General features: G+C 72.7%; 46 protein-coding genes (1 of these 46 cut by a window edge). 15 read left to right on the top strand and 31 right to left on the bottom strand.

The features are described 5' to 3' along the window. Window positions 1-218 precede the first annotated feature (218 nt). On the bottom strand, window positions 219-1,007 hold the full coding sequence (locus D7044_RS25020; protein ID WP_120690366.1) for a sporulation protein: 789 nt from the start codon (window positions 1,005-1,007) through the stop codon (window positions 219-221). A 246-nt stretch (window positions 1,008-1,253) separates the two neighbouring features. On the opposite strand from D7044_RS25020, the gene sigB reads away from it, so the two are divergent. Both sigB and D7044_RS25010 read left to right on the top strand, forming a co-directional pair. Then, window positions 1,254-2,270 (top strand): RNA polymerase sigma factor SigB, encoded by a 1,017-nt coding sequence (sigB, locus tag D7044_RS25015; protein ID WP_120676975.1) that lies wholly within the window; start codon window positions 1,254-1,256, stop codon window positions 2,268-2,270. Between the two features lie 137 nt (window positions 2,271-2,407). Then, window positions 2,408-2,815, top strand: coding sequence for a VOC family protein (locus D7044_RS25010; RefSeq protein ID WP_120676977.1), 408 nt, complete (start codon window positions 2,408-2,410; stop codon window positions 2,813-2,815). Window positions 2,816-2,861: 46 nt separating this feature from the next. Here D7044_RS25010 and D7044_RS25005 read toward each other — a convergent pair whose 3' ends face one another. The 3 genes from D7044_RS25005 to D7044_RS24995 form a co-directional block, all read right to left on the bottom strand. Continuing rightward, on the bottom strand, window positions 2,862-5,411 hold the full coding sequence (locus D7044_RS25005) for a bifunctional acetate--CoA ligase family protein/GNAT family N-acetyltransferase (RefSeq protein WP_120690365.1): 2,550 nt from the start codon (window positions 5,409-5,411) through the stop codon (window positions 2,862-2,864). Window positions 5,412-5,430: 19 nt separating this feature from the next. Then, window positions 5,431-6,612, bottom strand: a complete 1,182-nt coding sequence (locus D7044_RS25000) for an acetoin utilization protein AcuC (protein ID WP_120690364.1) — start codon at window positions 6,610-6,612, stop codon at window positions 5,431-5,433. Between the two features lie 97 nt (window positions 6,613-6,709). Next, the gene (locus tag D7044_RS24995; protein ID WP_120690363.1) at window positions 6,710-7,555 is read right to left on the bottom strand and encodes a sulfurtransferase; all 846 of its coding nucleotides are present in this window, start codon (window positions 7,553-7,555) and stop codon (window positions 6,710-6,712) included. Window positions 7,556-7,652: 97 nt separating this feature from the next. Here D7044_RS24995 and D7044_RS24990 point away from each other — a divergent pair, with 97 nt between their 5' ends. Then, window positions 7,653-8,339 carry a metal-dependent transcriptional regulator gene (locus D7044_RS24990; protein ID WP_120676983.1) on the top strand — a complete coding sequence of 229 codons (687 nt, stop codon included), beginning with the start codon at window positions 7,653-7,655 and terminating at the stop codon, window positions 8,337-8,339. Window positions 8,340-8,489: 150 nt separating this feature from the next. On the opposite strand, the gene D7044_RS24985 is transcribed toward D7044_RS24990, so the two are convergent. From D7044_RS24985 to D7044_RS24975, 3 genes are all read right to left on the bottom strand, one after another. Beyond that, window positions 8,490-9,038 (bottom strand): hypothetical protein, encoded by a 549-nt coding sequence (locus tag D7044_RS24985; protein ID WP_120676985.1) that lies wholly within the window; start codon window positions 9,036-9,038, stop codon window positions 8,490-8,492. A gap of 84 nt (window positions 9,039-9,122) precedes the next feature. Next, window positions 9,123-9,407, bottom strand: coding sequence for a DUF5522 domain-containing protein (locus tag D7044_RS24980; RefSeq protein WP_120690362.1), 285 nt, complete (start codon window positions 9,405-9,407; stop codon window positions 9,123-9,125). Between the two features lie 140 nt (window positions 9,408-9,547). After that, a complete protein-coding gene (locus D7044_RS24975; RefSeq protein WP_120690361.1) occupies window positions 9,548-10,537 on the bottom strand; it encodes an asparaginase in 990 nt (329 codons plus the stop codon). A gap of 153 nt (window positions 10,538-10,690) precedes the next feature. Between D7044_RS24975 and D7044_RS24970 the strand changes: the two genes are divergently transcribed. Continuing rightward, window positions 10,691-11,971: an MFS transporter gene (locus tag D7044_RS24970; RefSeq protein ID WP_120690360.1), complete on the top strand. Its 1,281-nt coding sequence runs from the start codon at window positions 10,691-10,693 to the stop codon at window positions 11,969-11,971. A 109-nt stretch (window positions 11,972-12,080) separates the two neighbouring features. Here D7044_RS24970 and D7044_RS24965 read toward each other — a convergent pair whose 3' ends face one another. Then, on the bottom strand, window positions 12,081-13,016 hold the full coding sequence (locus D7044_RS24965) for a DUF2332 domain-containing protein (RefSeq protein WP_120690359.1): 936 nt from the start codon (window positions 13,014-13,016) through the stop codon (window positions 12,081-12,083). 185 nt (window positions 13,017-13,201) lie between these two features. Here D7044_RS24965 and D7044_RS24960 point away from each other — a divergent pair, with 185 nt between their 5' ends. Beyond that, window positions 13,202-14,314: an FAD-dependent monooxygenase gene (locus tag D7044_RS24960; RefSeq protein WP_233565116.1), complete on the top strand. Its 1,113-nt coding sequence runs from the start codon at window positions 13,202-13,204 to the stop codon at window positions 14,312-14,314. Between the two features lie 150 nt (window positions 14,315-14,464). Here the strand turns inward: D7044_RS24960 and D7044_RS24955 are convergent, their stop codons facing one another. Both D7044_RS24955 and nrdR read right to left on the bottom strand, forming a co-directional pair. Continuing rightward, entirely contained in the window at window positions 14,465-17,377 is a 2,913-nt protein-coding gene (locus D7044_RS24955) for a vitamin B12-dependent ribonucleotide reductase (protein WP_120676995.1), read from the bottom strand. Between the two features lie 24 nt (window positions 17,378-17,401). After that, window positions 17,402-17,902: a transcriptional regulator NrdR gene (nrdR, locus tag D7044_RS24950; RefSeq protein WP_120676997.1), complete on the bottom strand. Its 501-nt coding sequence runs from the start codon at window positions 17,900-17,902 to the stop codon at window positions 17,402-17,404. A gap of 626 nt (window positions 17,903-18,528) precedes the next feature. Here nrdR and lexA point away from each other — a divergent pair. Next, the gene (gene lexA, locus D7044_RS24945) at window positions 18,529-19,314 is read left to right on the top strand and encodes a transcriptional repressor LexA (protein WP_120676999.1); all 786 of its coding nucleotides are present in this window, start codon (window positions 18,529-18,531) and stop codon (window positions 19,312-19,314) included. Between the two features lie 109 nt (window positions 19,315-19,423). Here the strand turns inward: lexA and D7044_RS32485 are convergent, their stop codons facing one another. Continuing rightward, window positions 19,424-21,193 carry a hypothetical protein gene (locus D7044_RS32485; RefSeq protein WP_199716761.1) on the bottom strand — a complete coding sequence of 590 codons (1,770 nt, stop codon included), beginning with the start codon at window positions 21,191-21,193 and terminating at the stop codon, window positions 19,424-19,426. A gap of 332 nt (window positions 21,194-21,525) precedes the next feature. Further along, on the bottom strand, window positions 21,526-22,974 hold the full coding sequence (hflX, locus tag D7044_RS24940) for a GTPase HflX (protein WP_120690375.1): 1,449 nt from the start codon (window positions 22,972-22,974) through the stop codon (window positions 21,526-21,528). Window positions 22,975-23,236: 262 nt separating this feature from the next. Between hflX and D7044_RS24935 the strand changes: the two genes are divergently transcribed. After that, window positions 23,237-24,703 (top strand): NAD-dependent malic enzyme, encoded by a 1,467-nt coding sequence (locus tag D7044_RS24935; RefSeq protein WP_120690358.1) that lies wholly within the window; start codon window positions 23,237-23,239, stop codon window positions 24,701-24,703. A gap of 118 nt (window positions 24,704-24,821) precedes the next feature. Here D7044_RS24935 and dapF read toward each other — a convergent pair whose 3' ends face one another. From dapF to D7044_RS24920, 3 genes are read right to left on the bottom strand one after another with little or no spacing between them, the layout of a single operon-like run. Beyond that, window positions 24,822-25,667, bottom strand: coding sequence for a diaminopimelate epimerase (gene dapF / locus D7044_RS24930; RefSeq protein ID WP_120690357.1), 846 nt, complete (start codon window positions 25,665-25,667; stop codon window positions 24,822-24,824). A 7-nt stretch (window positions 25,668-25,674) separates the two neighbouring features. Further along, window positions 25,675-26,634, bottom strand: a complete 960-nt coding sequence (gene miaA, locus D7044_RS24925; protein WP_233565120.1) for a tRNA (adenosine(37)-N6)-dimethylallyltransferase MiaA — start codon at window positions 26,632-26,634, stop codon at window positions 25,675-25,677. Continuing rightward, window positions 26,619-27,392 (bottom strand): class III extradiol dioxygenase subunit B-like domain-containing protein, encoded by a 774-nt coding sequence (locus D7044_RS24920; RefSeq protein ID WP_120690356.1) that lies wholly within the window; start codon window positions 27,390-27,392, stop codon window positions 26,619-26,621. Before D7044_RS24920 ends, miaA begins: the two co-directional genes overlap by 16 nt. Window positions 27,393-27,544: 152 nt before the next feature. Here D7044_RS24920 and D7044_RS24915 point away from each other — a divergent pair, with 152 nt between their 5' ends. Beyond that, complete coding sequence (locus D7044_RS24915) at window positions 27,545-28,753, top strand: DUF349 domain-containing protein (RefSeq protein WP_120677006.1); 1,209 nt, start codon at window positions 27,545-27,547, stop codon at window positions 28,751-28,753. A gap of 100 nt (window positions 28,754-28,853) precedes the next feature. Here the strand turns inward: D7044_RS24915 and miaB are convergent, their stop codons facing one another. Further along, complete coding sequence (miaB, locus tag D7044_RS24910; RefSeq protein ID WP_120677008.1) at window positions 28,854-30,332, bottom strand: tRNA (N6-isopentenyl adenosine(37)-C2)-methylthiotransferase MiaB; 1,479 nt, start codon at window positions 30,330-30,332, stop codon at window positions 28,854-28,856. A 212-nt stretch (window positions 30,333-30,544) separates the two neighbouring features. Between miaB and D7044_RS24905 the strand changes: the two genes are divergently transcribed. Continuing rightward, window positions 30,545-31,453 carry an alpha/beta fold hydrolase gene (locus tag D7044_RS24905; RefSeq protein WP_233563113.1) on the top strand — a complete coding sequence of 303 codons (909 nt, stop codon included), beginning with the start codon at window positions 30,545-30,547 and terminating at the stop codon, window positions 31,451-31,453. Window positions 31,454-31,612: 159 nt separating this feature from the next. Here D7044_RS24905 and fxsT read toward each other — a convergent pair whose 3' ends face one another. Genes fxsT through D7044_RS24875 form a run of 6 tightly spaced genes read right to left on the bottom strand, consistent with a single transcriptional unit; the run spans window position 31,613 to window position 40,898 of the window. Beyond that, on the bottom strand, window positions 31,613-35,473 hold the full coding sequence (fxsT, locus tag D7044_RS24900) for an FxSxx-COOH system tetratricopeptide repeat protein (protein ID WP_120690355.1): 3,861 nt from the start codon (window positions 35,471-35,473) through the stop codon (window positions 31,613-31,615). Further along, entirely contained in the window at window positions 35,470-36,741 is a 1,272-nt protein-coding gene (locus D7044_RS24895; protein WP_120690354.1) for a TIR-like protein FxsC, read from the bottom strand. The genes fxsT and D7044_RS24895 overlap by 4 nt, the downstream gene beginning before the upstream one ends. After that, on the bottom strand, window positions 36,738-37,394 hold the full coding sequence (locus D7044_RS24890; protein ID WP_147434714.1) for a TIR-like protein FxsC: 657 nt from the start codon (window positions 37,392-37,394) through the stop codon (window positions 36,738-36,740). The genes D7044_RS24895 and D7044_RS24890 overlap by 4 nt, the downstream gene beginning before the upstream one ends. Window positions 37,395-37,447: 53 nt before the next feature. Continuing rightward, a complete protein-coding gene (locus tag D7044_RS24885; RefSeq protein ID WP_233565115.1) occupies window positions 37,448-38,284 on the bottom strand; it encodes an AAC(3) family N-acetyltransferase in 837 nt (278 codons plus the stop codon). Further along, a complete protein-coding gene (locus D7044_RS24880) occupies window positions 38,268-40,706 on the bottom strand; it encodes an FxsB family cyclophane-forming radical SAM/SPASM peptide maturase (RefSeq protein ID WP_120690352.1) in 2,439 nt (812 codons plus the stop codon). Before D7044_RS24880 ends, D7044_RS24885 begins: the two co-directional genes overlap by 17 nt. 3 nt (window positions 40,707-40,709) lie before the next feature. Further along, the gene (locus D7044_RS24875) at window positions 40,710-40,898 is read right to left on the bottom strand and encodes a hypothetical protein (RefSeq protein WP_120677020.1); all 189 of its coding nucleotides are present in this window, start codon (window positions 40,896-40,898) and stop codon (window positions 40,710-40,712) included. Window positions 40,899-41,058: 160 nt separating this feature from the next. Between D7044_RS24875 and D7044_RS24870 the strand changes: the two genes are divergently transcribed. Further along, window positions 41,059-41,301 (top strand): DUF2277 domain-containing protein, encoded by a 243-nt coding sequence (locus D7044_RS24870; RefSeq protein WP_120677022.1) that lies wholly within the window; start codon window positions 41,059-41,061, stop codon window positions 41,299-41,301. 236 nt (window positions 41,302-41,537) lie between these two features. Here D7044_RS24870 and D7044_RS24865 read toward each other — a convergent pair whose 3' ends face one another. Further along, on the bottom strand, window positions 41,538-42,017 hold the full coding sequence (locus D7044_RS24865; RefSeq protein WP_120677025.1) for a hypothetical protein: 480 nt from the start codon (window positions 42,015-42,017) through the stop codon (window positions 41,538-41,540). A 247-nt stretch (window positions 42,018-42,264) separates the two neighbouring features. Next, window positions 42,265-43,254, bottom strand: a complete 990-nt coding sequence (gene selD / locus D7044_RS24860) for a selenide, water dikinase SelD (protein WP_120690351.1) — start codon at window positions 43,252-43,254, stop codon at window positions 42,265-42,267. A gap of 195 nt (window positions 43,255-43,449) precedes the next feature. On the opposite strand from selD, the gene D7044_RS24855 reads away from it, so the two are divergent. The 5 genes from D7044_RS24855 (at window position 43,450) to D7044_RS24835 (ending at window position 47,294) form a co-directional block, all read left to right on the top strand. After that, on the top strand, window positions 43,450-44,205 hold the full coding sequence (locus D7044_RS24855; protein WP_120677029.1) for an amino acid ABC transporter ATP-binding protein: 756 nt from the start codon (window positions 43,450-43,452) through the stop codon (window positions 44,203-44,205). Window positions 44,206-44,262: 57 nt separating this feature from the next. Beyond that, entirely contained in the window at window positions 44,263-45,147 is an 885-nt protein-coding gene (locus tag D7044_RS24850) for a glutamate ABC transporter substrate-binding protein (protein ID WP_120677031.1), read from the top strand. Between the two features lie 41 nt (window positions 45,148-45,188). Continuing rightward, on the top strand, window positions 45,189-45,896 hold the full coding sequence (locus tag D7044_RS24845; RefSeq protein WP_120677033.1) for an amino acid ABC transporter permease: 708 nt from the start codon (window positions 45,189-45,191) through the stop codon (window positions 45,894-45,896). Then, complete coding sequence (locus D7044_RS24840; protein WP_120690350.1) at window positions 45,893-46,861, top strand: amino acid ABC transporter permease; 969 nt, start codon at window positions 45,893-45,895, stop codon at window positions 46,859-46,861. Before D7044_RS24845 ends, D7044_RS24840 begins: the two co-directional genes overlap by 4 nt. Window positions 46,862-46,985: 124 nt before the next feature. Then, window positions 46,986-47,294: a hypothetical protein gene (locus tag D7044_RS24835; protein ID WP_120690349.1), complete on the top strand. Its 309-nt coding sequence runs from the start codon at window positions 46,986-46,988 to the stop codon at window positions 47,292-47,294. Between the two features lie 134 nt (window positions 47,295-47,428). Here the strand turns inward: D7044_RS24835 and rny are convergent, their stop codons facing one another. From rny to D7044_RS24795, 7 genes are all read right to left on the bottom strand, one after another. Then, window positions 47,429-49,192 carry a ribonuclease Y gene (gene rny, locus D7044_RS24830; RefSeq protein WP_120677040.1) on the bottom strand — a complete coding sequence of 588 codons (1,764 nt, stop codon included), beginning with the start codon at window positions 49,190-49,192 and terminating at the stop codon, window positions 47,429-47,431. A gap of 779 nt (window positions 49,193-49,971) precedes the next feature. Next, window positions 49,972-50,679 carry a regulatory protein RecX gene (locus D7044_RS24825; protein WP_120677042.1) on the bottom strand — a complete coding sequence of 236 codons (708 nt, stop codon included), beginning with the start codon at window positions 50,677-50,679 and terminating at the stop codon, window positions 49,972-49,974. Window positions 50,680-50,687: 8 nt separating this feature from the next. Then, window positions 50,688-51,734: a recombinase RecA gene (gene recA / locus D7044_RS24820; RefSeq protein WP_120677043.1), complete on the bottom strand. Its 1,047-nt coding sequence runs from the start codon at window positions 51,732-51,734 to the stop codon at window positions 50,688-50,690. A 184-nt stretch (window positions 51,735-51,918) separates the two neighbouring features. Continuing rightward, window positions 51,919-52,119 (bottom strand): DUF3046 domain-containing protein, encoded by a 201-nt coding sequence (locus D7044_RS24815; protein ID WP_120677045.1) that lies wholly within the window; start codon window positions 52,117-52,119, stop codon window positions 51,919-51,921. Window positions 52,120-52,123: 4 nt separating this feature from the next. Continuing rightward, window positions 52,124-53,491: an MFS transporter gene (locus D7044_RS24810; protein WP_120690348.1), complete on the bottom strand. Its 1,368-nt coding sequence runs from the start codon at window positions 53,489-53,491 to the stop codon at window positions 52,124-52,126. Between the two features lie 101 nt (window positions 53,492-53,592). Next, window positions 53,593-54,297: a UdgX family uracil-DNA binding protein gene (locus tag D7044_RS24805; protein ID WP_120677049.1), complete on the bottom strand. Its 705-nt coding sequence runs from the start codon at window positions 54,295-54,297 to the stop codon at window positions 53,593-53,595. Between the two features lie 358 nt (window positions 54,298-54,655). After that, a protein-coding gene (locus tag D7044_RS24795; protein ID WP_120677054.1) for an aminotransferase class I/II-fold pyridoxal phosphate-dependent enzyme crosses the window boundary here: on the bottom strand, window positions 54,656-55,418 show its 3' portion. It continues 578 nt past the right edge of the window; only the last 763 of its 1,341 coding nucleotides appear in the window; its start codon lies off the right edge, out of view; it ends in the stop codon at window positions 54,656-54,658.

The raw sequence follows: 55,418 nt of genomic DNA, 5'->3' as shown, positions 1-55,418 counted from the left end.
AGATCGTCCGGCCCGAGCCCCACAGATGCTCCAGCACCTGCCGATGCCCGAACGTCAACACCCCCGGCCTGGCCACCCACACCCCCAACACAACCAAGATCAGTTGCACTGAACCCTAGAAACCGCCGGCCCCAGCTGACGCAAACCTCTTGATCATCGGGAGTAGAGGGGGCGGGAGGAGGGGGAGGGAGGGAGGGGGTGGGGGTGGGGGTGGGGGGTTAGGAGAAGAGGCCGCGGCGTTGGAGGGACTGGCGTAGCCAGCCGTCGAGCTGGGCGGCCCAGTCGACACGGTCCATCGTGGCGTAGTCGACGCTGAACCGGCCGAAGGCGTCCCGCCCCTCGGTGAGGAGGCCGCCTCGCTTGTCCAGCTCCAGCACCACCTGCATCTGCCGCGAGTCGGCGATGAAGGTGACCTCCAGCTGGTTGATGGCCCGGCCGTACTGCGGCGCCGGATAGAACTCGATCTCCTGGTAGAACGGCAGCGACTGCCGTACGTCGTAGATGTGGCCCCGCTCCACGTCCGCCCGGGCGAACCGGAAGCCCAGCCGCAGCAACGCCTCCAGCAGACGCTCCTGCGCGGGCAGCGGATGCACGGCGACGGCGTCCAGATCACCCTTGTCGACCGCCCTCGCCACCTCCAGCTCCGTACGCAGACCCATGGTCATCCCGTGCAGGTGTCGCCCGTACAGCTCGGTGACCGGCGTCTCCCACGGCACGTCGAAGCGGAACGGAATGTCGTGGCGCTGCCCCGGCTCCAGCCGGAACGCGCCGGTGGCCCGCTGCCGGTGGAACTCCTGGTTCGTGTCGTACTCGTTGTCGCCGCTCTCCACCTCGACCCGGGTGACCAGCCCGAGCGCCACGTACTCGATGTCGACCTGATGGTCACCCCCCGTTACCTGGATCCGGCCCTCGAGCTGGCCGCCGGGGCGGCAGTTCGGGTTGGTCAGCACGGTTTCCACCGACGGGCCACCCACACCCATCGCCTGCATGAGCCGTTTGAAGACCACTGCGCGCCTCCGTAGCCTCGCGGGCCGGCCTCACCGGCCGATCGATCGCACGGTAACCGGGTCGGGCAAAGCAGTCCGGTCGACACTCCCGACCCCGCTCACGCCCCGCCGGGTCCACCGACCCGACCGGATTGCTGTCGGGTCCCCGATCGCCTCACTCCCGTTTTACGCCCCGCCCGCCAAGCTGTTTGTCACCGGCGGTACTGGGCCGGGAACGCACGACACGGACACGGGGAGAGACGAAAGATGGCCCTGCAGATGACGGAGCACCAGATGCGCCCGACCGCGGGCACGGACACCGACCTGAGCGCCGAGGTCCTCACCGACTTGGACGCCACCGACGAGCGGGGCGTCTCCACGGACCTCGTCCGGGCGTACCTCAACGGCATCGGTCGGACGAAGCTGCTCACCGCGGCGCAGGAGGTCGAGCTCAGCAAGCGGATCGAGGCCGGGCTCTTCGCCGAGGAGAAGCTCGCCACCTGCACCCCGGTCTCCGCGCAGCTGCGGGCCGACCTGGAGCTGATCGCCACGGAGGGTCGGGCCGCCAAGGACCATCTGCTCGAGGCGAACCTGCGCCTGGTGGTGAGCATCGCCAAGCGCTACACCGGTCGCGGCATGGCCTTCCTCGACCTCATCCAGGAAGGCAACCTCGGCCTCATCCGCGCCGTCGAGAAGTTCGACTACACCAAGGGCTACAAGTTCTCCACCTACGCCACCTGGTGGATCCGCCAGGCCATCACCCGCGCCATGGCCGACCAGGCCCGCACCATCCGCATCCCCGTACACATGGTGGAGCAGGTCAACCGGATGGTCCGGGCCCGCCGCGAGCTGTCGGTGGCGCTGGGTCGCGAACCCACCGTCGCCGAGGTGGCCCGGGCGCTCGACGTTCCCGAGTTCCAGGTCATCGAGCTGATCTCGTACGACCGGGAGCCGGTCAGCCTGGACCAGGCGGTCGGCGAGGACGGCGAGAGCGCGCTCGGCGACTTCGTCGCCGCGGTGGACCCGCGCCAGGAGCCCGGCGACGCGGCGGCCCAGGGCGAGCTGCGTAACGAGGTCCGGATCGTACTGGCCACCCTCTCGCAGCGGGAGCAGGCGGTGATCCGGCTGCGGTTCGGTCTCGACGACGGCCGGCAGCGCACGCTCGACGAGGTCGGCCGTGAGTTCGGCCTCTCCCGGGAACGGATCCGGCAGATCGAGAAGGTGACGCTGCTGAAGCTGCGCGCCCCGGAGCGAGCGCAGCGCCTGGAGGCGTACGCCTGCTGACGGCGCGTGGTGAGAGGCCCCGGCGGTTCGCCGGGGCCTCTCGCATGCCCCGCCGGGCGCGGCGGTGATTGACTCGACGGGTTCGGTGGGCTACTCAGGGCGTGACCAGCTTCACTCGCGGCTTGAGAGGACGCAGCATGAACTGGACGTTGGAAGTGGTGGTCGTACCCGTGTCCGACGTGGACCGGGCGAAGGCGTTCTACGCCGACCAGCTCGGATTCGTCGTCGACCATGACACCGCCATCGGCGGGCTCGGCCGGATCGTGCAGCTGACCCCACCCGGTTCCAGCTGCTCCATCGTCTTCGGCGCCGGCGTCGTCCCGGAGATGCCGCCGGGTTCGCTCAAGGGACTCCAGCTGGTGGTGCCCGACCTGCGCAAGGCCCACCTGGAGCTGGTGGAACGCGGCGTCGAGGTCAGCGACGTCCAGGTCCTCGGGGAGAACCCGGGGCCGGTGCCGGACCCGCTGGACAACGTGGGCTTCGTCTTCTTCTCCGACCCGGACGGCAACTCCTGGGCCGTCCAGCAGATCTCCAGCCGCGCCTGACCCCGCTCTACGCACCACCGCCCCGCGAGGGTGAAAGGGCCAGCAACTACAGGCGGCGAGGGCCGGTGTCCGGTCGGTCGGTGGCGGCGCCGAGGCGCACGGTGGCGTGCAGCACCGAGAGTCCGTCCGGGCGGGCGAGCACCGGATTCAACGTCAGGGCGCGCACGCGAGGCTGCTCGTCGGCCAGCCGGCCGACCCTCAGCAGCAGCTCGGCCAGGGCGGACCGGTCCACCGGGGCGGCTCCGCGATGCCCCCGCAGCAGCGGGGCGGCCCGCGGCTCGTCGACCAGCTCCTCGGCATCGCGATCGGTCAACGGCACCGCCCGCCACGCCCGGTCGCCGAGCAGTTCGGTGGCGACACCCCCGACCCCGAAGCCGACCACCGGCCCGAACGCCGGATCCTCCACCAGCTCGACCACGCAGGCCACCCCGGGCGGCACCATCCGCTGCACCAGGACGTCCGGGCCGAAGGCCGCGGCCAGCTCGGCGTACGCCCGGCGGAGCGCGGCCGGGTCGGGCAGGTCGAGGCGTACGGCACCCAGGTCGAGGCGGTGCCGCAGCCCGTACGCCGCCGCCTTGAGCGCCACCGGGAAGCCGAGCCGGGTGGCCACCTCGACCGCCTCGTCCGCCGAGCGCGCCGACGCCGACTCGACCAGGTCGATTCCGTACGCGGCGAGCAGACCGGCGGTGTCCACACCGTCGCGACGCAGCGCGGCCTGACCGGCGGCGGGGTCGATGCCGGTCAGCTCCGGCAGCGCACCGGGCGACCGGCGGAGCCAGTCCGCGTACCGGTGCACCCGGGCCAGCGCCCGGATCGCCTCCTCGACACCCGCGTACGCCGGCAACCCGGACACGGTCCGTCCCGCCAGTACGGTCACCACGACCGGCTTGCCGGGACGCAGCGCGGCGGGCAACGCGACGGCGAGGTCGGCCTCCGCCGGTTGACCGGGCAGCGGCGGGGCGAGCATCACCGCGAGCGCGTCGACCCGGTCGTCGCCGGCCGCCGCGGCGAGCGCGGCGGCGAACTCCGCGGCGGTCGCGTTGGGCCCGACGTCGCGGGAGCCGCCCTCGGCCGGCGTGAGTCCCTGGGCGACGCAGGCGCGGGCGGCGAGCCCGGTCAGCGCCGACGAGTTGCCCACCACCGCCACCCGCGGGCCGGCGGGCAGCGGCTGGTTGGCCAGCAGCAGCCCGACGTCGAGCAGCTCGCCGACGGTGTCGACCCGGATCACTCCGGACTGGGCGAAGAGGGCGGCCACCGCCACCTCGTCCGGGCCGGCGGAGCTGGCCGTCCCGACCGGCCGGGCCGGCGACGCGAGCGCCACCACCGGCTTCGTGCGCCCGATCCGCCGGGCCAGCCGGGCGAACTTCCGCGGGTTGCCGAAGGTCTCCAGGTGCAGCATGACCACGTCGGTGCCCGGGTCGTCCTGCCAGTACTGAAGGAGATCGTTGCCGGAGACGTCGGCCCGGTTCCCCGCCGAGACGAAACCGGACAGGCCCAGGCCACGGCGGTCCGCCTCGGCCAGCAACGCCACCCCGAACGCCCCGGACTGGCTGAAGATGCCGACCCGGCCGGGCGGTGGCAGCACCGGCGCGAGCGTGGCGTTGAGGCGTACCGCCGGATCGGTGTTCGCCACGCCGAGGCAGTTCGGCCCGATCACCCGCATGCCGGCGGCGTACGCGGCCCGGACCAGCGCCCGCTGCGCGGCGGCGCCCTCCGCGCCGGCCTCCGCGAATCCAGCGGAGATCACCACCAGCCCGTGCACCCCGGCGGCAGCCGCGTCGGCGACCACCGCCGGTGCCGCGTCCGGCGCGACCGCGACCACCGCGAGGTCCAGCGGCACCCCGGCGTCGACCGCGTGCGGATACGCGGGCAGCCCGGCGACGGTCGCCGCGGTCGGGTGCACCGGCACGACGGCGCCCACGAAGCCGCCGTCGCGCAGGTGCCCGAGTACGGCGGCACCGACGCCCTGCCCGGTGGCGCTGGCACCGTAGACGGCGACGCCTCTCGGCGCCAGGAGACGGGCTATCGAACGCGCCTCCGTGCGGTGCTCCCGGCCACGCTGGACCGCCAGCGTCGCCTCGGTCGGCGCGATCGGGAAGGTCAGGTGCACCACCCCGTCGGCGAACTGCCGCCGCACCTGGTAACCGAAGTCGGAGAAGACCCGCAGCATCGTGCCGTTGGCGGGCAGCACCTCGGCGACGAAGTGCACGATGCCCACCCGGCGGGCCGCGTCCGCGAGGTACTCCAGCAGCACCGAGCCGATGCCGCGCCCCTGGTGGGCGTCCTCGACCACGAAGGCGACCTCGGCCTCGGGGGCCGCCGGGCCGAGCCGCTCGTACCGGCCCACAGCGACGATCCGGCCGCTCGCCAGGACCACGAGCGCCTCCCGGTCGCGGTGGTCGACGGTGACGAAACGCCGCAGGTCGCGCTCCGGGATCCGGGGGTACGGCGAGAAGTAGCGAAGGTAGCGGGTGCGCTCGGAGAACCGGCCGTGCATCGCCACGATCTCCGGCGCGTCCTCGGGACGGATCGGTCGCAGTTGGACGGTGCTACCGTCGCTGAGCAGCACGTCCACCGGTCGGTCCACGGTCGTCACGGGCCCGGCTCCCGTGCGCTCAGTCGCGTGGGTCGTACGGGTCGAGCCCGAGCAGCGGAAAGACCGTCTTGCGGGTCGCCGCGATCGCCCGGTCCACCGCGGTCGGCTCGCCGCTGGGCTGCCACGGCTCGTACGACGGGTCGACGTCATCGGTCATCCGCAGCGGCACGTCGCGGCCCGGCCCGCGCGCGGCGGCCAGCTCACGCCAGGCGAGCGGGGTCAGCGTCGCCGGTTCGATCGGCTCGCCGGTCGCGACCGCCAGCAGGTGCGTCCAGGCCCGGGGCACCGCCTCGATGAGGGCGTACCCGCCCCCGCCGGTGGCCACCCAACGGCCTCCGCAGAGCTCGTCGGCGAGCGCCCGCAGGGCGAGGTAGGTGGCGCGCTGGCCGTCGACGGAGAGGTGCAGGTCCGCGAGGGGGTCGAGCCGGTGCCCGTCCGCGCCGCACTGGGTGACGAGCACCTGCGGCCGGAACGCCCGCAGCACCGACGGAACGACCGCGTGGAACGCGCGCTGCCAGCCCGCGTCGCCGGTACCCGGCGGCAGCGCCACGTTGACCGCGCTGCCCTCGGCCTCCGGGCCGCCGGTCTCGTCGGGGAAGCCGGTGCCGGGAAAGAGGGCGAGCGGGGTCTCGTGCAGGCTGATCGTCAGCACCCGCGGATCGTTCCAGAAGATCTGCTGCACGCCGTCGCCGTGGTGCACGTCCACGTCGACGTACGCGATCCGCTCGGCACCGAGGTCGAGCAGGCGGGCGATCGCCACGGCCGGGTCGTTGTAGACGCAGAACCCCGAGGCCCGGGCCGGCATGGCGTGGTGCAGCCCACCGGCCACGCTCACCGCCCGGCGCGCCTCGCCCCGCCAGACCGCCTCGGCGGCGGCCACCGTGGCCCCGGTGACCAGGGCGCTCGCCTCGTGCATCCCGCCGAAGATCGGGTTGTCCGAGGTGCCCAGCCCGAACCCCGCGAAGAGCGGGTCGGCGGGTGCGGCCCGGACCGCCGCCAGGTAACGCGGATCGTGCACCCGGGTCAGGAGCGCGTCGTCGGCCGGTTCCGGCTTGACCAGGCGCACCCGGGGCCGGTCCAGGACTCCGAGCTCCCGGGCGAGCGCGACGGTCAGCTCCACCCGGACCGGGTCGAGCGGATGGTCGCCCATGTCGTAGGCGAGCAGGGACTCGTCCCACACCACCACCGTGTCGTCGGACATGCGCCCATCGTCGCACGTGGACCGGCCCCCCGCGCCGGACGCGCGGGGCGTCGCCGTGGCACCGGTCACATCCCCGGTCGTGGCCCGCGTGGGGGTCTCACGCTCCGGTGGCCACCGGGCGCTCCGGGTCCGCGACCCAGTTGCTCCACGAGCCGACGTAGAGCGCGGCGTCCGGCCGGCCGGCGAGGTGCAGGGCGAGCACCGCCTGGGCCGCGGTCACCCCCGATCCGCAGTACGCCCCGACCGCCGTGCCCTCGGCGACCCCGACGGTGACGAACCGGTCCCGCAGCGCCTCGGCGGCGGGGAAGCGGCCGTTCGTGACGTACTCCGAGGCGGGCACGTTCACCGCGCCCGGCACGTGCCCGGCCACCGGGTCGATCGGCTCGGTCTCCCCCCGGTAGCGGGGCGCGGCCCGCACGTCGATCAGCACCGCGCCCTGCGCGGCGGCCAGCCGGGCTGCCTCCCCCGCGTCGAGCACGGGCAGCGCTCCGGGTCGGACCCGGACGTCACCCGGCACCGGCGCGGGCACGTCGGCGCCGACCGGCAGGCCGGCGGCCGTCCAGGCCGGATAGCCACCGTGCAGCACGCGAACCGGCTCGTGCCCTGCCCAACGCAGCGTCCACCAGGCGCGGGCGGCCGCCATGCCGTCCCCGCCGTCGTACACCACCACGGGGTGACCGGCCCGGACGCCCGCGGCCCGCAGCGCGGCCTGCAACGCCGCGGGATCGGGCAGCGGGTGCCGGCCGGCGGCGCCGGGCGCTCCGCAGAGCTCGGTGTCCAGGTCGACGAAGACCGCGCCGGGCAGGTGGCCGACGGCGTAGTCGTCCCGGCCGGGCGGCCCGGTGAGCCGCCAGCGGATGTCGAGCACGGTGGGCGGGTCGGCGGATTCGAGCTCGGCGGCGAGTCGTTCGGGCTCGACCAGCAGGTCGTCGGTACCGGACATGGCGACCAGTCAACACCATTCGGTGAGCGGACTCGCGTTTCGGCTTCGGTCGTTACACCTGCGACGCGGTAACATCGATCACCGGAGGGCCGCTGACGTGAAACACGACCTGGTCGACACGACGGAAATGTACTTGCGCACCATCCTCGAACTCGAGGAGGAGGGGGTGCCGCCGCTGCGCGCCCGGATCGCCGAGCGGTTGAAACAGAGCGGTCCCACAGTGAGTCAGACTGTCGCGCGGATGGAGCGCGACGGCTTGCTCACGGTCGAGGGTGACCGGCACCTCACGCTCACCGCGGACGGCCGCAACGCCGCCGTCTCCGTCATGCGTAAGCACCGGCTCGCCGAGCTGCTGCTGGTGAACGTGATCGGGATGCCCTACGAGGAGGCCCACGAGGAGGCCTGCCGGTGGGAGCACGTGATGAGCGACGCGGTCGAGAAGCGGGTCTACGACCTGCTCAACCGGCCGACCCGCTCGCCCTACGGCAATCCGATCCCCGGCCTGGAGGAGCTCGGCTCGCCGGAGCCGGAGGACGCCGCAATCCTCGACGGTGAGCGGAACCTGGCCTTCCCCGGCCTCTCCGGGAAGGTCGTCGTCCGGCGGATCTGCGAGAGCGTGCAGACGAACGCGGACGTGCTGCGTCAGCTGCACGCCGCCGGCGTCGATCCCGGTGCCATCGTGACCGTGGCCCAGGAGCGCGACGGGGTGTCGATCGATCGTTCCGGCGACCGGGTCCGGCTTCCGCGCGAGGTCGCTTCCCGGGTCTTCGTCGCCGCCGGCTGACCTGGTCGGCCGGGCTACCCGGCCGGCCATGCTCACCCCGCGCGCCTCGCTGCGACCGGTGCCTGGTTCACGGTGTTTGCCGCCGGGCGTCCGGTCCGCACGGGTCCGTCCGGTGCTCGGGGGCAGCGAGTTCATCACCCGCGACCGGCGTCACAGGGCGCGGGTGTTGACCTTCTTCGCCAGGGCGGCGAGCTGAACCGCCACCTTCTCCGCCGCGGACTTGGCGGTTCCCTTGGCGGTGGTCCAGCTCAGGACGGCGAGCCGACCCTCGGTGGAGAGCCAGCCCACCTCGGCGACCGGGCCGTGGCCGTCCGCCGCGCCAGTGGTACGCCGGTAGGCCTGCTGGCCCAACCCGGACACCTTGCCGGCCGAGTCGGGCACCACGTCGGCGGCGAAAGTGGCCTTGTCCATCGACGTCTCCGTGACCGTCAAGGTCAACTCCGGCAGAGTCGCCTCGCCGGCCCGGGTCACGCAGGTGTGGGTGTCACCGCGCTCGCTCGCCGCGGCCACGTCGAGACGGACCTTCACGTGCTGCTCGATGACGGCGAAGTCGAGCAGCCGGCAGGCGCCACCGGAGGAGGCGGCGGCCACGTCCAGGGCGATCGGCGCCGGGGGCGGCACCTCCACCGGTTCCCGCTCTGTCGAGCAGCCCGCGGTCAGCAGTACGGCCGCGACGACGGGCAAAATCCGGGAACGCACGTGGAACCTCCGCGGTAGTCGGCGGGGGCGGCCGCCGGATGTCCGTCGGACACCGTACGGAATGTCCGGGCCGGACGGAACCCCTCACCCGTCGCGTCGTTGCGGCGTCACGTCCGCGTCACCGGACGGATCATCGACGTACGGGCAGTGACGGCAGCCACGGCCGCAACAGGTTCCGCGGCGGGCGAGGAAACCGGCGGTGAGCACGAAGAGACCCGACTCCGGATCGAGGTAGCCGGCCTCCCCGGCGTCGAGCGCGGCGGCGTGGGCGGCGAGGACGCGTTCGCGGTCCGGGTGGTCGAGCGGCAGCCGGGACGGGTGCGGCTCCGTCAGCGGGCGCGCGGCCAACGGTCGTCGCTCCCCGGTCACCGCCGCAGTCTAGGCCTGTTCCGTGAGGCTCGCCCGAGCGAGCCGGGCCCCGGCGGACCGACAATGCCGTCGGCCGTCGCCCGGGGCCGGCGCGGCCGGGCACGGTCTCCTGACACAGGCAGTGGGTACGGCGGGCCCGGTCAGCGGAACCGGGCCAACGCGACGACCAGCGCGTCGGCGTCCAGGCCGGCGGCGAGCAGGAGCCGGAGCAGCACCCGCCCCTTGTACGGGTCGAGCAGCCCGCCGTTGAGCAGACCGCGCCGCTGCAGGTCGGTCTCCGAGCCGACCGCCCCGTACGTCTGGCGCAGCACCGACCCGGCGCCGGTGCGGGAGGTGAGCAGCACCGGCATCCGCCCGGCCAACTCCCCGAGCCGCGGCGCCAACGCGGCGGGCACGTGCCCCACGCCGAAACCGGCGACCACCAGCCCGTGGTGCGTGTCGGCGACACCGGTGAGGAGCAGACCGTCGTCGTCCAGGGTGACCGGGTAGAGGGCGACCCGGGTGGCGTCGAGCCGTCCCCGGTCGACCGGCGGCAGCGGGTCGCGCCGCCGCGGCCGCACGAGCACGCGAACCTCGCCCTCGATCACCTGCCCGAGCGGACCGGTGTTCGGCGAGGCGAAGGTCGCGGTGCTGGTGCTGTGCGTCTTGCGTACCCAGCGGGCCGCGTGCACCTCGTCGTCGAGGACCACCAGCACGCCCAGACCACGGGCCTCGGACGCGGCGGCGACCCGGATCGCCGCCAGCAGGTTCGCCGGACCGTCCGGACCGGCCAGCGTGGGATTGCGCATCGCACCGGTGAAGACCAGCGGGGCGGCGTGCGGCCAGACCAGATCCGCCAGGAACGCCGACTCCTCCAAGGTGTCGGTGCCCTGGCTGACCACCACACCGCTCGCCCCGGCGGCCACCGCGGTCGAGGCGACGTCGACCACGTCGAGCACCTGTCGGTAGGTGAGGCTCGCGCTCGGCACCGCCTGGACGTCCCGGACATCCAGCGGCACCCCGAGCTCGGCGAGGCCCGGCACGGCGGCCGTCAGGTCGGTGCCGCTGAGCCGGGTGACCACCCCGGGCCGCCCCCGGTCCACCCCGCCCATCGCGATCGTGCCGCCGAGGGTGATGAGGACGATCGACATCGGGTGGGCCTCCGTTCCGCCGCCCGTCCGGGCGGGCCCTCGGACCGTACCCGGGCCGATATCGGGTGGCGCGGGCGGCAGCAACGGCGGCAGGCTGGCGCGGATCTTGTGACCGCCCCCATCGACGCTTCGTTCGCACAGACAGGCAGACCCGTGAGCCAGCACGTCGCCGATCCTCCGGCGCCCGCGACCGTCCGACCGCCCTCGCTGCTGCGCAGCCGCAACTTCCTGCTGTTGTGGAGCGGGCAGACGGTCAGCGAACTCGGCACCCGGATCGCCGGCGTGGCGGTTCCGCTGCTCGCCGCGGAGACCCTGCACGCCAGCGTCTTCCAGGTCTCGCTGCTCACCTTCCTGGCCTGGCTGCCGTACCTGCTCGTCTCGCTGCCGGCCGGGATCCTCGCCGACCGGGTGGACCAGCGCCGCCTGATGATCCTCTGCGACCTCGGCCGGGGCGCGCTCATGCTGTCGCTCCCGACCGCCGCGCTGGTCGGGCAGCTCACCCTCGGCTACCTGTACGCGGTGGTGGGGCTCTCCGGCGTGCTCACCGTGCTCTTCACCGTGGCGTACAAAAGCCTGCTGCCGGGGCTGACCCCGGCGACGCAGCTGGTGGACGCCAACGCCAAGCTCATCATGAGCCAGGACGCGGCCGAGCTGATCGGTCCGACGGCCGGCGGCGTCCTCATCGGACTGGTCGGGGCCGCCCGGACGTTCCTGAGCAACGGGCTGGCCTTCCTGGTGAGCGCGCTGACCCTGCTGCTGATCCGCCCGGCGCCGCGCCCAGCGGAGAAACGGGAGCGGATGCCGCTGCGGGTGGAGATGACCGACGGGTTGACGTTCATCCGTAGCCAGCCGATCCTGCTGAGCATCCTGGCCTGCACGACCACCTCCAACTTCTTCGTCATGGCGGCCAGCTCGATCGAGGTGACGTTCCTGCTGCGCGAGCTGCACGCCTCGCCCGTGCAGGTCGGCCTGGTCTTCTCGATCAGCGCGATCGGCGGACTGGTCGTCGGCACGTTCGCCGGACGGCTGTCGGCGCGGATCGGCTCGGCCCGGGTCATCTGGGTCGCGATGGCCGCGCCCGGACCGTTCTACCTGTTGATGCCGTTGGCGCAGCCGGGCTGGGGTGTGCTGCTCTACGGCGTCGGGCTGGCCGCGTTCTCCGCCAACGCGGTGCTCTACAACGTGGCGTCGACGAGCTACCGGCAGCGGATCACCCCGTCGGCGATCCTCGGCCGGGTCAACGCGGCGTTCCTCTGGATCTGCTTCGGGGTGATCCCGCTCGGCGCGCTGCTCGGTGGGGCGCTCGGTACGGCGCTGGGCCTGCGGACGGCGCTCTGGATCTGCGTACTGGGCACGTGGAGCGCATGCCTCTTCGTGGTCTTCTCACCGCTGCGGGGAATGCGGGACACCCCGGAACCGGGGCTTGCGTCGTAGCGGACAGACATACTCGACCGGGACGTCCGCGCCGGAATCCCCCGGTCACGCGGAGATGGGCCGCCGCCTCACCGCCGACCCGGTGGACCACCAGCGTCGAGACGGTGGGTCAGCCGAACCAGAGCATCGACTGGCCGTGCCCACGGGACCAGGCGAGCGGCGTGCCGTCCAGCGCGAGCACGTTGTGCAGCCCCGCGTCGGGCGGATCGGGCAGCCCGCCGTACGGCAGCACGTCGGGAGCCTCGTTGGAGATCCAGTGACCGGGCAGTCCGCGTACCAGGTCGACGAAGGCGTCGCGCCGGCGTCGGGGCACCTGGTAGAGCACCGAGGTGTGGAACACCACGAGCGTCGCGCCCGCCGGCGCCTGCGCGGCCAGCGCCGGCAGGTCGTCGACCAGGTCGCCGCGGACCAGCAGGGGTGGTTCGGCGGCGGCCACGGCAGCGGCGGCCCGCAACCGCTCCCGGCGGTGGGCGTGCTCCGGCCAGATGAGGGCGTCCAGCCACGCCACGTCGGCGGGGTCGGTCACGTCGAGCGGGTTCGAATCCAGGCCGGCCCGCCACACCACCTCGGGCAGCCGGGTGGGCGGCACCGGACCGTCGGCCGCGCACTCCAGGACCGGCTCGCCCGCGCCGAGCCGCCGGTCGCCGTAGCGGTACGCGTACCGGTCCGGGTAGAGGCAGAGCCCGGCGGACGCGCCGACCTCCAGCAACGCGAGCGGCTGCGGCAGCGCTGCGAGCAGCGGCAGCAGCACGGCGCAGCGGCCGGCCTCGTTCGTCTGGGTGGCCCGGACCCGCAGCTCCGCGTCGACCGCCGACCAATGCGTCACCGTGAAGTCGTGGAACGCCGCCGGGTCCTCGACCGGGCCACCGAGCAGTCGTACGACCCCGAAGAGCAGGTTCGGCTGCCGCTTCGCCGGCGGAAGCGTGCCGAGCAGGTCGAGCAACTCGTCGTCCGCGGAGACCGCGAACGCCAGGCGTTCGTAGACGGGTGACACCCCGCGCAGCTCGCGGGCGGCGAAGTTCGCGTAGTCGCCAGCTATGGACATCTGTCGATCCTCGCAGTGGGCGGCGCTGGACGGGAACCCCCGCCGGACGTGACGGACGGCGCAGTGAGTCGAAGGGCACATCCCTTCCCGTGGGAACGACGTGGGGCAGCGCCGCCGGTGCCTCGTAGAGTCTGCGACGGCCGGGGCGGCTCAGCCCGGCCCAGGCGCAGCGGGGAGGACTGGTCGTGCGGGGTGAAGGTGTCCGGGTACTGATCGTCGGCGGCGGTGTCGCCGGACTGGCGACGGTCGCCGCACTGCGGGACTGGGGCGCGACGATCGACCTGGTCGAACGGACCGAGGCTCCCGCCGACTCCGGCACCGGCATCTACCTGACCGGCAACGCGACCCGGATGCTCGACGTGCTGGGGATGCGGGAGCCGATCGCCGACGTGGCCGTGGAGGTCAAGCGGCAGCGCAGCGCCAACCAGCGCGGCCGCCGCCTCTTCGACATCGACGTGGCCGCGCTGTGGCACGGCGTCGGGCCGTGCGTCTCGCTCCCCCGGGCCGAGCTGCACCGGGCGCTGCTCGCCGGCGTCGGGGACTTCCCGATCCGGTGGGGCCGCCGGCCGGTCGCGCTCACCCGGGAGGGAGAGCGGGTCGCGGTCGAGTTCGACGACGGCACCACGGAGTCGTACGACCTGGTGATCGGCGCGGACGGGGTGAACTCGGCCGTGCGGCGGCTCGCCTTCGACGGGCAGCCGGCCCGGCCCCTCGGCCAGCACGCGTACCGGTGGCTCGCCCCACGGATCGACGCCGAACCGGTCTGGTCCGTGCAGTTGGGGCGCGGCACCCAGTTTCTCACGATCCCCATCAACGACGAGCTGACGTACTGCTACTACAACGACGGCGCGGTCGCCGACCGGCCGGGCTGGCGCGACGAGCTGCGGGCGACGTTCGCCGGCCCGGCCGCCGCCATGCTCGACGCGCTCGACGCCGATGCCTCCACCCTGCACACCGGCCCGAACCAGGAGGTCGTGCTCGACTCGTGGTCGCGCGGCCCGGTGCTGCTGATCGGCGACGCGGCCCACGCCACCTCCCCGAACATGGCGCAGGGCGGCGCGATGGCGCTGGAGGACGCCGTGGTGCTCGCCGACTCGCTCGCGGCCGCCGACAGCCTCACCGAGGCGTTGCGCGGGTACGAGGCACGCCGCCGGCCGCGGGCCGACTGGGTGCTCGGTCAGACCCACCGGCGGGACAAGGCCGTCGGCCTGCCGCCCGTCCTGCGCGACACGGTCATGCGCCGCCTCGGCGAGAAGATGTTCCGCGCCAACTACGGGCCCCTCTTCGCCCAGCCCTGAGCACGACTTCCGCTCTCCGCCCGACGGGCTTGATGTCGGGGCGTCCCCCGCACCGGAGACCGCGACATCAAGGATGTCGGGTCGATCACCTGAATACGGCGCTGCCCCGACCCCCTACCGGGGATCGGGGCAGCGCCGTTCGTGCGTAGGTCAGCTGCAGCCGCTGGTCGAGCCGCAGCCCTCGCAGACGTAGCAGCTACCGGCGGGGCGCATCTTCGTACCGCAGGTGAAGCAGAGCGGGGCGTCGGCGACCTGGCCCAGCACGGCCTCCAGCAGCTCGGTGCTGGAACCCACCGACGGCGCCGGCTTCACGGCGGCCACGTCGGCGGTCTCCAGCGCCGGCTGGGCGACCGGACCGGTCTTCGGCTCCTCCACCACCTTGACCTCGACCGGGGCGGAGGCGGCCATCGCGGTGAGGTCCGCACCGCTCGCCTCCGCCTCCGCCTCGGCCTGGAGCTGGGCCGCCCGCTCCTTGGCGGTGAAGATGCCCAGCTCCGCGCGGCGCTCGTACGGCAGGAAGTCCAGCGCCAGCCGACGGAAGATGTAGTCCATCACCGAGGCGGCCATCCGCACGTCCGGGTCGTCGGTCATGCCGGCCGGCTCGAAGCGCATGTTGGTGAACTTGCTGACGTACGTCTCCAGCGGGACGCCGTACTGGAGACCGATGGAGATGGCCACCGAGAAGGCGTCCATCACGCCGGCCAGGGTCGAGCCCTGCTTCGACATCTTGAGGAAGACCTCGCCGAGGCCGTCGTCCGGGTAGGACGACGCGGTGAGGTAGCCCTCGGCGCCACCGACCGAGAAGGAGATGGTCTCCGACGGGCGCTTCTTCGGCAGCCGCTTACGCACCGGCCGGTACTCGACGACCTTCTCGACCACCTTCTGCACCTCGGCGGTCGGGGTCTCGGCGACGGCCTTGTTCGGCTTCGCCACGGAGAGCGGCTGGCCGACCTTGCAGTTGTCGCGGTAGATCGCCAGGGCCTTGAGGCCGAGCTTCCAGCCCTCGAAGTAGATCTTCTCGACGTCCTCGACGGTCGCCTGCTCCGGCATGTTGACCGTCTTGGAGATGGCGCCGGAGATGAACGGCTGGACGGCCGCCATCATCCGCACGTGCCCCATCGGGGCGATGGAGCGCTCGCCCATCGCGCAGTCGAAGACCGCGTAGTGCTCCGGCTTCAGACCGGGGGCGTCCACCACGTGACCGTGGTCGGCGATGTGCTCGACGATCGCCTCGACCTGCTCCTCCGGGTAGCCGAGGCTACGCAGGGCGCGCGGCACGGTCTGGTTGACGATCTGCATCGAGCCGCCGCCGACCAGCTTCTTGAACTTGACCAGCGCCAGGTCCGGCTCGACGCCGGTGGTGTCGCAGTCCATCATCAGGCCGATGGTGCCGGTGGGGGCGAGCACGCTGGCCTGCGAGTTCCGCCAGCCGAACTTGTCACCGATCTTGTTGCCCTGCGTCCACTGCCTGGTGGCCTCCCGCTGGATGGCGGTGGCCACCGTGCCGGCCGGCTTGATCTCGTCGTTCGCGGCGGCGTGCTTGCGCATGACCCGCTTGTGCGGCTCGGCGTTGCGGGCGTAGCCGTCGTACGCGCCGACGATGCCGGCCAGTTCGGCGGAGCGGCGGTACGCGGTGCCGGTCATCAGCGAGGTGATCGCGGCGGCGACCGAGCGGCCCTGCTCCGAGTCGTAGGGCAGGCCGGAGGCCATCAGCAGCGCGCCGAGGTTGGCGTAGCCGATGCCGAGCTGCCGGTAGGCGCGGGTGGTCTCACCGATCTTCTCGGTCGGGAAGTCGGCGAAGCAGATCGAGATGTCCATCGCGGTGATGACGAACTCGACCGACTTGACGAACTTCTCCACCTCGAAGCCACCGTCGGCGCGGAGGAACTTCATGAGGTTCAGCGAGGCCAGGTTGCAGGAGGAGTTGTCCAGGTGCAGGTACTCCGAGCACGGGTTCGACGCGGTGATCCGCCCGGTCTCCGGGCAGGTGTGCCAGTCGTTGATCGTGTCGTCGTACTGCAGACCGGGGTCGGCGCACTCCCAGGCGGCCTGGGAGATGGTGCGGAACAGCTTCTTCGCGTTGATCGTCTCGATCACCGCGCCGTCCAGCCGGCCGCGCAGGTCGAAGCCGCCGTCCTTCTCCACCGCGGTCATGAACTCGTCGGAGACCCGGACCGAGTTGTTGGCGTTCTGGTACTGGACGCTGACGATGTCGGCGCCGCCCAGGTCCATGTCGAATCCGGCGTCCCGCAGGGCGCGGATCTTGTCTTCCTCGCGCGCCTTGGTGACCACGAACTCCTCGATGTCCGGGTGGTCGACGTCGAGGATGACCATCTTGGCCGCGCGCCGGGTGGCGCCGCCGGACTTGATGGTGCCGGCGGACGCGTCCGCGCCGCGCATGAAGCTCACCGGGCCGGAGGCGGTGCCGCCGGAGGAGAGCAGCTCCTTGGAGGAGCGGATCCGGGACAGGTTGACCCCGGAGCCGGAGCCGCCCTTGAAGATCAGGCCCTCTTCCTTGTACCAGTCGAGGATCGAGTCCATCGAGTCGTCGACGGCGAGGATGAAGCACGCGCTGACCTGCTGCGGCGACGGCGTGCCCACGTTGAACCAGACCGGCGAGTTGAAGCTGAACACCTGGTGCAGCAGCATCCAGGTCAGCTCGTGGGCGAAGATCTCGGCGTCCGCCGGGCTGGCGAAGTAGCCGTACTCCTCACCGGCCGTCCGGTAGGTGGTCACCACCCGGTCGATCAGCTGCTTGAGCGACCACTCCCGCTCCGGGGTCCCCACCGCTCCCCGGAAGTACTTGGTGGTCACGATGTTCGCCGCGTTGACGCTCCACGACTCGGGGTACTCCACCCCGCGCTGCTCGAAGTTGATCGAGCCGTCCCGCCAGTTCGTCATCACGACGTCCCGGCGCTCCCAGGTGACCTCGTCGTACGGGTGGACCCCCTCCGTCGTCCAGACCCGCTCGACCTTCAGCCCTGCGCCTGCCTTGCTCCGCGACCTGCTCGTCGTCACGCCGTCGCCCCCCTTGTCTGCGCGGTCACCCACCACGCGTCCCATACCGATATAGAGAAAACCGAAAAGTCAGTTGGTGCGGCCCGCGGTCTCGACCGCGTCGGCCCCGCCGTTCTCGCGGGCGCGGGCGGCGGCCCGCAACGACTCGATCTCGCGCTCGAAGTCGGCGAGGGAGTCGAAGGAGCGGTAGACGCTGGCGAACCGCATGTACGCCACCTCGTCCAGGTCCCGCAGCGGGCCGAGGATCGCGAGCCCCACCTCGTGGCTGGGGATCTCGGCGGCGCCCTTGGCGCGGACCGTCTCCTCCACCCGTTGGGCGAGCAGCGCGATCGAGTCGTCGTCGACCGGCCGGCCCTGGCACGCCTTGCGCACCCCACCGATGATCTTCGTGCGGCTGAACGGCTCGGTCACCCCGCTGCGCTTGACCACCGCGAGGACGGCCTCCTCGACCGTCGTGAAGCGCTTGCCGCACTCCGGGCAGGACCGCCGCCGCCGGATGAGCTGGCCGTCGTCGGCCTCCCGCGAGTCGACCACGCGTGAGTCGGCGTGCCGGCAGTACGGACACCGCATCGCTGACCTCCTTGATCGACCACTGTCGCACCGGGGATTCCCGGGCACGGCTCACCACGGCGGAGCCATCACCCGATGGCCGCCCGCCGTGACACTGTACGGGAGTGCGGTCGGTAGTCGGACCCAACCTATAGGCAACTTACGCCCGTGTGACTACTACATCTAGGGGTCGACCGTATGTCGCCAGCCGACCCCGGTCAAGTTGGCGGCATGTCCCGCGTGTCACTCCCGCACCTGCCGCCGGCACCCGCCGGGACGGACGAGCGGACCCGGTCGAGCGGCCCGCCGGGGCGGGCCGATCGGCCCGCCCGCGCCACCGGTGAGCCCAACGGCCGGGGGCATCCGGAGTTACCGTCCGCCCGGTCGGGATTCGGCCGACGGACCGACAGAATTCGAACAGGAGTGCCAACTGACGTAACATTTAGCAGAACAGCAGTACGAAAGAAGCACCTTTGCCCGCGACACGCCGGTGACAGGTCGTACAGATGTTTGAAAATGGCTGATCTCACCTATACGGTCATGACCAACCGGTCGGGGCGGGATTCCGCCGCACCGGTACGCACACCGGCATCACCGCACGCAGCACGGGACGCCGGGCGCACCCAGCGCCGACAGGGAGGACGGACGTGACCGACGACGGGGCCAGCCGGCCGAAGAACCCGCAGCAGGTCGCCGAGGCGGGTCCGCCGGCCACTCGGCGCCGGAGCGCCGCACGCAGCCGGACGGGGCAACCCACCGTACGGCCCGTCACCCCTGTGGTCAGCAGCTTCCCCGACCCGGCCACGGTCGATCTGACGGCTCGGCAGCGGCGGATCCTCGAGTTCATCCGCACCTGGGTGGAGCGGCACGGCTACCCGCCCAGCGTCCGCGAGATCGGCGAGGCGGTCGGGCTGGTGTCGCCCTCCAGCGTCGCCTACCAGCTGAAGGAGCTGGAGAAGAAGGGCTTCCTGCGCCGGGACCCGAACCGTCCACGCGCCGTGGACGTCCGCTCCCCCAGCGACGCGCTCGACGACGAGCTGACCCGCTCGCAACGGCCCACTCCGGCGTACGTGCCGATGCTGGGTCGGATCGCCGCCGGTGGCCCGATCCTCGCCGAGCAGGCCGTGGAGGACGTCTTCCCCCTCCCCCGCGAGCTGGTCGGCGAGGGCGAGGTCTTCATGCTCCAGGTCAAGGGCGACTCGATGCTCGACGCGGCGATCTGCGACGGCGACTGGGTGGTGGTTCGGCAGCAGCCGATCGCCGAGTCCGGTGACATCGTCGCGGCCATGCTCGACGGTGAGGCCACCGTCAAGACCTACCGGCGCCGTGACGGCCACGTCTGGCTGATGCCGCAGAACCCGGCCTTCGACCCGATCCCCGGTGACGACGCCACGATCATGGGCCGGGTCGTGGCGGTGCTGCGCCGGATCTGACAGGCGGCGCCCACCCGGTCGGCCGTGCCGCCGGGTGGGCGCGCCGCCCTGCTCCGTCCCTTCGCCGCAAACTCAGCCGGCGCCGCGAGCTCAGCCGGCGCCGAGGGGATCAGTAACGGTCCCCGCCGCGGTAGCCGTCGCCGCCACCCGGGTACTGGCCGTACGGGTCGTCCTCCTGGCGTCGGCGACCGCCGCGTTGACCCCGGTAGTCCTGGTCCGGTCCGCCGCGTCGAGGCGGTTCGGCACGACCGCCACCGCGGCCGTAGCCACCACCGCCGGGCTGCCCGCCGCCGTAGACGCCGCCGCCCTGCCCGCCGCCGGGTTGTCCGCCACCACCACCGGGTCGGCCACCAGCCGGAGGTCGGCCACCGCCGGAGGGCCGGCCACCACCGGAGGGCCGGCCACCGCCGGAAGGCTGACCGCCACCGGGAGGCTGGCCGCCACCGCCGTAGACGCCGCCACCACCACCGCCGGCCGGGCGGCCGCCACCAGCGCCGTTACCCCGGCCACCGCCGTAGACCCCGCCGCCGGCCGGCGCGGCACCACCCCGGCTCGGACCACCGCCGTAGACTCCGCCGCCCGCAGGCGCGGCACCACCCCGACTCGGACCACCGCCGTAGACCCCGCCGTCCGCGGGCGCGCCCCGATCACGACTCGGGGCGCCGCCGTAGACACCACCCCGACCGGGGTCGGCCCCCGGAAGCTCGTCGGCCCTACGGCCGCCGGGCGAGCCGTCGCCACGGTCTCCGCCGGAGGCGTCGTCGCCGGCCCCCTTACGTTTGCGGGACCGGAGGATCCCGACGATGCCGGCGCCGACCAGCAGCAAGCCCACCGCGCCGATCGCCGCGACCAGGTAGGTGATGTCCTCGATGCTGAGGTCGGAGAACCACGAGCGGCTCGCCGTCGCCTCGACCTCCGCGTCCTCGGCGATCGGCTCGGCGCCCTTCGCGGAGGGGGTGTAGCCCAGGATCTCGACCTTGGCCTCGTCGTCGTCGAGCTTCCCGACGTCCGAGGCCGTGAGGAAGCTCTTCCCGTCCGGGGTGTAGGTGATCGCCTCACCGAACGGGTCGGTGAGCGGCGTCACCCGGGGCTCGTTGGAGAGCGCCTTGACGATGTCGCCGCCCGTGACGTCGTACTCGAAGGCGTCCGCGTACGTCCGCAGCACCACCCTGCTGCCGTCCGGCGAGCGCGCCGCACCGGTGATCGCCACCCGGCCCATGACGCCGAGCGGGTTCTCCGTCTGCGTCTTCGGCAGCTTGACCGTGCCGACCTTCTCCATCGGCACCGGGTCGCCGTCGCCGGCGGTGAGGGCCGCCGTCGGACGGTAGATCTCGGCCGCGCCCGAGGTGACCTTCGTGATGATCAGCGGCAACTTGTCGTCCGCGATCAGGAGCGCCTCGGCGTCGTGCGGCTTCCCCTGCGGGTAGGTGAGACGGTACTGGGTCGGCTTCTTGCCGCCGCTGACCGGCATCGTCCAGACCGAGACCGACTTTCGGCGCTCGCCGATCGGCTCGTCACCCGTGTCGGCGATCCAGAGCGTCTTCTTGTCCGGGGAGAGCGCCAGATCCTCCGTGTCGGTCGGCCCGTCGCCCGAGTACGACACCGGGTCCTTGGCGATCTCGCACTTGCTGTTCAGCAGGAAGACGCGCTCGCGCGACTCGATCTCGCTACCGTCGTTGATGACGACGTATCCACTGCTGGTCGCCACCAGACCGGAGAGCTGACGGGCCCGCTCGTCGGTGATCGTGCACCGCTTCTTACCCGGAACCGGGTCGACGGCGGTCGAAGCAGCGGGAGCCGCCAGCGCGACTCCGTGAAGCGCCACGGTCGCCCCGAATAGTCCGAGGGCGACCGTGACCAAGGAAACAGCGCGGCGCATTGCGCAAGTGTCGCATGCCCCGGTTTCGACCGGGTGACGCCCGCAAGGCGACTCGGGTGACGCCGGCAAGGCGGCTCGGGTGGTGCCGGCAAGGCGGCTCGGGTGGTGCCGGCAAGGCGGCTCGGGTGGTGCCGGCAAGGCGGCTCGGGTGGTGCCGGCAAGGCGGCTCGGGTCCGCTTCACAGGGCTCGCCCGAGCGAGCCGATGCCCGGACGGCGATCCGGCAAGGCGGAGGTTCGTCCGGACACAACACCGAGTATCCGGACGAACCGCCAACGCAGCCGGCCGTCACCGGGGGCCGGCGCAACCGAGCACGATCTTGTGAAACGGACCCTACGGGCGCGCGGGCGCCAAGCTCTGCTCCGCGTACGGGGCCAACTCCGCGGCGAGCGCCTGGTTGACCCGGACGTGCACCCGGGTGCCCTCCGGCAGGTGCGCGGTGCCGAGCATCTCGCCGAGGCGGTGCACTCGGGCGACCAGGTCGCCCCGGTCGTACGGCAGGACCGCCCGGACCTCCACCGCCGGCCTCGGCAGCCGGTCCTCGATGGCGGCGCGCAGCTCGTCCATCCCACGCCCGGAGTGGGCGGAGACGAAGATCGCATCCGGCCAGAGGCGCTTGAGCCGCAGCAGGGTCTCCTCGTCCGCCGCGTCGGTCTTGTTGACCACCAGCAGCTCGGGCAGCCGGTCGGCGCTCACCTCGGCGAGCACCTCACGCACAGCCCGGACCTGCTCCTCCGGATCCGGATGGGCGCCGTCAACGACGTGCACCACCAGGTCGGCGTCGGCGACCTCCTCCAGCGTCGAGCGGAACGCCTCGACGATCTGGTGCGGCAGGTGCCGGACGAAGCCCACCGTGTCGGAGAGCGTGTAGACCCGCCCGTCGGTGGTGGTGGCCTTGCGGATGGTCGGATCCAGGGTCGCGAAGAGCGCGTTCTCCACCAGCACGCCGGCGCCGGTCAGGCGGTTGAGCAGGCTCGACTTGCCGGCGTTCGTGTAGCCGGCGATTGCGACCGCGGGCACCGCGTTGCGGGTACGGCGGGCGCGCTTGGTCTGCCGTACCGTCCGCATGCCCTTGATCTCGCGGCGCAGCCGCGCGATCCGGGTGCGGATCCGGCGCCGGTCGGTCTCCAGCTTGGTCTCACCGGGACCGCGCAGACCCACGCCACCGCCGGCGCCGCCGCCGCGCGCGCTACCGCCGGTCTGCCGGGAGAGCGTCTCACCCCAACCGCGCAGGCGGGGCAGCAGATACTCCAGCTGGGCCAGCTCGACCTGAGCCTTACCCTCTTTGCTCTTCGCGTGCTGGGCGAAGATGTCGAGGATCAACGCCGTCCGGTCGACGACCTTGACCTTGGTGCGCTGCTCGAGGTTGCGCAGCTGGGACGGGGAGAGCTCACCGTCGCAGATGACGGTGTCAGCGCCGGAGGCGAGCACCACGGAGCCCAGGTCGGCAACCTTGCCCCGACCGATGTACGTCGCCGGGTCGGGCCGGTTACGCCGCTGGATCAGCCCCTCCAGCACCTGCGAGCCGGCGGTCTCGGCCAGCGCGGCCAGCTCGGTGAGGGAGTTCTCGGCATCGATCTGCGTACCCTCGGTCCAGACCCCGACCAGCACCACCCGCTCCAGGCGGAGCTGCCGGTATTCGACCTCGGTGATGTCCGTGAGTTCGGTGGAGAGGCCGGGGACCCGCCGCAGCGCCTGCCGCTCTGACAGCTCGAACTCGCCCGTGGTGGCGTCGAGTTCCTCGTCCTCGAAGGGGACGACGACGGTGTCCTGGTCGCGCAAGCCGATCTCCTGTCCGTTCTGTTCGGGTACCAAGCAATCCTGACATGTGTCAACGCCCGACGCACCTGCTATATGCCCGCGTGGCCGCTTCTCAGCCCGGCCACCCGTCCCCGAGTTCATGATCGTCGGCCGTCGACCACGGGCCGCACCAGGTGCGCGAGGTGTGGCCGTACCAGCCGGTAGCGGGGCCGGATGCCGGTCGACCTCGGCGAGCGGGTAGAAATGCGAGTCGAGCCGCTCAGCGTTGACGGAGGAAAGACCTGTGGCCATCACCCGACTCCCGAGTGCCGGATTCTCCATCACGATCCGGATCGCCGTACCGGCGGACGCCTCGTCGATCGGGCGGCTGACCACCTCCGTCGGAGAGGCCGGGGCGATCGTCACCGCGCTGGACGTGGTCGACTCCGACCCCACCCACGTCCTCGTCGACCTCACCTGCGACACCGCCGACGCCGGCCACGCCGACCAGGTGGTCCAGGCGATCTCCGCGCTCGACGGGGTCGACGTGCGGAAGGTCTCCGACCGGACGTTCCTGCTGCACCTGGGCGGCAAGATCGAGGTCAGCTCGAAGGTCGCCCTGCGCACCCGTGACGAACTGTCCCGCGCATACACCCCCGGCGTGGCCCGGGTCTGCATGGCCATCGCGGAGAACCCGGCGGACGCCCGGCGGCTGACGATCAAGCGCAACACCGTCGCCGTGGTCAGCGACGGCTCGGCCGTGCTCGGCCTGGGCAACCTCGGGCCCGCCGCTTCGCTGCCGGTGATGGAGGGCAAGGCGGCGCTCTTCAAGCGGTTCGGCGGCGTGGACGCCTGGCCCGTGGTGCTCGACACGCAGGACACGGACGAGATCGTCTCGATCGTCAAGGCGATCGCGCCCGCGTACGGCGGCATCAACCTGGAGGACATCGCCGCGCCGCGCTGCTTCGAGATCGAGGCCCGGCTGCGCGAGGCGCTGGACATCCCGGTCTTCCACGACGACCAGCACGGCACCGCCATCTGCGTGCTGGCCGCCCTCACCAACGCGCTGCGCGTCGTGGGCAAGCAGCTCGCGGACGTCCGGGTGGTCGTCTCCGGCGCCGGCGCCGCCGGCACCGCGATCATGAAGCTGCTGCTGCGCCAGGGCGTGGGCGACATCATCGCGTACGACCGGCAGGGCGCCCTGCACCGTGGCCAGACCGACCTGAACTCGGCCTGGCAGTGGCTGGCGGAGAACACCAACAAGGAGAACTACTCCGGCGACCTGCGCGGCGCGATCCGGGACGCCGACGTCTTCATCGGCGTCAGCGCGCCGAACCTGCTCACCGGCGAGGACATCGCCACCATGGCCAAGGACTCGATCGTGTTCGCGCTGGCCAACCCGGACCCGGAGGTGGACCCGCGGGAGGCGCGCAAGCATGCCGCGATCGTCGCCACCGGCCGCTCCGACCAGCCCAACCAGATCAACAACGTGCTGGCCTTCCCCGGTGTCTTCCGCGGCATGCTGGACGCCCACGCCGAGGAGTTCACCGAGGAGATGGCGATCGCGGCCGCCAACGCCATCGCGGACGTGGTCGGCGAGGACAAGATCAACCCAACGGTGATCGTGCCGAGTGTCTTCGACTCCCGGGTCGCCCCGGCCGTGGCCGCCGCCGTACGCGCCGCCGCGCACAACCCGGCCCCCGCGCCCGCGGCCGACCCCGGCCCGGCCGACCTGCCGGAGATCGCCGCGGAGGCCTCCGCCAACCCCTGAGCTACCCGACCCTCGCGGGTCTTGCCTGAGATGTCGGAAGGGCGGTGCCTCTCACGGGGCACCGCCCTTCCGACATCAGCTGAGCGTCGGCGCACGGAGGCGTGCATGTTGGCCTGGGTCAGCCGTGCAGGTTGGCCGGGTCCAGCCGGCCGGTGGCCACGAGCACGGCGGGACCGGCGAGCCAGCAGCTGTCCGCGGTGACGGTGACGGTGACGCGTCCGCCGGGCACGTCGACCGCGACCACCCCGGTGTCCCGGTGCGCGTCCCGCAGAGCCACCGCCGCCACCGCGCAGGTGCCCGTGCCGCAGGAGAGGGTCTCGGCCGAGCCGCGCTCGTAGACCCGCATGAGCACGTGCCCGTCCGTTCCGTCCACCGGGCCTCCGGGAGCGGTGAACTCGACGTTCACCCCGGCCGGGAAGACCACCGGATCGAACTCGGGCGCCCGGGTCAGGTCCAGCGCCGGCAGGTCGAGACCGGCGGGCAGCGCGCAGACCAGGTGCGGGTTGCCCACGTCCACGGCGGTACCGGCCAGCGTGAGCCCGCCCAGGGTGGCGGTGGAGGTGTCGTAGAGCCGGGGGCGGCGCATCTCGACGGAGATGGTGTCACCGTCGACGAGGGCGCGTACGACACCGGCCCGGGTCGCCACCGGCAGCCCCTCGTCGGTGACCGTGGCCAGGTCGGTGTCGATCAGGTAGCGCACGAAGACCCGGGCGCCGTTGCCGCACATCTCGGCGGCGGAACCGTCGGAGTTCCAGTAGTCCATGAACCATTCGGCCTCGCCGGCGAGCGCCGCGCCCTCCGGGTGCTTGGCGGCCCGGACGACCCGCAGCACCCCGTCCGCGCCGATCCCGCGCCGCCGGTCGCAGAGCGCGGCGACCAGCCCGGGGGTGAGGTCGAGCGCCCCGTCCGGGTCGGGCAGGATCACGAAGTCGTTGCCGGTGCCATGTCCCTTGGTGAACTCCACGCCCCCATCATCGCGCAGCGGCGGGGACCAGCCGCAGGGCCTCGACGACCAGGCCCGGATCGGCCGAGTCCAGCCAGTGGACCCGGGGGTCACGCCGGAACCAGGAGCGCTGCCGGCGGACGAAGCGCCGGGTCGCGCGGATCGTCTCCTCGTACGCCTCGGTCTCGGTCAGCTCGCCGGCGAGGAAGCGCAGCACCTGCTGGTAGCCGAGCGCCCGGCTGGCCGTACGCCCCTCCGGCAGACCGTGCCCGACCAGCTCACGGGTCTCGGCGATCAGCCCGTCGGCCCACATCCGGTCCACCCGCAGGGCGATCCGCTCGTCCAGGAACGCGGTGTCCAGATCCACACCGACCTGCACGGACGGGTAGTACGGGATCGGTTCGGGCAGCGCCGCCGTGAACGGCGCCCCGGTCAGCTCGATCACCTCGAGGGCCCGGACGATGCGGCGACCGTTGCCCGGCAGGATCCCCTCGGCGGCGGCCGGATCGGCGGCGCGCAGCCGCGCGTGGAGCGGCGCCGGCCCGACCTCGGCCAGCTCCCGCTCCAGCCGCTCCCGGATCGCCGGGTCGGTGCCCGGGAACTCGAACTGCTCCAGCACCGCCCGGACGTAGAGGCCGGAGCCGCCGACCAGCAGCGGCACCCGTCCCCTGGCCAGGATGTCGTCGATCGCCGTACGGGCCAGCCGCTGGTACTCGGCGACGCTCGCCGGCTCGGTGACGTCCCAGATGTCCAGCAGGTGGTGCGGAACACCTTCCCGCTCGGCCGGGGTGAGCTTCGCCGTGCCGATGTCCATACCCCGGTAGAGCTGCATCGAGTCGGCGTTGACCACCTCGCCGTCGAGGGCGTGCGCCAGCGCGATGCTCAGCGCCGACTTGCCGGCCGCCGTCGGCCCGACCACGGCCACCACCGTCCCGACCGGCGGGCGGCCGCCACCGGCCTCGACCGGCCCGCTCACGCCGCCTCCCAGCCGGCCACGAAGTAGGCCACGCCGTAGGGGGCCGCCGCGTAGTGCAGCTCGCCGCGCCAGTCGCCGCCCGCCGCGCGCACCGCACCCGCGAGCACCTGCCAGGGCGCGCGGCCGGCGACCTTCAGCTCCGCCGACAGCACCGGGTCCAGGCCGAGCAGGGCCTCGGCGTCCGCGCTGGCCAGGGCCGTGGCCACCGATTCGTCGTACGCCTGCGCACGCGGGTCGTCGTAGCCGGGCGCCTTCTGCCCCCGGCAGGCCGACCCGTCCCCCATCGTCAGCAACCCGACCCGCGGTCGGTACTCGTCGACCTCCTCCGCGAGCCGGGTCACCTCGTCGGCTGACGCGGCCGGCGCCACCTGCACGCCGACGACCCGCGCGCGGACCGGGTGTCGGGCGAGCAGCCACGCTCCGATGGTCAGGCTGATCGGGAGCACCGCGCCCCCGCCCGCCTCCCCCAGCGTCGGAGCCAGCGGAACGGTCAGGTCGACGCCGAACGGGCCGAGCGTGCCGATCGCCGGTGGGATGATCCACTCCGTCGACGGGCCGGAGCCCAGCACCACGACACAGTCCGGCTCGGCGGCGAGCAGCCGGCTCAGCGCGGCGTCGCAGGCGGCGCGGAGCGCGTCGAGCTCGGCGGCGGCGGCACCGGCCACCTCGGGTACGAGCAGGGGCGGGTGGGGGCAGACGGCGGCGGCGACCAGTGGCACCCGTTCACGGTAGCGGGACGCGCCGGTGCGTCTGTGCGCCGATCCGGTCATCCGGGCGCTAGGACACCGTATGGTCACGGTCGGCGATAGGCGCTCGACGGGGACGGGGTCGTACCTGTGACAATGCCGGGGAGAAACTTGGCTGCGCTGTGGCGGCGATCGGGACACTGCTCTCCCGACGCCGGGAGAACGAGGATGGGCACATGAGCGACTGGACTGCCTTCGGACGGGTGGACGCGGACGGCACCGTGTACGTCAAGACCACCGAGGGCGAGCGGGTGGTCGGATCCTGGCAGGCCGGGGCACCGGAGGAGGGGCTGGCGCACTTCGCCCGCCGCTTCGCCGACCTGGTGACCGAGGTGGATCTGACCGAGGCCCGGCTCAACTCGGGTGCGGCGGACGCCGGCCACTCGCTGAGCACGATCCGCCGGATCCGGGCTTCGCTCGCCGAGGCGCACGTGGTCGGCGACATCGACGCGCTGGCCGCACGGCTGGACCGGCTCGCGACCGTGGCCGAGGAGAAGGCGGGCGAGGCCCGTGCGGCGCGGGACGCGGCGCGCGGCGAGGCGCTGGCCCGCAAGACCGCGCTGGTCGAGGAGGCGGAGAAGCTCGCCGCCGAGTCGACCGGGTGGAAGACCGCCGGGGACCGACTCAAGGAGATCCTCGACGAGTGGAAGACCATCCGCGGCGTCGACAAGAAGGCCGACGGGGAGCTGTGGAAGCGGTTCGCCGCGGCCCGTGACGGCTTCACCCGCCGCCGGGGCGCGCACTTCGCGTCCCTGGACGCGCAGCGCAAGCAGGCGCAGGCGGAGAAGGAGGAGCTGGTCACCGAGGCCGAGAAGCTCAAGGACTCCAGCGACTGGGCGGCCACCGCCAACCAGCTCAAGGACCTGATGACGCGGTGGAAGGCGGCGCCGCGCGCGTCCAAGGAGGCCGAGCAGCGGCTCTGGGAACGGTTCCGCGCGGCGCAGGACGACTTCTTCACGCGGCGCAGCGAGGTCTTCTCGGCTCGGGACAACGAGCTGCGGGGCAACCTGGAGCGCAAGCAGGCGCTGCTCGCCGAGGCGGAGGCGCTGGACATCGACAGCGACCCGAAGGGTGCCCAGGCGAAGCTGCGGGACATCCAGGCGCAGTGGCACGAGGCCGGCCGGGTGCCCCGCGAGGCGGCTGCCGGGCTGGAGCGTCGGCTCCGGGTCATCGACGAGAAGGTCCGCGAGGTGATGGACTCGGCCTGGCGGCGGACCTCCAAGGAGGACAGCCCCCTGCTCGCCCAGATGCGGGCGCAGGTCGCCGAGGCGGAGGAGCGGCTGGCCCGGGCTCAGGCCGCCGGTGACGCCCGCCGGGTCCGCGAGGCCGAGCAGGCGCTCGCGTCCAAGCGGCAGTTCCTTCAGCTCGCCGAGCAGTCCAGCTGACCTGATCCAACCCGAAAGCCCCGGTCCCCTCGCGGGACCGGGGCTTTCGCGTCGCGGTCACCCGGCACGCCGGTTGACGTCGACGGGGGCCCGCTCCAGCTCAGTGCGCGGCGCAGCCGGAGGTGGGGGCGGGCGGGGCCGCCGGCGCCCCGATGGTGGGCAGTCCGAGCAGTACGCCGGGGGTGCGCGGTGAGCGCCCCGCCTCGAACGCGTCACCGGCCCGGGTACGTCGGTGGGAGAGCGGCTCACCGTCGGCGTTCAGGTGGTGCGGGGCGGCGTACGTGACGGTGGTGTGCACGATGTCACCCGGGCGGAGCTGCCCGGCGAGGGAGCCCGCGTCGAAGTGCACGAGGCGGCCGTCTCGGGCGCGGCCGGACATCCGCCCGGTGCGCTCGTCCTTGCGGCCCTCGCCGACGGCGACCAGCACCTCGACGTTCTCACCGACCAGCTTCTTGTTCTCCGCCCAGGTGATCTCCTCGACGCAGGCGATCAGCCGGTCGTAGCGCTCCTGCACCACCTGCTTGGGCAGCTGCCCCTCCATCGTTGCGGCGGGGGTGCCGGGGCGCTTGGAGTACTGGAAGGTGAAGGCCGAGGAGAACCGGGCCTCCCGCACCACGTCGAGGGTGCGCTCGAAGTCGGCGTCGGTCTCACCGGGGAAGCCGACGATGATGTCCGTGGTGATCGCCGCGTCCGGCATCGCCGTCCGGACCTTCTCGATGATCCCGAGGTAACGGTCGGCCCGGTAGGAGCGGCGCATGGCGCGCAGCACCGTGTCGGAGCCGGACTGCAGGGGCATGTGCAGCGAGTGGCAGACGTTCGGCGTCTCGGCCATCGCCGCGATCACGTCGTCGGTGAAGTCCTTCGGATGCGGGCTGGTGAAGCGGACCCGCTCCAGCCCCTCGACCTCGCCGGTGGCGCGCAGGAGCTTGCCGAAAGCGAGCCGGTCCCCGAACTCGACGCCGTACGAGTTGACGTTCTGCCCGAGCAGGGTCACCTCCAGCACGCCCTCGTCGACCAGCGCCCGGACCTCGGAGAGGATGTCGCCGGGACGGCGGTCCTTCTCCTTGCCGCGCAGCGACGGCACGATGCAGAAGGTGCAGGTGTTGTTGCACCCCACCGAGATCGACACCCAGCCGGCGTACGTCGACTCGCGGCGGGTCGGCAGCGTCGACGGGAAGACGTCGAGGGATTCCAGGATCTCCACCTCGGCGGCGGCGTTGTGCCGGGCCCGCTCGAGGAGCACCGGCAGCGAGCCGATGTTGTGCGTGCCGAAGACCACGTCCACCCAGGGGGCCTTGCGGACGATGTCGCCGCGATCCTTCTGGGCCAGGCAGCCGCCGACGGCGATCTGCATCTCGGGGTGCTTGTCCTTGACCGGACGCAGCCGGCCGAGATTGCCGTAGAGCCGGTTGTCGGCGTTCTCCCGGACCGCGCAGGTGTTGAAGACGACGATGTCCGGGGTGTCGTCGCCCCCGGCGGCGCGCACGTAACCCGCCTGCTCCAGCAGGCCGGAGATGCGTTCCGAGTCGTGCACGTTCATCTGGCAGCCGTACGTCACGACGTTGTAGGTCCTAGCCACCTGCTCGGCGCCCCTTTCTTCGGGGTACCAGGGTAGCGGCCCGCTCGGCCGAGCCGATCGCCCGGCATTGGCCCGGCGGCCCATGGCGGGGTCACCCGGCGGGCAGTACGCTGCACACCAGGACTGTGTTCTGGGTGGTTTCGGGGGCTTTGCACTCAAGACCCACCGGTGTGCGTTCGGGGAAGCACATGACGAAGCCGCGGGAGGCCACCGTGACGCTAGAAAACGCGGCACAACACACCGTCGTCACCCGCGACGGGCGGCGGCTCGCGGTGGAGACCTCCGGTGCTCCCGACGGCCCCGCGGTCTTCCTGCTGCACGGCACCCCCGGCAGCCGCAGCGGACCCCGCCCCCGCCCGGTCGTCCTCTACCGCCTCGGCGTGCACCTGATCTGCTACGACCGGCCCGGCTACGGCGACTCCGACCGGCACGAGGGCCGTCGGGTGGCCGACACGGCCGCCGACGTCGCGGCGATCGCCGACGCCTTCGGCATCGACCGGTTCGCCCTGGTGGGCCGCTCCGGCGGCGGTCCGCACGCGCTGGCCTGCGCCGCGCTGCTGCCGGACCGGGTGACCCGGGCGGCGGTCCTGGTCGGGCTCGCCCCGGCCGGCGCCCCCGACCTCGACTGGTACGCCGGCATGACCAGCGAGAACGTCGACGAGCACAGCCTCGCCGACGCGGACGCCACCGAGCTGCGCGACCTGCTCACCGTGCGGGCCAAGGACGTCCAGCGGGATCCGATGACCCTGCTGGAGTTCCTCCGCCCGCAGCTCACCGAGCCGGACATCCGGGTGGTCGACGACGTGGCGATCCGCCGGCTGCTCACCGACATGTACGCCGAGGCGCTCCGGCACGGTCCGGAGGGCTGGATCGACGACGTGCTCGCCGTCCACCGATCATGGGGCTTCGACCTCGGCGCGATCCGGCTACCCGTCCGGCTGTGGCACGGCGAGCAGGACCGCTTCTCACCGGTGGCGCACTCGCGGTGGCTCGCCGCGCGGATCCCGAACGCCGAGGTCCAGGTGCAACCGGGGGCGGCGCACTTCGGCGCGGTGGAGATCCTGCCGCAGACCCTCGCCTGGCTCAGCACCCCCGAGCTGGCCGCCGCTCCGCGGCTCTGAGCCCACCTGCGCCGGTCCCCTCCGGACCGGGCGCCCGCCCGAGCGGGCACCCGGCAGGGCGGTCCGTCCCGCGGTGATCGCGGCCACGGCGCTTCCCGGTCGGCCGCCGGACACCCCGCACGACCGACCGGTGAAGAGCCGCCCCGACCTGGCGGCCGGTCAGAACGCGTTCGGGTCGATCACCCGGGCCACCAGCCGACCACCCCGCAGCGTCTGCACGCTGGGGTGCTCCTGACCGATCACGTCGGCCAGCCGATCCGCAGCCGCACCGGCGTCGGCCTCCGCTCCGGCGGCGCCGATGCGTCGGGTCACCACAGCCAGGTCGCCGAGGCAGCGCAGCGTGTCGGGGTGGTCCGCGCCGATGGCCAGCGCCAGCCGGTCGGCGGTGTCTCGCAGCCGCTGCCGGGCCGACTCCCACTCGCCGTCCTCCGCGAGACAGACCGCGTGGTTGACCTCCGCCGCCAGGGTGTGCGGATGCTCCGGGCCGAGCACCTTGCGCAGCTCGTCGGCGGCGTGGGCGGCGGTGGCCCGGGCCGCGGGCAGCTGACCGAGGGCCCGTTCGGCCGCCGACCTGTTGCTCAACGTGGCCAGCGTGTGCGGATGCGACGGGCCGAGGCCCAGCGCGTCCTCGTACGTCCGGCCGACCGCGACCATCTCGCTCAACGCCCGGTTCCCCTCGCCGATCGCCAGCAGGTTCGCGGCCCGGCTCGACCGGCAGGCCACCGTGTCCGGGTTGTTCGGACCGAACCGCTCCTCCAGCTTCCGGTAGGCGTCCTCGAAGATGGGCATGGCGTCGGCGGGCCGGCCCACGCTGCGCAGCGACACCGCGACGTTCACCTGGGCGGTGACGGTCAGCGGATCGTCCGCGCCCAACACCTCGACGAAGCTGTCGAACACGCCGCGCAGCAACGCCACCGCGTTCTCGTACTCGCCGGCCTCCCGCAGGTCGCTGCCGAGCCGTACGGCCGACTGCAGCGTGTACGGGTCGGTGGGGCCGAGAACGGCCCGCCGCCGCTGGTGCACGTCCTCGTCCCACTGCCGGGCCGAGCGGTAGTCGCCGACCAACCGGTACGACACGGCGAGGTTGTTGGCCGCGCTCAACGTGCGGGGATGCTCCTCGCCGAGCAGGTCGACCCAGGAGGCGTAGGTGGCGCGGTCCCGCTCCAGCGCCTCGCCGTACCGGCCGAGGGCCCGCAGGTCGGCGGCGAGGCTGCCGGCCGTCATCAGGGCGTGCGGGTGGTGCAGCCCGAGCCGGCGCTGCTGGTCGTCGAGGACCTGCTTGTCCAGCTCCCACGCCTCGGCGAACCGGCCCATGGTGCGCAGGATGTTCGCCCGGTTGAACCGCAGGTGCAGGAGGTGCTGGTCCGGCTCGACCTCGCCCCCCGCCCCGGTGAGCTGGGCCGACCAGATCTCGTCGACCTGCCGGGTGAACTCCTCGGCCTGCGTCAGGCCGCCCCGCTGCCACAGGTACCGGGCCCGGTCGATGAGCAGCTGGCGCGCCGACTCTTCGCGGCAGCTCAACGCGTCGGAGACCTCGAGGTGCGGCCAGAGCATCCGCAGGCGCGGCCAGGTCGCGGGGTCGTCCACGTTCTCGCGCGGCCGGGACGCCGCCAGCACCAGGTGGACCTGGTGCCGAGCCTCGGTGATCTCCTCCGCGTCCATCCGCTCCCGGACCACCGCCTGCAACAGCCGGTGCACCTGGATCCGGCCACCCTGCACGTCCAGCTTCAGCAACGCCAGCCGGTTGATCTGCTGGACCAGGGCGCCCCGCACCAGCCGCTCCGACACCGCCGGGTCGTACGGCACCAGCGCCGCCGCCATCTCGTCGCTGTAGATGAGGTCCAACGCGATCTCCGGCGCCAGCACCGAACAGAGCTGCAGGAGCCGGTACGCGGCCGGCGCCTGGGCCCGCAGCCGGTTGAGGGAGAGGTCCCAGGTGGCCTCGACCGACAGGGCGCTGGGGCCGTGCCGTTCGATCAGCCGCAGGTACTCGGGGACCGGCGTGCCGGTGTCGGCCAGCCAGGCGCCCGCCGCGGCGACGGCGATCGGCAGGTCGCCCAGCGCCTCGGCGACCCGGTCGGCCTCCTCGCGGCTGATCGCCGGCACCCGCTGGGCGAGGTGCGCGACGCTCTCGGACCGGTCGAAGACGTCCACCTGGACCGGGGTCGCCCGCTCCCCCCACGCCCGGTTGCGTGAGGTCAGCAGCACGTGCCCGGGCCCCTGCGGAAGGAACTGCTCGACGTGTTCGATCTCCTCGGCGTTGTCGAAGACGATCAGCCACCGCTCGTACGGCTCACCCCGGCCGAGGGCCTGCAGCACCGCCTGCACGGTCTCGGGCAGGGCCGGACTCGCGGGCAGGCCGAGGCGGGTGCCCAGGTCGGCCAGGGCGGTGTCGACGAACTGGGGCGGGTCCGCCACGACCCACCAGACCACGTCGTACGCCGACCGGAAGCGGTGCACGTACTCCAGGGCGACCTGCGTCTTACCGACACCGCCCATGCCCTGTAGGGCGACCGGGAGCACCACCGCGCTGCCCCCGCTCTGCAGCTGCCGGCGCAGCTCGGCGAGGTCGTCCTCGCGGCCGGTGAACCGGGCGTTCCGGTTCGGAGCGTTGAAGATCAGCGGCTCGGCGCCGGGGAAGCGGGTGGCACCGGCCGGGGCGCCCTGCGCGGCCGGCGGCACCGGCCGGCCCACCAGCCGCAGCACCCGCTCGACCGCCGTCTCCGCGGAGACGTTGACCAGATGGGCGGAGACCTGCGCCGGGAACTCCGCCAGCGGCCGTAGGTCCGCGACGTAGACGGCGAGCGCCGTCGAGCCGGTGCTCGACTCCCGGGGCGGCAGCCCGCCGGTCGGGGTCGCCAGGTAGGCCGGCGAGATCACGGTGAGTGTCCGCGGGGCGGGGGTGGCCGCCGAGCCGACCGCGGCAGCGGGGGCCACCACCTGCATTCCGGCCGCGCTGAGCACCCGCTCCAGCCACTCCGCCCAGACGGTGTCCTCGGGCGCGTGCCGGAGCACGATCTGGTCGTCGACGGCCTCGGCGCGGCGGCGGAACCGGGCCTTGCCCCGCTCCCGGACCGACTCGTCCATCACCGGCAGCGCGGCCACGTCGCTGTCGGTGAGGATCCCGGTCAGCGTCTCGAACGCGGAGAGCAGGGAGGTCGGCGAGCCGGGCGGGTCACCGAAGGTGGCGAGGGTCTCCTCGTACGCGTAGAACGGCCGGTACGGCACCTCCACCGCGGCCCAGTAACGTCGGCGCTCCGCCTCGGTCATGCCGGTGGGCAGGCCGGCGAAGCGGCGCATCGCCAGCGAACGGCCGGCCTCCGCCTTCTCCTTCTCCGCCTGGTCGACCCGCATCGGCACCGGCAGGATGCGGATGTCGCGGCGGCGGAACCGGTCCCGCACCGAGTGGGCCACCCGGGCCGCCCCCTCGATGCCCTGGTCACTGAGGGTGAAGCAGTCGACCAGGGTGTCCGGCAGGTGCAGGGTGCAGATGTCGGCGACGTCGCTGAGGCCCGTCCGGCTGTCGATGAGCGTGTAGTCGTACTCCCGCTTCATGTCCGCGCGCAGCGCCTCGAAGAACTGCGCGCCGCCGAGCCGGTTGTAGAAGTTGTCCCAGTCCAGGCCGCTCACCGACACCGCGTAGTCGCTGTTCTGCCGGCCGGCGGAGAGGAAGTCCAGGCTGCCGCCGTCGGGGAAGTTCCAGCGCAGCGAGAAGGCGTGCCGGCGGACCCGGGCGAACTGCTCGACCCAGCGGTCCGGCCGGTCCACCGTGCGGGTGGTCTCCCACTCGTAGTCGCGGATCATGTCGATGACCCCGCTGGTGCTCTGGATCGCCTCGGCGTCCAGGAACGGGTGGAAGAAGCGGTGCAGGCCGGGGGATTCCAGGTCCCAGTCGGCGACCAGCACCCGCCGGCCGTTGGCGGCCAGGATCCAGGCGACGTTCGCCAGCGCCATCGTCCGGCCCGTACCACCCTTGAACGAGTAGAACGTGACGACCTGACCTTCACGATCGTTGCTCATCGGTTCTCTCCGTGGGGACGCGGCGACGCCGGATCGTCGTGGGCGGGCGGCGGGTCAAACGACGCGCCGGGGCGCGGGCGCGGCTCCCGCCCGTGCCGGAGGCTGGGCGGCGGTTCGGCTTCGGGGAACTCCGTCACCGGACCGTGTTTCAGGTACTGCCGGCGGGCCTCGGTCACCAGGGCCGGCATGAGGTCCACGAACTCCTGGACGCTGCTGGCCCGCTTGACCTGCCGTACGCCCGCATTGTGCAGCACGTCGGCGACCTCCGCGGCGTGCCGCGTGGCGTCCTGCGGGTCGTCGCCGTCGGTCACCACGATCGGCACCACCCACGGGCGCAGGCCACGCACCGCCTCGAGGGTCCGGGCGGCGTCGGGCGCCGCGGCCGCCCACGGGTCGATGAGCAGCACGGTGGGCCGGCGCTCGATCAGGTCACCGGCGTCGTCGAAGTCCGCGGTACGCGCCGAGAGCCCGAGCCGTTCGGCGGTGCTGGCCACGTACTCGGCCGCCGGGAGCTTCTGCCGGCCACCGAAGGGCCGCCACTGGCGGGCGGTGCCCGCATATCCGCTCTTGGTCCGGCCGGAGGGCAGTCGCCCTCGGGTGGGTGCCAGCACCGCCACCACGAGGTCCGGGTCGGCCGGCGCGGGTCGGCTCACCTCGTCCAGGCCCGGTGCCCGGGACGGGCCGAGCGGGTGCCGCTCCGCGGTCGCCACGATCCGGCGGGCCAACCGGTCGAGCAGTTCTTCGTACTCCTGCCGGTAGGCGGCGAGCATGCAGAGCGCGCGCAACCCGTTCTCGGCGTACTCGGGGAGGTCCCGGCCCAGCGCCAACGCGTCGTCGAGCTCGGCACGGCTCTCCCAGCTCGGAAACGGGATCCAGAGGACCGGCAGGACGTGCGCGGCGGTGTCCGGCGCGTTGGCGCTGGCCAGCCGAGCGCGGAAGGACTCCTGCTCGCCGAGCGCCCAGGGGCGCCGGAAGTAGCCCGGGGAGTAGAGCGGCACGAAGACCTCGACGCCGCCGAGCGCCTCGGCCAGCGCGGCCTTCCAGTCCGCGTTCGCTGGGATCTGCTGGTCGAAGAAGCCGATCCGCATCCCGGCCACCGGCCTGGCGTGTCGAGCCACCTCCGCCGACAGCTCGGCGAAGAACTGTCCCACCCAGATGTCGGGGTCGGTGCCCGCCCCCTGCGGCGGGGCGGAGTGGGCGTAGCTGAGGAAGAAGTAGGTGCCGCGTGCCGCCGGCCGCGCGCGCGGCGTCGTGCCGGGGCGGCTCACCCCGGCTCCTTGGCGAACAGGTTGCGCAGCTCGCCGACGCCCGACGGCACCAGGGGTTCGACCCGGTACGCCCGATGGATCGCGACGATGCGCTGGGCGAGCCGCCACACCACCGCCCGGTACGCGTTCTCCATCTGCAAGGTCAGCAATCCGTAGACCCCCTCCCGCTGGTACTGGGCCACGATCTCCGCCGGCATCGGGTTGGGCGAGAACCGTTGGATCTCGCGGACCGCTTTGGGTAGGCGCGCACCCTCCGTCGGTGACCAGGTGACGGGGACGATCGCCGTCTCGTGCGCCGAGACGTCGTCGCGTCGCCGCTCGATACGCCGGCGCGAGAAGGCGTGCCACTCCATCCCGCACCAGTCGCTGCCGAGCAGCGCGCTGGAGAGCAGGGGCACGAAGACCTGGCAGGTCCCGGCGGCGCGCAGCAGCTCCGGCGTCCACCGCTCCCCGCCGGTCATCACGGTGTCCATGAAGCCCGGATCGACCCCGGTCTCCGGACCGACCAGCTCGCTCACGTGCACCGAAAGGTCGTCGTAGAAGCGGAGCAGGTCCTCTGAGGGGCCCACGGCGGCCCGGCGGGCGGGCGAGCGGGAATGGCTCAGGAAGAACAGCGGGGCCCGCATGCCGACGGGCATGTCCACTGTGCTCACCCGTGTGCCTCCGCCCCTCCCCGCGCGGCCGAACCATCAGCCTAGTCCCCACGTCAACGCCCCCGATGCGATCGATGGACGCTGAACCAGTCGACCGCGAAGTCCACTGTGTCGCGTACCGGCAGCAGCCTGGCGTCGGCCCTGCCGACCCGGCCTCGGCGGACGAATTGCTCCTGGTCGAGGGCCTGCCCGGCGACGGGGAAGTCGCTGTCGTCCAGGTCGAGCGCCTCGAAGTCCAGGCGTACCCGCTGCCCGGAGATCTGGCGGTAGCAGCGGTACGGCCGGCGGGGCGGTGACACCGGTAGTCGGTACTCCGCCAGGTGCAGCGCCGTGCACGCCTGGTAGCCCACGCCGAGCAGCAGGATCCAGCCGCCGGCGGCGTAGAGCCGGCCCAACGGTGACCGCTCCCCCAGGTGGCAGTCCAGCTCGTGGTCATCGGTGAGCTCGACGGCACGGGGGCCCAGCGCGGCGAACGAGGTCTGCGGATGGTCGCTGCGGACGGCGTCCGGGGCCAGCCGGACGTGTTCGGCGAACGCCCCGGTGCCCTCCGAGGGTGTGCCGGCGCGGTCCCAGCCGGGCATCGTCGTGTGGAAGGCGGCGAGCTGCCGCGCGTCCATCCCCCGGGTCGCGGCCAGGTAGGTCCGTGAGCTCGTCGAGTTGCCGGCGTTCTCGGTGGGCACGAGCACCGTGCCGGTCGGGCCGAGAACCTCCCGCAGCGCCGCCGCCAGGGTGGCCGGGCCGCCTGCCGGCCGTCCCAGCTGTCTCAGCGAGGAGTGCACCAGCACGTCGCGGCCGGCGGCGAGGCCGAGCGCGCGCAGGTCGGCCACGAGGCGCGCCCCGTCGACGTCGCCACGCACCGCCTCGACCGTGTGGTCAGTCCGGGTCGGCACGGAGCCCCTCCAGGGCGTGCCGCATCCGCCGGACGAACCGCTCGCCGAGATCGGTGAGCGCCCCGGAGCCGAGCAGGGCGTCGACGGCGTCCCGGGTCCAGTCCCGGTAGCGCAGCGCGTGTTCGCGGGCGGGCCGCGCGTCGGGCCGGTCGGTCGCGGCTCGGGAGTGCCACACCTCGGCCACCGCCAGGTGCGCGTAGACACCCTGGAGCACCCCCTCGACGGGGCGCGGATCGGGGCGCCAGGCCACCGGGATGAGCACCGTCGACGCCGGGTCGACGAGGTCGTAGAGGTCCAGCAGGGCACCGAGCTTGCCGTGCTGCCACTCGTGCACGAGCAGCACGGCCAACGCCTCCGCGTCGGGCGTCCTGGTCACGGCGACCGCGCCGAAGGCCTCCCGGGCGGTGGCGCTGCGCAGCGGTGCCCCCGGATCCGGCGCCAGCGGCACCACGGCCCGCAGCCCGGTGTCGAGCGCGGCGCCGTGCGCCGGCACGTCACGGTGCACGACCTGCCAGGCCCGGGCGAGCGTACGCCCGAGAGCGACGGCCGCCGGCTCGTCCAGCGTCGGCGCGACCGGTTGGCCGTAGCAGTTCCGTTCGGGGTCGACGTCCTCGATGGCGAGCGCCGCGCCGACGACGGGCGCGCGGCGGACCGGCTGCCAGCCGACCCGCGCCGCGGCGTCGCCGTCGAGTGGGACCATCCGCTCGACCGACCCGGCGCGGACCCGCAGCCCACCGGCGACGGTGCGGACCGTGGCGGTCCGCCCGCCGGCGAGCGTCAACCGGCCCAGCGTCGGCAGCACGAGCGCGTCGCCGCGCGTCGGCACCTCCACCACCGTGTCGACCCCGGCCCGTACGGCGGCCACGACGGCGAGCGCCGGCAGGAGGTCGTCGTCGGGCGTGCCGGGCCGGGCGAGCCGGCGCACCAGCCAGGGGCGGAGGAACGGGTGCGTGAGCACGGCGTCGACCGCGTCGCCGGCGGTCGCGTCGAGTTCGGTGAGCAGCTCCCACGCGACGCTGTCGCCGGTGGTGTCCCGCCAGGTGGCGAGCAGCGCCCGGGTGATGGAGAGCTGGGTCTGCGCGAGCACCCCCAGCGCCCAGGAGTCACCGTGGCCGCCGGCGATCTCGGTGAGCAGCCGGTCGGTGGCCGACTCCACGGGCCGGTCCTCGGCACTCCCGGCACTCTCGCCAGCCCGCGGTGCGGGGATGCCCGGCCGGCGCGGTGGTTGACCGTCGGCCGCGGCCGGAGCCGCACCGGAGCCCGACTCTGGGGCGACGGCCCGATCCGGCCGCGGACGGCTGTCCACGGTGGCGATGAGCGCCAACAGATCCGCGCAGTAGACGGAGGGATTGTCGAAGCCGGTGCCGGTACGCCAGCGGTGCGGGTACAGGCCGCCGCCGCAGCGGCTCACCACGGGGCAGGCGCGGCAATCGGCGCAGAGCCCGGGGAGCCCGACCTGGCGGATGGCCACCCCGGGGTGGCGCGCGGCGACGTCGACCGGATGGGAGAAGACGTCCAGGCCGGTGTCGGGCGCCCCGTGGAAGGCGACCTTCAACGAGTCGACCTGCTCCCAGCTGCCGTCGGTCTCCACCACCAGCAGGTCGGCCGGGGCGAGCCCGACGGCCTCGGTGCCGCCGCCGGGCTGCCCGGGGGTCAGGGCGTCGAAGAGCCGGATCGGCACCGGCCGCCCGTCGTCCACCCAGCGCTGGTGGATCCGGCCCAGCCAGTCGGCGTAGGGGGTGGCGACGCCCGGAGGGCGCCAGGGTGGCCGGTCCCAGGTGGCGTGCGGCAGCAGGAGGTCGATCCGGGGTGGCGCCTCGGCCAGCAGCGCCGAGTAGACCTCGTCCGGGTCGTTGCGCACGTCGACCGTGCAGAGGATGCCCGCGTAGCTGCTGCGGAACTCGGGGCGGCGGAGCAGGGCCAGCGCGCGTCGCGCCTGGGAGTGGCTGCTTCCGCCGTGGGCGAAGACCCGGTGCCGGTCGTTGGCCGCGCGGTCGCCGTCGAGCGACACCCCGACCTTCACGTCGTACGCCACCAGCAGGCGGCACAGCTCCTCGTCGAGCAGCACGCCGTTGGTCTGCATGCGCAGGTCGAGCACGACGCCCGGGGTCAGCGCGGCGCGCAGCTCGGCGAGCACCTCACGCAGCCCGGCCGGACCGAGCAGCAGCGGCTCGCCGCCGTGCAGCACCACGTGCACGACGGGGAGGGCGTGCGCCCGGGCGTGCTCGGCGATCCGGTCGGCGGCGGCCCGGACGGTCGACGCGGCCATCCGGATCGGCCTGGTCTGCCAGGTCTGGTCCGCCCCCTGGTAGACGTAGCAGTGGTCGCAGCTGAGGTCACACCGGCTGTGCACCTTGAGGACGTACTGGCTGATCGGCCGGCAGGGCGCGGCCGAACCGGCGGCGCCGCACCGACACGTCATACCTCAGATGGACGAGTTGAACGCGGCGACGGGCACGGTGCCCGGCTGGGCGGCCTGGCCCGCCAGGACGCGCCGGCGGACGAGCGCGAGCGTGTCGGGGTGCTCGGTGGCGACCCGACCGAGCGGAGTCCGCAGGCTACGCGTCAGGAGGTCGACGGACGGTGGGCTGTGACGAGGGGCTGTCTGGTCCACAATTGTCTCCGGGGGCCCGAGGCGCGACGGCGCAGGCGGCAGCATGGCTCGAAGGGCTCTGATCCGTGACCAGAATAGACAAGTCTCGACCGCTTGTCACCGTCGGTGCGACACCGAGCACCGCTTGTGCAGACCGTGGTCGGGCGAGGAGGAGCTAAGCATGTGCCGGAGCATCAAGACCCTGCGGGAGCCGTACGTCCCGGACGTGACGCCGGCGGACATCGACGCCGCCGCGCTGCAGTACGTCCGGAAGATCTCGGGCTTCCGCGCACCGGCCCCGCACAACGCGGAGGCCTTCGACGCCGCGGTGGCTGCGGTCGCCGCCGCCACCGCCACCCTGCTCGACCAGCTCGTGGTGCGCGGCGCACGGTCGGGCGGGGCCACCGCCGCGGCCGGATCCTAGGGCGTGTGTCGAAGTCCTCGGTCGAGCCGAGGCGGAGTCCAGGCGGCGGTCCGGCAAGGCGGGGATTCGTTCGGATACCGGTGTTGTATCCGGACGAAGCGCCGACGCCGCCGGTCGTCGTCTGGGCCCGCCGCAGGCCGGCCAGGGACTTTGACACACGCCCTAAGCACCCCGGCCGGTTCCACGCCCTTCCGACCGTCATCCCCGCCCGGATTCGCCGGGCGGGGATGCGCCGGTCAGGCCGCGGCGAGCGCCGGGGCGACCGTGTCGGGGGCCCACCGCGAGCGGTGGCACTGCGACCAGCCGCGGCAGCCCGGATCGGCCTCGGTGCAGAGGCGCTGATTGGTGAGCATCTCGCCGTCGTCGGTCTCCCGGACGTCGAAGTGCACCGGTCGGATCGTGCCGTCGGGGGCGACGAGCAGATGCCGTCCGGCGTCGAGCGTGTCGTCGCGCAGCAGGCAGCTGTGGTCCAGCAGCCGAGCCAGCGCGGCGATGCTGGCGTGCTCGGAGAGCCCGTCGGGCACCCCGTAGCAGTCAACGATCGTGGCGAACTCGCCCGGTGCCTGCCAGACGTCGCAGATGACCGCGTACGCGGGCAGTCGAGCCGGGTCGGCGATCGCCAGGGGCATCACCACCCGGCCGAGCGCCTCGGCCAGCGCCGGGTAGACCTCCACGGGTCGTACCTGGTCGATTCTCCAGTTCCACAGCTCGGTCATGCCGCCTCCTCGCTGCGTTCGTCCCACCGGCCTCCGGATCGGGCCTTACTGACGATGGTGCGGTGCATTTGACCCCAGCCGTGGGCAAGTTACCTGTCTGTGACCATTCCGGGCAAAATTTCCCGCCACCGCATCGCTCGGAGTAGCGGGAAGATGACAGTTTATCGGGTATGGTGCGGCTTCCCGCGCCGCCGCACCGGGCCGTCAGACGCCCGGAATCACGTCGGACGAGCCCCCCGGACACCCCTCAGCGGAGGACGACCAGCTGCTCGCCGCGCGGCAGCAGTTCACCGACCACCGCGGCACCGGGCAGCTCCCCCGCCACCAGCAGTCCGCCGGAGGTCTGGGCGTCGGCCAGCAGCAGCCGCTCCTCCTCTCCCGCCGCGCCGAAGTCGGTCCACGGGGTGACCCACTCCAGGTTGCGGCGGCTTCCGCCACTGACGTATCCGTCCCGCACCGCCTCTCGGGCGCCCGCCAGGTACGGCACCCGGGCCGCGTCGATCGCCACGGTGAGGCCGCTGGCCCGGGCCAGCTTCGAGGCGTGCCCGAGCAGACCGAAGCCCGTCACGTCCGTGCCGCACCGGATCCCCGCGGCGACCGCCGCGCGGGCGGCGTCCCGGTTCAGCGCGCTCATCGAGGCGACCGCCTCGGCGAACACCTCACCCGTGGCCTTGTGCCGGGTGTTCAGTACCCCGACGCCGAGCGGCTTGGTCAGCGACAACGGCTGCCCCGGCCGGCCGGCCTCCAGCGTGATCAGCTCCTCCGGCCGGACCACCCCGGTGACCGCCAGCCCGTACTTCGGGCCGTCGTCGTCGACGCTGTGCCCGCCGGCGAGATGGCAACCCGCCTCGCGGGCCACGTCCTGCCCGCCGCGCAGCACCTCACGGGCCAACTCCATCGGCAGTACGTCCCGGGGCCAGCAGAGCAGGTTCAGCGCCACCAGCGGGGTACCGCCCATCGCGTACACATCGGAGAGCGCGTTGGCCGCGGCGATACGCCCCCAGTCGTAGGCGTCGTCGACGACCGGGGTGAAGAAGTCGGCGGTGGCGACGAGGCCGGTCCGCTCGTCCAGGCGGACCACGGCGGCGTCGTCGCCGTGGTCCAGGCCGACCAGCAGCTCGGCGGTGCCGGTCGCGGGTGCGAGCCCGGCGACCATCGCTTCGAGCTCACCGGGTGGGATCTTGCACGCGCAGCCGCCGCCTCGGGCGTATCGGGTCAGCCGTACCGGTTCGGTCATTCACACATGATCGCCGCGTCGGAAGGTCACCGCTACAGGTGCCGGACAAGTCGCCTGGTCGAAACCGGACACTCGACGCCGGCCGCGGTGGGTGTTACCGCTCCGTGACCAACTGAGTTGCATTCCGCCACAACTCGCCGCCTACAGTTGCCCAACCAGGGGTCAACCGGCCCCGAGCGGGAGACGACAGGGACGGTGGACTACGTGACGACGGGCGAACCGCTCATCGTGCTGGACTCGGTCAACAAGTGGTTCGGGCCGCTGCACGTGCTCGACGAGGTCTCGCTCTCGGTCGGCCGCGGCGAGGTGGTCGTGGTGATCGGACCGTCCGGCTCGGGCAAGTCGACGCTGTGTCGGACCATCAACCGGCTGGAACCGATCAACTCCGGCGCCATCACCTTCGACGGGCAGCCCCTGCCGGCTGAGGGCAAGGCCCTCGCCAAGCTGCGCAGCGAGGTCGGCATGGTCTTCCAGTCGTTCAACCTCTTCGCGCACAAGACCATCCTGGAGAACGTGACCCTCGGTCCGATCAAGGTCCGCAAGGAGAAGCCCGCGGTGGCCCGGGAGCGCGCCATGGCGCTGCTCGACCGGGTCGGCATCGCCAACCAGGCCGACAAGTTCCCGGCCCAGCTCTCCGGCGGCCAGCAGCAGCGGGCGGCGATCGCCCGCGCGCTGGCCATGCAGCCCAAGGCGATGCTCTTCGACGAGCCCACCAGCGCGCTGGACCCGGAGATGGTCGGCGAGGTGCTGGACGTGATGACGTCGCTGGCGAGCGACGGCATGACGATGGTCGTGGTCACCCACGAGATGGGCTTCGCACGGCACGCGGCCAACCGGGTCATCTTCATGGCCGACGGCCAGCTGGTGGAGGATGCTCCGCCGGCCGAGTTCTTCGCCAACCCGCGCAGCGAGCGGGCCAAGGACTTCCTCTCCAAGATCCTCACGCACTAGGCGTCCACCCAGGAGCGCGCCATCCGTCGGCGGGCTTCGTCGAAGAAGGAGAAGAGTATGCGTATGAAGCGCGTGGCGGCGGTCGCGGCGGCCGCGACCCTCGCCCTCGGGCTGGCTGCCTGTGGCGACAACGGGTCCGGTGAAGGTACCGGCAGCGGCGGGGAGACCAAGTCGTTCGCGGCCGGCAGCACGATGGAGCGGCTCAACAAGGCCCAGGCCATCAAGATCGGCACCAAGTTCGACCAGCCGGGCTTCGGCCTCAAGGGCCTGTCGGGCAAGCCGGAGGGCTTCGACGTCGAGGTCGCGAAGATCATCGCCAAGGAGCTCGGCATCCCCGAGGACAAGATCGAGTGGGTCGAGGCCCCCTCGAAGGTCCGTGAGGACGTCATCGTCAACGGCACGGTCGACCTCGTCGCCGCGACCTACACGATCAACGACAAGCGCAAGGAGCGCGTCGCCTTCGCGGGCCCGTACTACGAGGCCGGCCAGAACATCATGGTGAAGAAGGACGACACCACGATCACCGGCCCGGACTCCTTCAAGGACGGCGCCAAGAAGGTCTGCTCGGTCACCGGCTCCACCCCGGCCGAGGAGATCAAGAAGCACGTCAAGGACGTCGCCACCCAGCTGGTGCTCTTCGACACCTACGACAAGTGCCGGGACGCCCTCAAGGGCGGCCAGGTCGACGCGGTGACCACCGACAACGTGATCCTGCTCGGCTACATCGCCAAGGACGAGGCCTCGTTCAAGCTGGCCGGCGAGAACTTCACCAAGGAGCCGTACGGCATCGGCGTGAAGAAGGAAGACACCGACTTCCGCACCTTCGTCAACGACACGCTGGAGAAGGCGTACGGCGACGGCAGCTGGCAGAAGGCCTGGGACGACACCGCCGGCAAGTTCGGCGCCGAGCTGGGCAGCGCGCCGACCATCAACCGCTACTGATCTGACCCGTTGATCCGGAGGGTGGGGAGGAAGTCCGACCCGTGAGTGTGCTCATCGACAAGTTCGACGTCTTCGCGGGGGGCTTCTGGCTCACCCTCCAGATCTGCGTACTCGCCGCGATCGGCGCCCTGATCCTGGGCGCCGTCGTGGCGGTGCTCCGCATCTCACCCGTACCGCCGCTGCGAGCCGTCGGCACCGCGTACGTGAACACCTTCCGGAACCTGCCACTCACCGTGGTCATGTTCTTCGCCGCGTTCGGCCTGCCGGCGCTCGGCTCGAACGCGGACTTCCTGCGAATCCCGGTCCTCGACTCGCTCTTCAACCGGCTCGGCACGGACCTGCCCTACTTCCGCTTCGCGCTGATCGCGCTGGTGCTCTACACCGCGGCGTTCGTCTGCGAGGCGCTGCGCTCGGGGGTCAACGCGGTGCCGGCCGGTCAGGCCGAGGCCGCCCGGTCGCTGGGCCTGACCTTCGGACAGAACCTGCGCTACGTGGTGCTGCCCCAGTCCTGGAAGGCCTCGATCGTGCCGCTCGGTTCGGTGATCATCGCGATGATCAAGAACTCGGCGCTGATCGGCTTCTTCGGCGTGGTCGGTGATCTGTCGGCCACCGCCGACCAGCTCACCGGGGCCGAGGGCTACGCCTTCATCCCCGTCGCCATCGGCATCTCGATCGGATACCTGATCATGACCGTCCCCCTCGGCGCGCTCCTCGACCGGATCGAGAAGCGGCAGGCGGTGGCCCGATGAGCCAGCAGACCGTCCTCTACGACGTACCCGGGCCCCGGCAGCGCCGGATCACCCTCGTCAGCAGCCTCGTCGCCATCGTGCTGGTGGCCGTCGGCGTGTACTTTCTGATCTACCGGCCGTTGGACGACAAGGGCCAGTTCTCGATGGAGCTGTGGGGGCCGCTCGTCGACCCCTCCAACGAGAACTTCTCGCTGGTCTGGAAGCGGATCGGGCTCGGCCTCAAGAACACCCTGATCGCGGCGGTGCTCGCGATCGCCTCCTCGCTGGTGGTCGGCACGCTCCTGGCGGTGCTGCGGATCCAGCTCAAGAGCCTGACCCAGCGCCGGTTCACCGGGCTCGCCACGCCGCTGTCGTACCTGCTGCGCGGGCTGAGCCTCGTGCTGTCGGCGGTCACCCGGGTCTGCGTCGAGGTGTTCCGCGGGCTCCCCGTCGTCATCACCATCTTCTTCGTGGCGCGCGGCTTCCCCGAGTTCGGCGTCACCTTCGAGACGCTCTGGTACCTGGTCATCGGCCTCACCATCTACAACTCGGTGGTGATCGGCGAGATCCTCCGCTCCGGCATGGAGGGTCTGCCCGGCGGCCAGGCCGAGTCGGCCGCCGCGATCGGTCTCTCGCCGCTGCAGACGACCCGGATGATCCTGCTGCCGCAGGCGTTCCGGATCATGCTCCCCGCGCTGATCAGCCAGCTGGTCGTGGTGCTCAAGGACACCTCGCTCGGCTTCATCATCAGCTACGAGGAGACCCTGAACATCGGCAAGCAGATCATCGGCGCCCTGGAAAACCCGATCCAGGTGTACGTGGTGATCGCCGTGCTCTTCATCGCGGTCAACTACTCGCTGTCGAAGCTCGCCCAGTACGTGCAGCGCCGCCTCGCCCGGGGCCGCAAGACGGCCGGCACCCCGGCGCAGAACCCGCCGCCCGCGGCGCTGGCCTCCCAGTCGGAGAGCTCCGGCCAGGGAATCTGACGCCCACCTGACGGCGTGAAGGGCCGGCCCGCAGTTCGGGGCCGGCCCTTCACGTATCTGTTCTCCCAACCCGGGCACCCGCCCTACGACTGAGCGCCCCACGCGGGAGGCAGAATCCAAGTCGATGAACACTGTCGCCCGGGTCGCCCTCGGAATGGTGGCGGCGCCGTCCGCTGCCGTAGCCGTCTACCTGCACGGAGTGTGGGCGGGGCACTTCCTCGACCTCCGTGCCACCAGTGAGTACTGCCCCGCCAAGCCATTGGACTCCACCTCGACCAGCGCCGACTGGCTGCCACTGCGGCACCTCTGCCGCTACGCGGACGGCACCACAACGGATCTGGTTCCCGCGTACGTCAACCCGATCGTGTTCCTCTGTCTGGCCGTCGCGGTGGCCTGCACGGCGCTCACCCTCCGGTCCGCCCGCCGTCCATGATCATCGGCACCGCCGCTCCCGCACCAGGGCAGCGGCGGTGCCGACGAGCGGCTCAACCGGCTGCACACCGCTGCGGAGCGCTGCCGGGCTCCGGCATGTCCGGGGAGCCGCCGTGGTTCTTCAAGGGCGCCCCGTCAGCGGGCGATCTCGGTGACCCGGGACTCGCGGACCACCGTCACCCGGATCTGACCGGGGTAGGTCAGCTCCTCCTCGATCTGCTTGGCCACGTCCCGGGCGAGCACAGCCGCGCCGATGTCGTCCACGTGCTCCGGCTTGACCATCACCCGAATCTCGCGGCCGGCCTGCATGGCGAAGACCTTCTCCACCCCGCCCTTGCCGCCGGCGATCTCCTCGATCCGCTCCAGGCGCTTGACGTACGCCTCCAGGCTCTCCCGCCGCGCGCCCGGCCGACCGCCGGAGCAGGCGTCGGAGGCCTGGGTGAGCACCGCCTCGATGGTCTGCGGCTGCACCTCGTTGTGGTGCGCCTCGATTGCGTGCACCACCTCTTCGCTCTCGCCGTACTTGCGGGCCAGGTCGGCGCCGATGATGGCGTGACTCCCCTCCACCTCGTGGGTGAGCGCCTTGCCGATGTCGTGCAGGAACGCGGACCGCTTGATGAGCGGCACGTCCAGGCGCAGCTCGGCGGCCATGACGCCGGCGATGTGAGCGGTCTCGACGAGGTGCTTGAGCACGTTCTGCCCGTACGACGTCCGGTAGCGCAGCCGGCCCAGCAGGGTGATCAGCTCCGGGTGGATCTCGGTGATGCCGACCTCGACGAGCGCGTCCTCGGCGGCCCGCCGGCAGAGCTGCTCGACCTCCTGCCGGGCCAGGTCGTAGACCTCCTCGATCCGGTGCGGGTGGATCCGCCCGTCGAGCACCAGCTTCTCCAGGGTGAGCCGCCCGACCTCGCGGCGGACCGGGTCGAAGCAGGAGAGCAGCACCGCCTCCGGGGTGTCGTCGATGATGAGGTTGACGCCGGTCACCGACTCGAAGGCGCGGATGTTGCGCCCCTCCCGGCCGATGATCCGGCCCTTCATCTCGTCCCCGGGCAGGTGCAGGACGCTGACCACGCTCTCCGCGGTCTGCTCGCTGGCCACCCGCTGGATCGCGTCCACGACTATGTGGCGGGCCCGCTGCTCGGCGGTGCCCCGCGCGTCGGCCTCGATGTCGCGGACCAGCAGCGCCGCCTCCCGCTTGGCCTGGCCCTCGATCGCCTCGATCAGCTCCGTTCGGGCGGCCTCGGCGGTGAGCCCTGCGACCCGCTCCAGCTCGCGGCGACGATGCAGCTCCGCCTCGGCGAGGCCGGCCTCCCGCTGGTCGAGCGCGGCATCTCGGGCGGCCAGCGCGGCGCTCGCGGCGCTCAGCTGCCGCTCGCGCTCGGCGAGCCGCTCGACCTCCTCGGTGTGCAGGCGCTCCCGCTCGTCCATCCGGGCCGCCCGTCGGTCCACCTCGGCGGCCTGCTCGCGGGTGGTCGCGGCGAGCACCGCGACCTCCCGCTCGCCGCCGCGGCGGGCGGCCGTGCGCAGCTGCTCCGCGTCGGCCTCAGCCTGCTTGTGGGCACGCTCCAGGACGGTGTCGGCCTCGGCGCGGGCGTCGTCGAGCATCCGGCGGGCCTCCGCCCGAGCCGCCTTCGCCTCCGCCTTCGCGGCCGCGGCCTCGGCGCGCGCCGCAGCCGCCGCGGACTTCGCCACGTCGATGGTGCTGTTCGCCTCGTCGGCCGCGTTGCGCAGCGCCGCCAGGGACTGCTCCTGGCGGTCCTTCTCGGCGATGAAGGCCGGGTCCGCCGGTCGGGCGCCGCCCAGCTGGCGCAGGGTCCGCAGGCCGACCGTCAGCGCGCCGACGACCACCAGGGTCAGGATCAGGACCACGACCAGGAGCACCGTGTCGAAGGCGCTCATGCGGGGACTCCGCGCGGACCACCGGTCAACCTGTGCCGTCCCGCCATGGCCGCCTCCCCTGAACGTCGGCGCCGCAGCAACCGTGCCGGAGGCACGCTCCTGCGGCTTCGGACGCCCGACCGGAGCGACTGGCCGTGGGTAGCTTCCTCCACCGGCGGTGCTCGCGGGCATCGCCGGTGGCCTGGTGCAGTTGTCGCTTCAGCTCCGGACCGGCCTGTCCGGAGCTGCCGCCATAGGTCGGGCGAGCCGACCAAAGTGTTGTTCTTCCGTTACGCGATCTATGTTGTGCGCTTAGCCTGCGCTGGTCGGGCAATGTGAGCCTGTATGGCGAGGCTAGGTCGCCAGGGGTGGTCTGGTCAAGGAGTGATGATCAAACCCCCCGAACGGAGAGAAGTTGCCCCGTCACCCAGCGCTCACCATGCGCCGGACACCAGCGGACAAACACCACCGGCGGTCGACCATCGCCCCGTCACCGTCGCTCGCCACGGCGCCGAGCATGACGTCACGTCCCGCCAGTGGGCTGATTCCGCGCGTGATCGACTCAGGTACCGCGGAGGTCGGGCAGCTCGCTCGCCGGTCACCGGGAGTTCACTGAGGACGAGTCGAGACGCCACCCGCCGGACCGGCGCCCCGGCCACGATTCCGGCCTGAGGATGCCACCCGTCACATCCCGAACCGCCAGCCGCGACTCGGGTTCCTTGAAGTCGGGGCATCACGCGGCCCAGACACCGCGACATCAAGGAAACCGAGTCGATCACCGCGCGCCAGCGCGAGACCGGTCAGCCGGTCGCCCGACCGTCGCGCTCGATCTCACCCTCCGCCTCAGCCAGGGCGTCCGCGTCGATCTGTTCGGCGAACTCGGCGGCCTCGGCGCTCTGCGCGGCGAGCGCTTCCTTGACGGCTCGGATCGCCACTCCCGGCGGGTAGCCCTTGCGGGCCAGCATCCCCACCAGGCGGCGGAAGACCGCGTCCGGCTCACCCCGGGCGGTGCGCAGCTTCCGCTCGACCAGCGCCCGCGCGGTCTCCGCCTCGGCCTCCTCGCTGAGCTCGCCGAGCGCCTCGCTCGCCACCTCACCGTCGACGCCGCGTTGGCGCAACTCGTTGGCGAGCGCGCGGCGAGCCAGGCCCCGCCCCGCGTGCCGGCTGCTCACCCAGGCCCGGGCGAACGCGGCGTCGTCGATGATGCCGACCTCGTCGTAGCGGTCGAGGACCTGAGCGGCCACCTCCTCGGAGATGCCCCGCTTCGTGAGCGCCCCGGCCAGCTCGGCGCGGGTACGCGGCCGCACGGCGAGCTGCCGCAGGCAGATCTCCCGGGCAACCTCGGCCTCGTCCCGGGGCGGGGCGGGCGCAGCCGCCGCCGCCTCCGGATCAGACTCCTCGGCCCTGCCCCGCCGACCACGACGAGGGCGCGGCGTGCTGGGGTCGTCGCCCGGGCGGGGTGGGCTGGCATCCCAGCCTCGCCCCGCACGGGCTCGTCGTCCTGCCACAGTTCAGGTCAGAAGTCGACCGGCGGCAGCTCCGGGCCACCGGCGGCGTCGCCCGCGCCGACCCCGACGCCGAGCTTCTCGAGGATCTTCTTCTCGATCTCGGCCGCCACGTCCGGGTTCTCCTTGAGGAACTCCCGGGCCTTCTCCTTGCCCTGGCCGAGCTGGTCGCCGTCGTAGGTGTACCAGGCGCCGGACTTGCGGATGATCGCCTGCTCCACACCGACGTCGATCAGCGAGCCCTCGCGGGAGATGCCCTTGCCGTACATGATGTCGAACTCGGCCTGCTTGAACGGCGCGGCGACCTTGTTCTTCACGACCTTGACCCGGGTGCGGTTACCGACCACGTCCGTGCCGTCCTTGAGGCTCTCGATGCGGCGGACGTCGAGCCGGACCGAGGCGTAGAACTTCAGCGCCCGTCCACCGGTGGTGGTCTCCGGGCTGCCGAACATCACACCGATCTTCTCGCGGAGCTGGTTGATGAAGATCGCCGTGGTGCCGGTGTTGCTGAGCACACCGGTGATCTTCCGCAGCGCCTGGCTCATCAGCCGGGCCTGGAGACCCACGTGGCTGTCGCCCATCTCACCCTCGATCTCGGCGCGCGGCACCAGGGCCGCCACCGAGTCGATCACGATGATGTCGAGCGCGCCCGAGCGGATCAGCATGTCCGCGATCTCCAGCGCCTGCTCGCCGGTGTCCGGCTGGGACACCAGCATCGCGTCGGTGTCGACGCCGAGGGCCTTGGCGTACTCCGGGTCGAGCGCGTGCTCGGCGTCGATGAAGGCCGCGATGCCACCGGCCCGCTGGGCGTTGGCCACCGCGTGCAGGGCCACTGTGGTCTTACCGCTGGACTCCGGGCCGTAGACCTCGATGACCCGGCCACGAGGCAGGCCGCCCACACCGAGCGCCACGTCGAGCGCGATGGAACCGGTCGGGATCACGGCGGTCTGGACGACCGGCCGCTCCCCCAGACGCATCACCGAGCCCTTGCCGAACTGCTTGTCGATCTGAGCGAGAGCAAGGTCGAGTGCCTTCTCCCGGTCAGGCGCTGCCACCATCGTTGCCACCCCTGCCTTCGCCGGCGTCTTTGCTGAGCTTCGCGTCACGCGGACACGCTAGGCGCTGGGTCCGACAGAAAACCAGCCGACGGGCCGCGAGCTGTGGACGAGCACCCCGCTGTGGACAATAGCCGAACAGGTGTACGAGTCGGCAAGCGACACGCGGACCGGTGGAAAACGCTGCTCAGCGTAGTCGCGCCGGCACCCGGTCGGGGTAGGCCGCGCAGACCGCCCGCCACACCACGTGCGTCTCCTCACCCCCGGCGAGGGCCTGCTCGATGGTCCGTCCGCCGAGCTGGGAGAGCACCTGGTCGCTGGCGATGCTGGCCGCGTAGCCGGGGCCGAAGGCCTCCTCCAGCCGCGTCCAGAAGTCGGTCAGCCGCACGTGATCACTCCTCCTCGTCCGGTGCCCCCGCCGGCACCGGCCGCAACGCTAGCGCCACCAGGGGCACCGTGGCGACCGCGGCGAGCAGGGTGAGGACGGGATAACCGGCGGCCCGCATGACAAACCCGCTGACCGCCGCGGCCACGGCGCCGGCCAGCCCCATCGTCAGGTCGGAGAAGCCCTGCACGCTCGGCCGGACGGCCGCCGGCACCGACTCCGAGAGCAGCGTGGAGCCCGCCACCATGGTGCCGGACCAACCCAGCCCGAGCAGGACCAGACCGATCGAGAGGCGGGGGGTGTGGTGCCCCGCGGTACCGGCGACCGCGCACGCGGCGAGCAGCAGCGCGACGCCGACGAGGATCACCGCCCGCCGACCGAGCCGGTCGGTGAGCCAACCCACCACCGGCGAGAGCGCGTACATCCCGGCGATGTGCAGGCTCAGCACGATGCCGACCACCCGCAGCACGTCCGCGTCGCCGTGCGACTCACCGAGGCGGACCGGGGTCATCGACATGACCGCCACCATCACCGTGTGACCCACCGCCACCGCGACGATGCCGAGCCGGGCGGCGGGCAGGCCGCGTACCACCCGCCAGGCCGCACGCATCCCGGCACCGCGCCGGGCGGTCCTGGCCGACGCGGAGGTGGCCTCGGCCGGCGCGGAGGTGGCCTCGGCCGGCGGGGGGAGCTCGGCCGCGGCGCCGGCCGCCACCGGCGCAGCGGGCGTGGCCAGCCGGCGCGCGGTCAACAGCGGATCGGGGCGCAGCAACGCCAGGAGCACACCGGCGGCGAGCACGAACGCGACCGCGCTGAACGCGAACGGGCCGGCCAGCGGGGGCAGCCCCCAGCCGGTGGTGGCGTGGTCGGCCAGGTCGGCGAAGTTCGGGGCGGCCACCGCGCCGATCGTGGTGGCCCAGACGATCAGCGAGAGCTGGCGGCCCCGCCGAGCCGGCTCGGCGAGGTCCACGGCCGTGTAGCGGGCCTGGAGGTTGGCGGCGGTCCCGCCGCCGAAGAAGAGCATGCCGACGAAGAGCAGCGGTACGAAGCCGGTGACCGTGGCGAGCACGACCAGCACCGCCCCGACGGCGCCGGCCAGGTACGCGACCGCGAGCCCGGGGCGGCGGCCGTGCCCGTTCATGATCCGGGTGACCGGGACCGCCAGCAGGGCACCACCCACCACGGAGGCGCTCTGCGCCACACCGGCCAGCGCGGTGCCGGCGACCCGCGCCGCGAGCAGGGCCCCCACCGAGATGCCGATGGTGACACCGATCCCGCCGACGATCTGGGTGCCGAAGAGCAGCCGCAGCGTACGCCGCTGAATAGGCGCGACGTCCGGGCGGACCGGCGTCGACGCGGTCAGTTCGGTGGCCATCGGCGGCTCCGGGGTGGGTACGGCGGTATGACGCCGCCCATCCTCGCGCACGACCGGCGGTCGCCGGTGCCCGGGCGAGGGCCGGGCCGACGCCCGCCCGGTCAGGTCGCGAGGGCGCGGGCGGCGACGGTGAGGTCGGTGACCAGCCCCTCGTACGCCTTGTCGTGATCGTCGGCGCGCAGCACCGCGGAGGGGTGGATGGTGGCGAGCAGCTGGGCCGGCGGAGTGTCGGCCCGCTTCCCGGCGCTGTCCACGGGCACGCCCCGGAAGTCCTCGGGGTGCTGGGCGGAGTCCGGCCAGGGCAGCAGCTCGCCGCGCTGCCGGGTGACCCGGAACGCCGGCCCGAGCAGCGCCTTGGCGGCGGTGGCGCCGAGCACCACGACGACCGCCGGACGCAGGCGGGCGAACTCCGCGACCAGCCAGGGCCGGCAGGCGGTGATGTGCACCCGGTCCGGCGTCTGGTGGATGCGCCGCTTCCCGCGCAGCTCGAATCGGAAGTGCTTCACGGCGTTGGTCAGGTAGATCGAGGCGGGGTCGAGGCCGGCGTCGTCGACGGCCCGCCGCAGCAGCCGGCCGGCCGGGCCGACGAAGGGCAGCCCCTTCTGGTCCTCCATGTCGCCGGGCTGCTCACCCACGAACACCACTCGGGCGCTCTCGTCGCCCCGGCCGAAGACGGTCTGCGACGCGTCGCGGTAGAGCTCGCAGCCGTGGCAGTCGGCGGCCGCCGTGCGCAGCTCGTCGAGGCTCTCCGCCCCGGGCGGGATGAACCGTTGGGCGCCGGGGGCGTTAGCGGTCTGCTCGGCCATGCCGACTGTTATATACCCGTTCCGGGATCGATGCCGGATACCCGACCGGTGGGCGTCCGGCGCGGACGCCCGGTCGTCCTCGTTCAGGGGCGGCCGCCGGCACCGTCGGAGACCACCACGACGATCACGATGATGATCGCGATGACCGCCACGGCGATCGCGACCCAGATTCCCTTCCTCGCTCCCGAAGACGCCATGGACGCCCACCTCCCGCACCGCGGTTACCCGCCCGTTCCCGCCTGACGCCCCCGTGGCGGGTCGACCACGGTGACCTCGCCCCTCCCGCCCGCTGCGCTCGCCGGCCGGCCGGCCCGCCCGCGCCGGGGCCGGGTGCGGGGGCGACGTCGGCGCGGCCCGGTCAGGCGGTGAAGCCGCCCGGGTGCGGCGGTCGGACGGCGCGGGCCAGCGCGTCGGCGAGCGGGGTGACGTCGGTGTCGACGAGCGGGCTGACCGTGATCCGCAGGCCGGGCTCGGCGGCGATCCGGTAGAGCGCGCCGGGCGCGACCGACCAGCCGGCGTCGCGCAGCGCGGTCACCGCGCTGGTCTCCTCCGGGACGGGCAGCCAGACGTTGATGCCGCTTCGCCCGCGCGCCTCGATGCCCCGCTCGGCGAGCGCGGCGAGCAGTGCCGTACGCCGCCGTTCGTAGCTCTCCGCCGCGCGGTCGACCTGCGCGGCGACGGCCGGGTCGCGCCAGAGCGCGAGCAGCAGCCGTTGCAGCACGGTGGAGACCCAGCCCGCGCCGACCCGGGTCCGGCCGGCGACCCGGGCCACCGTGGTCTCGTCGCCCACCAGCACCGCGAGGCGCAGGTCCGGGCCGAAGGGCTTGCTGGCCGAGCGAAGGAACGCCCAGCTTCGCGTCGCCCCGGCGAGCGGGTGCAGCGGTACGCGGGCCAGTTCGGCGGCGTGGTCGTCCTCGATCAGCAGCAGCTCCGGCCAGCCGGTGAGGAGTTCCCGCAGCGCCGCGGCGCGGGCGGCGGAGATCGCGGCGCCGGTCGGGTTCTGCGCGCGGCTGGTCAGGATCAGCGCGCGGGCCCCGGCGCTGAGCGCGGCCGAGACCCCGGCCGTCAGTGGCCCCTCGTCGTCGACCGGTACGCCGATCGGGCGCAGCCCCAGCGCGGCG

Origin of the sequence: Micromonospora musae (assembly GCF_003626635.1) — a bacterium.
Lineage (GTDB): Bacteria > Actinomycetota > Actinomycetes > Mycobacteriales > Micromonosporaceae > Micromonospora > Micromonospora musae.
The sequence above is the reverse complement of the archived record's forward strand: the minus strand, read 5'-3'. Positions and strand labels throughout refer to the sequence as shown.

What these genes read in the sequence shown, in the direction of transcription:
- D7044_RS24915 (WP_120677006.1), top strand. Translation starts at nt 27,545, where the DNA reads ATGAGCGACTGGACTGCCTTCGGACGGGTGGACGCGGACGGCACCGTG.
- D7044_RS24955 (WP_120676995.1), bottom strand. Translation starts at nt 17,377, where the DNA reads ATGGGACGCGTGGTGGGTGACCGCGCAGACAAGGGGGGCGACGGCGTG.
- D7044_RS24865 (WP_120677025.1), bottom strand. Translation starts at nt 42,017, where the DNA reads ATGACCGAGCTGTGGAACTGGAGAATCGACCAGGTACGACCCGTGGAG.
- D7044_RS24880 (WP_120690352.1), bottom strand. Translation starts at nt 40,706, where the DNA reads ATGACGTGTCGGTGCGGCGCCGCCGGTTCGGCCGCGCCCTGCCGGCCG.
- D7044_RS24870 (WP_120677022.1), top strand. Translation starts at nt 41,059, where the DNA reads ATGTGCCGGAGCATCAAGACCCTGCGGGAGCCGTACGTCCCGGACGTG.
- D7044_RS24810 (WP_120690348.1), bottom strand. Translation starts at nt 53,491, where the DNA reads ATGGCCACCGAACTGACCGCGTCGACGCCGGTCCGCCCGGACGTCGCG.
- D7044_RS24965 (WP_120690359.1), bottom strand. Translation starts at nt 13,016, where the DNA reads ATGTCCATAGCTGGCGACTACGCGAACTTCGCCGCCCGCGAGCTGCGC.
- recA (WP_120677043.1), bottom strand. Translation starts at nt 51,734, where the DNA reads ATGGTGGCAGCGCCTGACCGGGAGAAGGCACTCGACCTTGCTCTCGCT.
- D7044_RS24840 (WP_120690350.1), top strand. Translation starts at nt 45,893, where the DNA reads ATGAGCCAGCAGACCGTCCTCTACGACGTACCCGGGCCCCGGCAGCGC.
- rny (WP_120677040.1), bottom strand. Translation starts at nt 49,192, where the DNA reads ATGAGCGCCTTCGACACGGTGCTCCTGGTCGTGGTCCTGATCCTGACC.
- D7044_RS25000 (WP_120690364.1), bottom strand. Translation starts at nt 6,612, where the DNA reads ATGTCCGACGACACGGTGGTGGTGTGGGACGAGTCCCTGCTCGCCTAC.
- D7044_RS25010 (WP_120676977.1), top strand. Translation starts at nt 2,408, where the DNA reads ATGAACTGGACGTTGGAAGTGGTGGTCGTACCCGTGTCCGACGTGGAC.
- D7044_RS24975 (WP_120690361.1), bottom strand. Translation starts at nt 10,537, where the DNA reads ATGTCGATCGTCCTCATCACCCTCGGCGGCACGATCGCGATGGGCGGG.
- nrdR (WP_120676997.1), bottom strand. Translation starts at nt 17,902, where the DNA reads ATGCGGTGTCCGTACTGCCGGCACGCCGACTCACGCGTGGTCGACTCG.
- D7044_RS24920 (WP_120690356.1), bottom strand. Translation starts at nt 27,392, where the DNA reads ATGACCGGATCGGCGCACAGACGCACCGGCGCGTCCCGCTACCGTGAA.
- selD (WP_120690351.1), bottom strand. Translation starts at nt 43,254, where the DNA reads ATGACCGAACCGGTACGGCTGACCCGATACGCCCGAGGCGGCGGCTGC.
- D7044_RS32485 (WP_199716761.1), bottom strand. Translation starts at nt 21,193, where the DNA reads ATGCGCCGCGCTGTTTCCTTGGTCACGGTCGCCCTCGGACTATTCGGG.
- fxsT (WP_120690355.1), bottom strand. Translation starts at nt 35,473, where the DNA reads ATGAGCAACGATCGTGAAGGTCAGGTCGTCACGTTCTACTCGTTCAAG.
- D7044_RS24995 (WP_120690363.1), bottom strand. Translation starts at nt 7,555, where the DNA reads ATGTCCGGTACCGACGACCTGCTGGTCGAGCCCGAACGACTCGCCGCC.
- sigB (WP_120676975.1), top strand. Translation starts at nt 1,254, where the DNA reads ATGGCCCTGCAGATGACGGAGCACCAGATGCGCCCGACCGCGGGCACG.
- D7044_RS24850 (WP_120677031.1), top strand. Translation starts at nt 44,263, where the DNA reads ATGCGTATGAAGCGCGTGGCGGCGGTCGCGGCGGCCGCGACCCTCGCC.
- D7044_RS24805 (WP_120677049.1), bottom strand. Translation starts at nt 54,297, where the DNA reads ATGGCCGAGCAGACCGCTAACGCCCCCGGCGCCCAACGGTTCATCCCG.
- D7044_RS24835 (WP_120690349.1), top strand. Translation starts at nt 46,986, where the DNA reads ATGAACACTGTCGCCCGGGTCGCCCTCGGAATGGTGGCGGCGCCGTCC.